This window comes from Actinomadura nitritigenes (assembly GCF_017573545.1).
GTDB classification, from domain to species: Bacteria; Actinomycetota; Actinomycetes; order Streptosporangiales; family Streptosporangiaceae; genus Spirillospora; species Spirillospora nitritigenes.
Window position 1 is genome coordinate 57,133 of the sequence record NZ_JAGEOK010000021.1, and the last position, 55,160, is coordinate 112,292.

The 55,160-nt window shown below is 73.1% G+C and carries 58 protein-coding genes and 1 riboswitch (2 of these 59 only partly in view); of the genes, 34 read left to right on the plus strand and 24 right to left on the minus strand.

Translation table 11 applies throughout. The features are described from left to right. The 10 genes from J4557_RS29805 to J4557_RS29850 all read left to right on the plus strand — a co-directional run. Positions 1-1,410 carry the 3' portion of a right-handed parallel beta-helix repeat-containing protein gene (locus J4557_RS29805; RefSeq protein WP_208270073.1) on the plus strand. The gene continues 822 nt to the left of window position 1, outside the view, so the window shows 1,410 of its 2,232 coding nt (coding positions 823-2,232); its start codon lies off the left edge, out of view; it ends in the stop codon at positions 1,408-1,410. 1 nt (position 1,411) lies between these two features. Continuing rightward, the gene (locus J4557_RS29810) at positions 1,412-3,385 is read left to right on the plus strand and encodes a right-handed parallel beta-helix repeat-containing protein (RefSeq protein ID WP_208270074.1); all 1,974 of its coding nucleotides are present in this window, start codon (positions 1,412-1,414) and stop codon (positions 3,383-3,385) included. A gap of 57 nt (positions 3,386-3,442) precedes the next feature. After that, positions 3,443-4,600, plus strand: a complete 1,158-nt coding sequence (locus J4557_RS29815; protein ID WP_208270075.1) for a right-handed parallel beta-helix repeat-containing protein — start codon at positions 3,443-3,445, stop codon at positions 4,598-4,600. A gap of 37 nt (positions 4,601-4,637) precedes the next feature. Beyond that, positions 4,638-5,780, plus strand: a complete 1,143-nt coding sequence (locus J4557_RS29820) for a NosD domain-containing protein (protein WP_208270076.1) — start codon at positions 4,638-4,640, stop codon at positions 5,778-5,780. A 49-nt stretch (positions 5,781-5,829) separates the two neighbouring features. Beyond that, a complete protein-coding gene (locus J4557_RS29825) occupies positions 5,830-7,158 on the plus strand; it encodes a UDP-glucose dehydrogenase family protein (RefSeq protein ID WP_208270077.1) in 1,329 nt (442 codons plus the stop codon). Positions 7,159-7,271: 113 nt separating this feature from the next. Further along, positions 7,272-7,338, plus strand: a riboswitch (guanidine-III (ykkC-III) riboswitch). A gap of 31 nt (positions 7,339-7,369) precedes the next feature. Further along, the gene (locus J4557_RS29830; protein ID WP_208270078.1) at positions 7,370-7,693 is read left to right on the plus strand and encodes a DMT family transporter; all 324 of its coding nucleotides are present in this window, start codon (positions 7,370-7,372) and stop codon (positions 7,691-7,693) included. 153 nt (positions 7,694-7,846) lie between these two features. Continuing rightward, positions 7,847-8,632, plus strand: a complete 786-nt coding sequence (locus J4557_RS29835; RefSeq protein WP_208270079.1) for a sporulation protein — start codon at positions 7,847-7,849, stop codon at positions 8,630-8,632. 78 nt (positions 8,633-8,710) lie between these two features. Continuing rightward, positions 8,711-10,204 carry a hypothetical protein gene (locus J4557_RS29840; RefSeq protein WP_208270080.1) on the plus strand — a complete coding sequence of 498 codons (1,494 nt, stop codon included), beginning with the start codon at positions 8,711-8,713 and terminating at the stop codon, positions 10,202-10,204. 81 nt (positions 10,205-10,285) lie between these two features. Continuing rightward, the gene (locus J4557_RS29845) at positions 10,286-11,041 is read left to right on the plus strand and encodes an SDR family oxidoreductase (RefSeq protein ID WP_208270081.1); all 756 of its coding nucleotides are present in this window, start codon (positions 10,286-10,288) and stop codon (positions 11,039-11,041) included. A 229-nt stretch (positions 11,042-11,270) separates the two neighbouring features. Further along, positions 11,271-12,542, plus strand: a complete 1,272-nt coding sequence (locus tag J4557_RS29850; RefSeq protein WP_208270082.1) for a hypothetical protein — start codon at positions 11,271-11,273, stop codon at positions 12,540-12,542. Here the strand turns inward: J4557_RS29850 and J4557_RS29855 are convergent. Beyond that, positions 12,526-13,146, minus strand: coding sequence for a rhomboid family intramembrane serine protease (locus tag J4557_RS29855; RefSeq protein WP_208270083.1), 621 nt, complete (start codon positions 13,144-13,146; stop codon positions 12,526-12,528). The two genes, J4557_RS29850 and J4557_RS29855, sit on opposite strands and share 17 nt — an antisense overlap. A 107-nt stretch (positions 13,147-13,253) precedes the next feature. Here J4557_RS29855 and J4557_RS29860 point away from each other — a divergent pair, with 107 nt between their 5' ends. After that, the gene (locus tag J4557_RS29860; protein WP_208270084.1) at positions 13,254-14,180 is read left to right on the plus strand and encodes a zinc-binding dehydrogenase; all 927 of its coding nucleotides are present in this window, start codon (positions 13,254-13,256) and stop codon (positions 14,178-14,180) included. Positions 14,181-14,220: 40 nt separating this feature from the next. Continuing rightward, the gene (gene pdxR, locus J4557_RS29865) at positions 14,221-15,642 is read left to right on the plus strand and encodes a MocR-like pyridoxine biosynthesis transcription factor PdxR (RefSeq protein WP_208270085.1); all 1,422 of its coding nucleotides are present in this window, start codon (positions 14,221-14,223) and stop codon (positions 15,640-15,642) included. Positions 15,643-15,774: 132 nt separating this feature from the next. Here pdxR and J4557_RS29870 read toward each other — a convergent pair whose 3' ends face one another. Next, on the minus strand, positions 15,775-16,161 hold the full coding sequence (locus tag J4557_RS29870; protein ID WP_208270086.1) for a cupin domain-containing protein: 387 nt from the start codon (positions 16,159-16,161) through the stop codon (positions 15,775-15,777). A gap of 97 nt (positions 16,162-16,258) precedes the next feature. Then, entirely contained in the window at positions 16,259-16,588 is a 330-nt protein-coding gene (locus J4557_RS29875) for a WhiB family transcriptional regulator (RefSeq protein ID WP_208270087.1), read from the minus strand. 157 nt (positions 16,589-16,745) lie between these two features. Here J4557_RS29875 and J4557_RS29880 point away from each other — a divergent pair, with 157 nt between their 5' ends. From J4557_RS29880 to J4557_RS29890, 3 genes are all read left to right on the plus strand, one after another. Next, positions 16,746-17,198, plus strand: a complete 453-nt coding sequence (locus tag J4557_RS29880; RefSeq protein ID WP_208270189.1) for a GNAT family N-acetyltransferase — start codon at positions 16,746-16,748, stop codon at positions 17,196-17,198. Positions 17,199-17,222: 24 nt separating this feature from the next. Beyond that, complete coding sequence (locus J4557_RS29885) at positions 17,223-18,509, plus strand: NsdA family TPR-like regulatory protein (RefSeq protein WP_486303376.1); 1,287 nt, start codon at positions 17,223-17,225, stop codon at positions 18,507-18,509. A gap of 230 nt (positions 18,510-18,739) precedes the next feature. Further along, complete coding sequence (locus J4557_RS29890) at positions 18,740-19,369, plus strand: HNH endonuclease family protein (protein ID WP_208270089.1); 630 nt, start codon at positions 18,740-18,742, stop codon at positions 19,367-19,369. Between the two features lie 57 nt (positions 19,370-19,426). Here the strand turns inward: J4557_RS29890 and J4557_RS29895 are convergent, their stop codons facing one another. Beyond that, on the minus strand, positions 19,427-19,768 hold the full coding sequence (locus J4557_RS29895; protein ID WP_208270090.1) for an antibiotic biosynthesis monooxygenase family protein: 342 nt from the start codon (positions 19,766-19,768) through the stop codon (positions 19,427-19,429). A 108-nt stretch (positions 19,769-19,876) separates the two neighbouring features. On the opposite strand from J4557_RS29895, the gene J4557_RS29900 reads away from it, so the two are divergent. After that, positions 19,877-20,341 (plus strand): GNAT family N-acetyltransferase, encoded by a 465-nt coding sequence (locus J4557_RS29900; protein WP_208270091.1) that lies wholly within the window; start codon positions 19,877-19,879, stop codon positions 20,339-20,341. A 9-nt stretch (positions 20,342-20,350) separates the two neighbouring features. Here the strand turns inward: J4557_RS29900 and J4557_RS29905 are convergent, their stop codons facing one another. Together J4557_RS29905 and J4557_RS29910 are read right to left on the minus strand one after the other, a co-directional pair. Continuing rightward, positions 20,351-20,752 carry an ester cyclase gene (locus J4557_RS29905; RefSeq protein WP_208270092.1) on the minus strand — a complete coding sequence of 134 codons (402 nt, stop codon included), beginning with the start codon at positions 20,750-20,752 and terminating at the stop codon, positions 20,351-20,353. A 62-nt stretch (positions 20,753-20,814) separates the two neighbouring features. Then, positions 20,815-21,744 carry a zinc-binding dehydrogenase gene (locus J4557_RS29910; RefSeq protein WP_208270093.1) on the minus strand — a complete coding sequence of 310 codons (930 nt, stop codon included), beginning with the start codon at positions 21,742-21,744 and terminating at the stop codon, positions 20,815-20,817. Positions 21,745-21,840: 96 nt separating this feature from the next. Here J4557_RS29910 and J4557_RS29915 point away from each other — a divergent pair, with 96 nt between their 5' ends. Further along, entirely contained in the window at positions 21,841-22,485 is a 645-nt protein-coding gene (locus J4557_RS29915; protein WP_208270094.1) for a TetR/AcrR family transcriptional regulator, read from the plus strand. A gap of 62 nt (positions 22,486-22,547) precedes the next feature. On the opposite strand, the gene J4557_RS29920 is transcribed toward J4557_RS29915, so the two are convergent. After that, positions 22,548-23,246: an HAD family hydrolase gene (locus tag J4557_RS29920; RefSeq protein ID WP_208270095.1), complete on the minus strand. Its 699-nt coding sequence runs from the start codon at positions 23,244-23,246 to the stop codon at positions 22,548-22,550. Positions 23,247-23,355: 109 nt separating this feature from the next. On the opposite strand from J4557_RS29920, the gene J4557_RS29925 reads away from it, so the two are divergent. Continuing rightward, positions 23,356-24,906: a CYTH and CHAD domain-containing protein gene (locus tag J4557_RS29925; protein WP_307800285.1), complete on the plus strand. Its 1,551-nt coding sequence runs from the start codon at positions 23,356-23,358 to the stop codon at positions 24,904-24,906. An 81-nt stretch (positions 24,907-24,987) separates the two neighbouring features. Here the strand turns inward: J4557_RS29925 and J4557_RS29930 are convergent, their stop codons facing one another. The 3 genes from J4557_RS29930 to J4557_RS29940 all read right to left on the minus strand — a co-directional run bounded on the left by J4557_RS29930 (position 24,988) and on the right by J4557_RS29940 (position 28,631). After that, positions 24,988-25,875, minus strand: a complete 888-nt coding sequence (locus J4557_RS29930; RefSeq protein ID WP_208270096.1) for an NUDIX domain-containing protein — start codon at positions 25,873-25,875, stop codon at positions 24,988-24,990. Further along, positions 25,868-27,952, minus strand: coding sequence for an RNA degradosome polyphosphate kinase (locus tag J4557_RS29935; protein WP_208270097.1), 2,085 nt, complete (start codon positions 27,950-27,952; stop codon positions 25,868-25,870). Before J4557_RS29935 ends, J4557_RS29930 begins: the two co-directional genes overlap by 8 nt. 130 nt (positions 27,953-28,082) lie before the next feature. Then, entirely contained in the window at positions 28,083-28,631 is a 549-nt protein-coding gene (locus J4557_RS29940) for a hypothetical protein (RefSeq protein ID WP_208270098.1), read from the minus strand. A gap of 191 nt (positions 28,632-28,822) precedes the next feature. Between J4557_RS29940 and J4557_RS29945 the strand changes: the two genes are divergently transcribed. After that, the gene (locus tag J4557_RS29945; protein WP_208270099.1) at positions 28,823-30,370 is read left to right on the plus strand and encodes a pentapeptide repeat-containing protein; all 1,548 of its coding nucleotides are present in this window, start codon (positions 28,823-28,825) and stop codon (positions 30,368-30,370) included. An 83-nt stretch (positions 30,371-30,453) separates the two neighbouring features. Then, a complete protein-coding gene (locus tag J4557_RS29950) occupies positions 30,454-30,828 on the plus strand; it encodes a hypothetical protein (RefSeq protein WP_208270100.1) in 375 nt (124 codons plus the stop codon). A gap of 124 nt (positions 30,829-30,952) precedes the next feature. Here the strand turns inward: J4557_RS29950 and J4557_RS29955 are convergent, their stop codons facing one another. Then, positions 30,953-32,122: a CU044_5270 family protein gene (locus J4557_RS29955; RefSeq protein ID WP_208270101.1), complete on the minus strand. Its 1,170-nt coding sequence runs from the start codon at positions 32,120-32,122 to the stop codon at positions 30,953-30,955. Beyond that, positions 32,119-32,781, minus strand: a complete 663-nt coding sequence (locus J4557_RS29960; RefSeq protein ID WP_307800286.1) for an RNA polymerase sigma factor — start codon at positions 32,779-32,781, stop codon at positions 32,119-32,121. The genes J4557_RS29955 and J4557_RS29960 overlap by 4 nt, the downstream gene beginning before the upstream one ends. A 191-nt stretch (positions 32,782-32,972) precedes the next feature. On the opposite strand from J4557_RS29960, the gene J4557_RS29965 reads away from it, so the two are divergent. From J4557_RS29965 to J4557_RS29975, 3 genes are read left to right on the plus strand one after another with little or no spacing between them, the layout of a single operon-like run. Further along, positions 32,973-34,172, plus strand: coding sequence for a PP2C family protein-serine/threonine phosphatase (locus J4557_RS29965; RefSeq protein WP_243776557.1), 1,200 nt, complete (start codon positions 32,973-32,975; stop codon positions 34,170-34,172). Continuing rightward, complete coding sequence (locus J4557_RS29970) at positions 34,169-35,959, plus strand: sensor histidine kinase (RefSeq protein WP_307800287.1); 1,791 nt, start codon at positions 34,169-34,171, stop codon at positions 35,957-35,959. The genes J4557_RS29965 and J4557_RS29970 overlap by 4 nt, the downstream gene beginning before the upstream one ends. Beyond that, the gene (locus J4557_RS29975) at positions 35,952-36,389 is read left to right on the plus strand and encodes a response regulator (protein ID WP_208270102.1); all 438 of its coding nucleotides are present in this window, start codon (positions 35,952-35,954) and stop codon (positions 36,387-36,389) included. Before J4557_RS29970 ends, J4557_RS29975 begins: the two co-directional genes overlap by 8 nt. Here the strand turns inward: J4557_RS29975 and J4557_RS29980 are convergent. Next, on the minus strand, positions 36,373-37,572 hold the full coding sequence (locus tag J4557_RS29980) for a PP2C family protein-serine/threonine phosphatase (protein ID WP_243776558.1): 1,200 nt from the start codon (positions 37,570-37,572) through the stop codon (positions 36,373-36,375). The genes J4557_RS29975 and J4557_RS29980 overlap by 17 nt on opposite strands. 114 nt (positions 37,573-37,686) lie before the next feature. Between J4557_RS29980 and J4557_RS29985 the strand changes: the two genes are divergently transcribed. From J4557_RS29985 to J4557_RS29995, 3 genes are all read left to right on the plus strand, one after another. Continuing rightward, positions 37,687-38,160: a MarR family transcriptional regulator gene (locus J4557_RS29985; protein WP_208270104.1), complete on the plus strand. Its 474-nt coding sequence runs from the start codon at positions 37,687-37,689 to the stop codon at positions 38,158-38,160. Positions 38,161-38,413: 253 nt separating this feature from the next. Continuing rightward, positions 38,414-39,250, plus strand: a complete 837-nt coding sequence (ldt-CoaP, locus tag J4557_RS29990) for a L,D-transpeptidase (RefSeq protein ID WP_208270105.1) — start codon at positions 38,414-38,416, stop codon at positions 39,248-39,250. 126 nt (positions 39,251-39,376) lie between these two features. Beyond that, on the plus strand, positions 39,377-40,036 hold the full coding sequence (locus tag J4557_RS29995) for a choice-of-anchor P family protein (RefSeq protein ID WP_208270106.1): 660 nt from the start codon (positions 39,377-39,379) through the stop codon (positions 40,034-40,036). 147 nt (positions 40,037-40,183) lie between these two features. Here the strand turns inward: J4557_RS29995 and J4557_RS30000 are convergent, their stop codons facing one another. From J4557_RS30000 to J4557_RS30015, 4 genes are all read right to left on the minus strand, one after another. Further along, entirely contained in the window at positions 40,184-40,642 is a 459-nt protein-coding gene (locus tag J4557_RS30000; protein WP_208270107.1) for an ATP-binding protein, read from the minus strand. Between the two features lie 172 nt (positions 40,643-40,814). Beyond that, on the minus strand, positions 40,815-41,195 hold the full coding sequence (locus tag J4557_RS30005) for a hypothetical protein (RefSeq protein ID WP_190850404.1): 381 nt from the start codon (positions 41,193-41,195) through the stop codon (positions 40,815-40,817). Positions 41,196-41,258: 63 nt separating this feature from the next. Then, positions 41,259-41,567: a 4a-hydroxytetrahydrobiopterin dehydratase gene (locus J4557_RS30010; protein WP_208270108.1), complete on the minus strand. Its 309-nt coding sequence runs from the start codon at positions 41,565-41,567 to the stop codon at positions 41,259-41,261. Positions 41,568-41,580: 13 nt separating this feature from the next. Beyond that, on the minus strand, positions 41,581-42,771 hold the full coding sequence (locus tag J4557_RS30015) for a helix-turn-helix domain-containing protein (protein ID WP_208270109.1): 1,191 nt from the start codon (positions 42,769-42,771) through the stop codon (positions 41,581-41,583). A gap of 203 nt (positions 42,772-42,974) precedes the next feature. Between J4557_RS30015 and J4557_RS30020 the strand changes: the two genes are divergently transcribed. From J4557_RS30020 to J4557_RS51760, 4 genes are all read left to right on the plus strand, one after another. Beyond that, positions 42,975-43,220 carry a hypothetical protein gene (locus tag J4557_RS30020; RefSeq protein WP_208270110.1) on the plus strand — a complete coding sequence of 82 codons (246 nt, stop codon included), beginning with the start codon at positions 42,975-42,977 and terminating at the stop codon, positions 43,218-43,220. After that, complete coding sequence (locus J4557_RS30025; protein ID WP_208270111.1) at positions 43,220-43,543, plus strand: hypothetical protein; 324 nt, start codon at positions 43,220-43,222, stop codon at positions 43,541-43,543. Before J4557_RS30020 ends, J4557_RS30025 begins: the two co-directional genes overlap by 1 nt. A gap of 90 nt (positions 43,544-43,633) precedes the next feature. Beyond that, positions 43,634-44,179 carry a glycine-rich domain-containing protein gene (locus J4557_RS30030; RefSeq protein ID WP_208270112.1) on the plus strand — a complete coding sequence of 182 codons (546 nt, stop codon included), beginning with the start codon at positions 43,634-43,636 and terminating at the stop codon, positions 44,177-44,179. Positions 44,180-44,206: 27 nt separating this feature from the next. After that, on the plus strand, positions 44,207-45,010 hold the full coding sequence (locus tag J4557_RS51760) for a phosphotransferase (RefSeq protein ID WP_208270113.1): 804 nt from the start codon (positions 44,207-44,209) through the stop codon (positions 45,008-45,010). Positions 45,011-45,105: 95 nt separating this feature from the next. Here the strand turns inward: J4557_RS51760 and J4557_RS30040 are convergent, their stop codons facing one another. Genes J4557_RS30040 through J4557_RS30060 form a run of 5 tightly spaced genes read right to left on the minus strand, consistent with a single transcriptional unit; the run spans position 45,106 to position 50,095 of the window. Further along, a complete protein-coding gene (locus tag J4557_RS30040; protein WP_208270114.1) occupies positions 45,106-46,143 on the minus strand; it encodes an SMP-30/gluconolactonase/LRE family protein in 1,038 nt (345 codons plus the stop codon). After that, positions 46,140-47,351: an acyl-CoA dehydrogenase family protein gene (locus tag J4557_RS30045; RefSeq protein ID WP_208270115.1), complete on the minus strand. Its 1,212-nt coding sequence runs from the start codon at positions 47,349-47,351 to the stop codon at positions 46,140-46,142. Before J4557_RS30045 ends, J4557_RS30040 begins: the two co-directional genes overlap by 4 nt. Further along, positions 47,351-47,992, minus strand: coding sequence for a carboxymuconolactone decarboxylase family protein (locus J4557_RS30050; protein ID WP_208270116.1), 642 nt, complete (start codon positions 47,990-47,992; stop codon positions 47,351-47,353). Before J4557_RS30050 ends, J4557_RS30045 begins: the two co-directional genes overlap by 1 nt. Next, on the minus strand, positions 47,976-48,557 hold the full coding sequence (locus J4557_RS30055) for a VOC family protein (RefSeq protein ID WP_208270117.1): 582 nt from the start codon (positions 48,555-48,557) through the stop codon (positions 47,976-47,978). The genes J4557_RS30050 and J4557_RS30055 overlap by 17 nt, the downstream gene beginning before the upstream one ends. Positions 48,558-48,571: 14 nt before the next feature. Continuing rightward, complete coding sequence (locus J4557_RS30060; RefSeq protein ID WP_208270118.1) at positions 48,572-50,095, minus strand: class I adenylate-forming enzyme family protein; 1,524 nt, start codon at positions 50,093-50,095, stop codon at positions 48,572-48,574. 137 nt (positions 50,096-50,232) lie between these two features. Here J4557_RS30060 and J4557_RS30065 point away from each other — a divergent pair, with 137 nt between their 5' ends. The 4 genes from J4557_RS30065 to J4557_RS30085 all read left to right on the plus strand — a co-directional run bounded on the left by J4557_RS30065 (position 50,233) and on the right by J4557_RS30085 (position 53,686). Beyond that, positions 50,233-50,904 carry a TetR/AcrR family transcriptional regulator gene (locus J4557_RS30065; protein ID WP_208270119.1) on the plus strand — a complete coding sequence of 224 codons (672 nt, stop codon included), beginning with the start codon at positions 50,233-50,235 and terminating at the stop codon, positions 50,902-50,904. A gap of 24 nt (positions 50,905-50,928) precedes the next feature. Beyond that, positions 50,929-51,339: a nuclear transport factor 2 family protein gene (locus J4557_RS30070; RefSeq protein WP_208270120.1), complete on the plus strand. Its 411-nt coding sequence runs from the start codon at positions 50,929-50,931 to the stop codon at positions 51,337-51,339. Beyond that, positions 51,336-52,673, plus strand: a complete 1,338-nt coding sequence (locus tag J4557_RS30075) for a phosphotransferase family protein (RefSeq protein WP_243776559.1) — start codon at positions 51,336-51,338, stop codon at positions 52,671-52,673. The genes J4557_RS30070 and J4557_RS30075 overlap by 4 nt, the downstream gene beginning before the upstream one ends. 68 nt (positions 52,674-52,741) lie before the next feature. Then, positions 52,742-53,686, plus strand: coding sequence for a hypothetical protein (locus J4557_RS30085; RefSeq protein ID WP_208270121.1), 945 nt, complete (start codon positions 52,742-52,744; stop codon positions 53,684-53,686). A gap of 147 nt (positions 53,687-53,833) precedes the next feature. Here the strand turns inward: J4557_RS30085 and J4557_RS30090 are convergent, their stop codons facing one another. Both J4557_RS30090 and J4557_RS30095 read right to left on the minus strand, forming a co-directional pair. Continuing rightward, positions 53,834-54,436 (minus strand): cysteine hydrolase family protein, encoded by a 603-nt coding sequence (locus J4557_RS30090; RefSeq protein WP_208270122.1) that lies wholly within the window; start codon positions 54,434-54,436, stop codon positions 53,834-53,836. Between the two features lie 106 nt (positions 54,437-54,542). Then, positions 54,543-55,160: the 3' portion of a GlxA family transcriptional regulator gene (locus J4557_RS30095; RefSeq protein ID WP_208270123.1), read on the minus strand. The gene runs 357 nt beyond the window's last position; 618 of the gene's 975 nt are visible here — the last part of the coding sequence; the start codon falls outside the window, past its right edge — the gene reads right to left on this strand; it ends in the stop codon at positions 54,543-54,545.

A 55,160-nucleotide genomic window follows, 5' to 3' on the forward strand; every position in this document is an offset into this window, starting at 1 on the left:
GGCGGCCCCGGCGACATCGAGACCGAGACGCCCGGCGGCACCGCCACGCACGTCCCGGCCGCCGACCTCGTCACCGGGTCGATCACCAACAGCACCGTCACCGGCGACGCGTTCGGGCTGTTCGTGTCCGGCTCCAACCAGACCCAGATCACCAACGACGAGATCCAGAACAGCCTGGTGAACGGGCTGGTCATGCACCGGTTCGCGAAGAACGCCAACATCGCGAACACGACGGTGCGGGGCAGCCGCGGCGACGGGTTCGTGCTGTCGCGGGCCACCGAGAAGATCCGCGTCACCAACTGCACCGCGGAGAGGAACGGCCACGACGGCTTCACGCTGAACGGCAAGGCGCTCGCGGACGGGCCGTCCGCGTCCGGCGAGTCGCTGGAGAGCTTCGGCGACAGCTCGATCAACAACAGCCTGGCCAAGAACAACGGCCACTACGGGATCGAACTGCTCGGCGGCGACAAGCTGTCGGTGCAGAACAGCAAGGTCATCGGCGGCGACATGGGCATCGTCGTCCGGGACGCCGCCACCAACGTGCAGATCTCCGGCAACCAGCTGACCGGGCAGGTCCGGCAGGGCATCTCGCTGCGCGACGGGGTGCAGGACGCGAACCTCGCCGGCAACACCGTCGACGGCGCCCGCACCGGCATCTACCTGCGCTCCTCGTCGGCCACGCTGCTCGGCAACACGATCAGGGGCGCGAAGGCGCACGGCATCTCGGTGATCGGCCCGGCGGGCGGCTCGGAGATCCGCGACAACACGCTCAGCGGGTCCGGCACCAGCGCGGTCAGCACGTCCCGGTCGCACGGGAAGGTCGTCAAGGAGGACAACAACGACGACGGCTGGCACGACACCGCGTCGCTGTGGATGAAGGCCCAGCGGTACCTGACGCCGCTGAACGTCATCTGGACGTGCGTGTTCGCGGTCGTCATCTTCTCGATGGTCCGGGCCCGCAACGACCGGCAGCGGATCGGCCGGCTCGGCCTGCACCCGTACATGCTGCAGCAGCCGCTGGAGAAGCGGCAGGTGTGGAGCCTGCCGCGAAGGTCGGCGCGTCCGCAGCCGCGGCCGATGCCCGCGCGGCCCGGCCCGATGCCCGGCCCGATGCCGGGTCCGATGCCGGGCGCCCCCGCGATGGCGGGCGCCGGGGCCGGCGGCCTCGGCGGGAACCCGCTCGCCGCGGCGCCCGGGCAGCCGGTCGCCGGACGGCACGCCGCGCCGCCCCCGGGCGGGCCGTCCGCCTCGCCGACGGTCCCCGGCAACGTGCCGCGTCCCGCGATGCCGCAGCCGGTCGCGCCGCACGCGTCGCAGACGACCGGACCGCGCCCGGTGCCGCCGCCGGCGACGCCGCCGCACCCGACGCCGCGCGGCGGCGTCCCGCAGCCGCAACGAAGGGGTGTCTGACATGAGCGGGCCGACTCCGGCACCGGCCGGGCCTGCGGGGCCGCGGCACGGCACAGCGGCCGGGAAGAAGAAGGGCGGCGCCGGCAAGGTCGTCGTGACGCTGCTCGTCCTCGGCCTCGCGGGCGGCGGCACGTACGCCTACCGCGTCTACTCCCAGCAGAACTCCGGGCTGCCGGGCGTCGACGACGTCGCGCCGAGCGCGGCGCGGCAGCAGTCGACGCTCGTCGACCAGGAGGACCTGCGGGTCATGCAGATCCGCGCGAAGCAGGAGTCCGACCTCGCGGGCGGCGGCGCGGCCGCCGCCGCGGCCCGCCAGCCGCGGCTGATGACGTCGGCCACCGGCCGGACGCTGATGCTGCCGCAGCGCCGGCAGCCGTACTACGTCTCCGAGCTGCAGAAGCTCGCCGGGCAGGACTTCCAGAAGCAGAGCGACGGCTCCTACCTGCTCAGCGTCAACATCATGGTCGCGGCCGGCGGCAAGCTGATCCTGCAGAGCTCCACCGGCCCGCTGACGATCCGGATGCGCAGCGTGCCCGGCTCGTTCACCTCGATCGTCAGCGCGGGCGGCACCGTCCGGATCAACGGGTCGGCGCAGAACCCGGTCCGCTTCACCAGCTGGAACGACGACACGAACAAGCCGGACACGCAGGTCGCCGACGGCCGCGCCTACATCCGCGCGATCGGCGGCACGTTCGAGATGCACTACACGCAGGCGTCCGACCTCGGCTTCTGGAGCGGCCGCACCGGCGGCGTCGCGCTGACCGGCTCGGACCGCCCGGACTCGTCCGCCGAACCGGCCGACGCCGGGCCCGCGCACCGGGTGCAGCTCCCGGACGGCCAGCAGGAGGCGACCCAGGGCGACCGGCAGCGGGTCCAGGTCACCCCGGCGGGCGGCGCCGGCAAGGGCGGCACGTTCGAGGTCCCGGCGGCGAGCCTGGTCAGCGGGACGATCGACCACTCCCGCTTCGACGGCGACGCCTACGGGGTGTTCGTCACCGCGTCCAACCAGGTGCAGATCACCAACACCGCCATCAGGAACAGCCTGGTCGACGGGGTGCTGCTGCACCGGTTCGCGAAGAACGCGACGATCGAGAACACCACCGTCACCGCCAGCCGCGGCGACGGCTTCGTGCTGTCGCGCGGGACGGAGGGCGTCCGCGTCACCAACTGCACGTCGAACGACAACGGCGGCAACGGGTTCACGCTGAACGGCGAGCCGCTCGCCGAGGGGCCGTCGGCGTCCGGCGAGGCGATCACGAGCTTCGGCAACAACCTGGTGAGCAGCAGCGTCGCGAAGAACAACGGGCGCTACGGGGTGGAGCTGCTCGGCGGCACCGGCGTCGCCGTGCAGAACAGCCAGATCACCGGCGGCGACATGGGCATCGTGGCGCGCGAGAAGGGCACCCGCATCCAGATCGCGGGGAACCAGGTGAAGGGCTTCTCCCGGCAGGGGATCGTCGTCCGCGACGGGATGGCGGCCGCGACGGTGTCCGGCAACGTCGTCACCGGCGGGAAGACCGCGCTGTACGTCCGCGACGCCAACGGCACGTTCAACGGCAACACGGTGCAGTCGGCGCACCGGCACGGGATCACGCTGCGCGGCGACGTCACCGGCTCCGTCATCACCGGCAACACCCTGAGCGGCGCCGGGACGAGCGTGATGGACCTCGACCGGGCCACAGGCAAATACCAGAACGCCAACAACAACATCAAGGGATGGCACAAGACCGCGGGCTTCGTGACCTGGCTGAAGCGGATCTTCAAGCCGATGAACGTCATCTGGGCGGGCGTGTTCCTGCTGGTGGCCATCTCCATGTTCCGTTCCCGTGGCACGCGGCTGCGCATCGGCAGCCTCGGCGCCCACCCGTATTCGGCGCAGGACAAGCTCGAGGAACGGCCCGTGCGGCTGCTCCGCCGCGCCGATACCGTCCCCTCCCAGGACGGTCAGCGAGTCGGTGCGCGCACGGGGCGCTAGCCCGGCGCCCACGGCGGCACGACGCACCAGAGCGGTCATCCAAGGAGTAGTTCAGCAATGACGATCAAGATCGACGTCAAGTTCCTCATCGGCCTCGCGGTCGGCGCGCTGGTGGCGGCCGGCCTGGTGATCCTGTTCACCGGCGGGGGCGGCGGGGGCGACTCGAAGAAGACGTCCGCGGACGGCAAGATCAGCCCCGCCCCGCAGGGCGGCGGCGACCAGGGCTCCGGTGACGGCGAGGGGAACGGCGACGGCGACGGCGGCTCGGGCGGCGGCGCGCAGGCCGGCGCGCCGCTGACGCTGCCCGTCCCCGACGGCGGCGGGAAGGTCGCCTGCCCGAAGCCGACCAAGACCGTCGGCGACGCGAACTCGCTCCAGCAGGCGCTGAAGGGGGCGCAGGCCGGCGACGTCATCAAGATGAACCCCGGGAAGTACGTCGGCAAGTTCGTCGCGACCGCGTCCGGCACCCAGCAGCAGCCGATCTTCCTGTGCGGCGAGCAGGGGTCGATCATCGACGGCGGCGGCGTCAAGAAGGGCTACGGCTTCCACCTGGACAAGGCGAACTACTGGCGGCTGATCGGCTTCACCGTCCAGAACAGCCAGAAGGGCGTCGTCGGCGACACCACGAACGGGTCCATCATCCAGGGCCTGAACGTGCACGACATCGGCGACGAGGGCATCCACGTGCGGGACTTCTCCACCGGCAACACCATCCAGTACAACAAGATCTTCAACACCGGCCTGCGGCGCGAGAAGTTCGGCGAGGGCGTCTACCTCGGCACCGCGCAGTCCAACTTCAAGTCGGTCTCCGACGGCAAGGTCGACAACAGCGACAACAACGTGGTCCGCGGCAACGTCATCCGGGCCACCGCGGAGGCGATCGACATCAAGGAGGGCACGAAGGGCGGCAAGATCCTGGACAACGTGTTCGACGGGTCGAGGACCGGCGGCGACAAGCACAACGACTCGTGGGTGGACGTCAAGGGCAACGGCTACCTGATCGAGGGCAACAAGGGCGACAAGACGCCCGCGGACGGCTTCCAGGTGCACCAGATCATGAACGGCTGGGGCACCGGCAACACCTTCCGCAACAACACGATCAACCTGGACGGCGGCAAGGGCGTCGGCATCAACGACACCGTCGGCGGCAACACGATCGCCTGCAACAACAAGGTGTCCGGCGGCCAGCTCACCGCGAAGGGCAAGTGCTCCTGACGCGCGGGGGCGCGTGAACGGGGGACGGGGGTGAACCGTGAAGATCGATGTGAAGTTCGCCGGGCTGCTGGCCGTCGGGGCCGTCGCGACCAGCGCCGTGGTCGTGCTGGCCACCCAGGGCGGCGGCAAGGGCAAGGAGGCCGCCGAGAGCGACCCGTTCCCCGGGACGGGGCAGGCCGCGCCCGCCGGCACGGGGAACGGCGCGGGCGCGGGCGCCGGGGCCGGGGCCGGCTCGGGGAGCGGGATCGGGCAGCCGGCGCCGGCGATGCCGCTGCCGTCGTCGTACCAGCGGATCGCGTGCCCCACGGCGACCGTGACCGTGCACGGCGCCGTCCAGCTGCAGGAGAAGCTGAACACGGCCGCGCCCGGTGACGTCATCCGGCTGGCCCCGGGCCGGTACGCGGGCCAGTTCTCCAGCCAGAAGTCCGGCACGCGGGCCAAGCCGATCTTCGTGTGCGGCACGCCGCAGTCGGTGCTGGACGGCGGCTCCGTCTCCAAGGGCTACGGCTTCCACCTGGAGAACGCGAGCCACTGGCGGCTCATCGGCTTCACCGTCACCCGCAGCCAGAAGGGCGTCATGCTCGACGGCACCAGCGGGACGGTCGTGCAGGGGCTGAACGTCCACGACGTGGGCGACGAGGCCGTCCACCTGCGCGATTTCAGCACCGGCAACGCGGTGCAGTACAACATGATCAACCGGACGGGCCGGGCGAACCCGCGCTTCGGCGAGGGCGTGTACCTCGGCTCGTCGCACAACAACTGGGGGCAGCTCACCCAGGGCAGGCCGGACGCCAGCGACGCCAACCTCGTCGCCGGGAACCGGATCACCGCGACCGCCGAGGCGGTGGACATCAAGGAGGGAACGTCGGGCGGGCGGCTCGTCGGGAACGTCTTCGACGGCTCGCAGCTCTCCGGCGGGAGCGTCAACGACTCGTGGGTCGACGCCAAGGGCAACGGCTACGTGATCGAGGGCAACCGCGGGTCCAGGACGCTCAAGGACGGTTTCCAGACCCACGAGGAGTACAAGGGCTGGGGCACCGGGAACGTCTTCCGCCGCAACGTCATCGACCTGGGCGGCGGCAAGGGCGTCGGGATCTTCCTCGGTTCGGACGGCAACACGGTCGCCTGCGACAACCGCGTCACCGGCGGCCAACTGATCAACAAGGGCAAGTGCTCCTAGAGCCATCGGGAGTCGTCTCTTCCGTCAGCTGTGAAGAAGGAGAAGTGCAATGAACCCGACGGAGTCCCCGCGGCTCACCGTCATCGGCACCGGCTACCTGGGCGCCACGCACGCCATCTGCATGGCCGTGCTGGGCTTCGAGGTCCTCGGCGTGGACGTCGACCAGCGGAAGGTCGACAGGCTCGCGTCCGGCGAGGTGCCGTTCTTCGAGCCCGGCCTGCCGGAGCTGCTCACCAAGGCGCTGGAGTCCGGCCGGCTGCGGTTCACCACCTCCTTCGAGGAGGCCGGCGAGTTCGGCGACGTCCACTTCCTGTGCGTGGGGACGCCGCAGCAGCCGGGGTCGGACGCCGCCGACCTCACCTACGTCGACGCGGCCGTACGGGCGCTCGCGCCGAACCTGACCCGGCGCGCGCTGGTCGTCGGCAAGTCGACGGTGCCGGTCGGCACGGCCCAGCGCATCACCGGCGTCATCCACGACCTCGCCCCGGCGGGCGAGGAGGTCGAGGTGGCGTGGAACCCCGAGTTCCTGCGCGAGGGCTTCGCCGTGGACGACACGATGCGCCCCGACCGGCTGGTGTTCGGCGTCGCGTCCGACTGGGCGCTGGAGCGGCTGGAGGCCGCGTTCCGGCCGATCCTGGACCTCGGCACGCCGGTGGTCCGCACCGACCTCGCGACCGCCGAGCTGGTGAAGGTCGCCGCGAACTCCTTCCTCGCCACGAAGATCTCCTACATCAACGCGATGGCGGAGGTCTGCGAGGCGGTCGGCGCCGACATCAAGCACCTCGCGGACTCGCTCGCGCTGGACGACCGGATCGGCGGCAAGTTCCTCAAGCCGGGCCTCGGCTTCGGCGGCGGCTGCCTGCCGAAGGACATCCGGGCGTTCGCGCACCGCGCGGAGGAGCTCGGCGTCGGGCAGGCCGTGTCGTTCCTGCGCGAGGTCGACGACATCAACCGGCGGCGGCGCGCCCGCACCGTCGACCTCGTCCGGGAGATGCTCGGCGGGATCTCCGGGAAGCGGATCGCGGCGTGGGGCGCGGCGTTCAAGCCGAACTCCGACGACATCCGCGACGCGCCCGCGCTGGACGTGGCGCGCACCATGCACGGGCTCGGCGGGCACGTCCGGGTGTTCGACCCGGCGGCGCTCGACAACGCGCGGCGGGCGTTCCCGGAGCTGCGCTACGGCGACAGCGCGTTCGACGTCGCGCGGGACGCCGACGTCGTCGTGCTGCTGACCGAGTGGTCGGACTTCAAGGAGATCGAGCCCGACGCGCTGGCGCAGGTCGTCAGGCACAAGCGGATCGTGGACGGCCGGCACGCGCTGGACGCCGAGAAGTGGCGCTCCGCGGGCTGGGAGTACCGCGCGCTGGGACGCTCCTGAGGCCGCGTTCGCCGCGTCCCCCGCGTTCCCCGCGTTCCCCGCGTTCCGACGTTCCCGCCGGTGACATCGGCCACCGGCGGGAACACCCCGCACCGCGGGGCCGTTGACGCGATCGAAGGCCCCTGACCGGGGCCCTCCCGGACGAGGTGCGCCGTACCCGGAAAGCGAAGACGACGCGTGACCGTGCCGTCTCACGCATCCGGGAGTCACCATGGCGTGGATCCTCGTCATCCTCGCGGGCCTGTTCGAGGTCGCGATGGCGCTGTGCCTGAAGGCCAGCAAGAACTTCTCCGAGTGGCCGCCGTCCCTCGGGTTCCTCGTGTTCGCCGTGACCGGTTTCGGCCTGCTCAGCCATGCGCTGAAGACGCTGGACGTCGGCACCGCGTACGCCGTCTGGGTCGGGATCGGCGCCGTCGGCACCGCCGCCCTCGGGATGCTGGTGATGGGTGACCAGGTCTCCGCGGTGAGGATCGGGGCGCTCGCGTGCATCGTCGTCGGGGTCGTGGGGCTGAACCTGGCCGGTGGGGGCCACTGAACTCGACGGAGTCGGCCGGGGGCGTGGGGGCTCGTCCCCCCTCGGGAAATACTGATTCGCCTTACGACCTGGCGTAATGGAACGTAATCTCCCGTAAGCGCGTCTATGCGACGACGGGAGCACCGGGGGTGCTCGGACACAGGAGGACGGGCTTTGGTCTTCAAGAAGCTGCGGCAGGCGATGGGCATCGGCGGGCCCTCGATCGAGACGACCCTGCACGACCCGAACACCACCCCGGGCGGGGTCGTGACGGGCGAGGTCGTCATCATCGGCGGCCAGTACAACTCCGACATCAAGTCGGTGAACCTCGCGCTGCGCACCCGGGTCGAGGTCGAGACGGACGACAGCGAGTACACCTCCAACATCGAGTACTCGAAGATGCCGGTCGCGGGCGGGTTCAAGCTGGAGGAGGGGATGCGGCACAGCGTCCCGTTCCAGTTCCCGATCCCGTGGGAGGCGCCGCTCACCCACATGTACGGGCACCCGCTGCACGGCACCACCGTCGGCATCGCCACCGAGCTGGAGGTCGCGGGCGCCCTCGACCCGGGCGACCTCGACCCGATCGCCGTGCACCCGCTGCCCGCGCAGGAGCGCATCCTCGCGGCGTTCTCGAACCTCGGCTTCCACTTCCGCAACGCCGACTGCGAGAAGGGCCGCATCTGGGGCGTGCACCAGGAGCTGCCGTTCTACCAGGAGATCGAGTTCCACCCGCCGCACCAGTACTCGCACGGCGTCAACCAGCTCGAAGTGACGTTCGTGTCGTACCCGCAGTCGATGGAGGTCGTCCTGGAGCTGGACAAGCGCGGCGGCGTCTTCACCGAGGGCCACGACGCGTTCAGCCGCTTCACGGTCGACTACGCGACCGTCGAGCACACCGACTGGGAGCGCGAGCTGGACGGCTTCCTCCAGGAGGCCGGCCGCCGCCGCGGCTTCTTCTGATCCCTGGCCTGGGGGGACGACGCGGACCCCCTCCGCGGTGTTGATCGCGGAGGGGGTCTCCCCGTAGAAAGGGTTCCCGTGCCTCACCCCCCTGGCCTCAGCGAGCCCTCCGGCCTCCGCGAGCCGCCCGGCCTCAGCGCCGCCGAGCGGCGGCTGTGGGCCGCGTTCCCGACCGGCGCCCCCGTCGTCCTCGGCGACGACCGTCCCGCCGGGCCGCTGCCCGACCGGATCGTCCGGGCGGAGGTCCTCAACCGGCTCCTCCTCGGCGCGGGCGAGACCCGCACCGGCGCCGTCGCCGCCGTCCGGCTCACCGGCGCGTACATCACCGGGTGCCTGGACGTGTCCAACGGCACCGTCGAGCATCCGCTGCGGCTGGAGCGATGCCGCCTCGTCGAGGCGCCGCGCCTGTCCAACGCGCGCACCGGGCAGCTGCGGTTCGCCGGGTGCCGGATGCCGGGCTTCGACGGCGGCGGCCTCCAGGCCGACGGGTTCCTCAGCCTGTCCGGCTCGGAGATCGAGGGCGAGGTGCGGCTGCCGCGCGCGCAGCTGCTCGGCGGGTTCCGGATGAACGGGACCCGCATCACCGCGTCCGCGCCGGACCAGTGGGCGCTGTTCAGCGGCAGCATGGTCGTCGAGGTCGGGCTGTTCGCCCGGAACGCGGAGATCACCGGCGGGGTCCGGTTCGTCGGCGCGAAGATGAACGGCGGGCTGTTCATGGAGGGCACCACGCTGTCCAACCCGGGGCGGATCGCGCTGGACGGGCAGAACATGGTGGTCGAGAACACCTGCGAGTTCAGCGCCGGCTTCCGCGCGATCGGGACGGTCCGGCTGCGCAGCGCCCGCTTCAACGGCATCCTGTCGTTCTCCAAGGGGATCCTCGACTCCGCCGACCCGGCGCGGATGGCGCTGCACGCCAGCCACATGGTCTGCGACGAGCTGCTGCTGTGGCCCGCGGAGAAGATCAAGGGCCGGGTGTCGCTGTCGTACTCGAAGATCGACCTGATCATGGACCATCCGTCGATCTGGCCGGACGAGCTGTACCTGAACGGCACCACGTACCAGACGCTGCGCGGCGGCGGGTTCAAGGACCGGCTGAGCTGGGTGTCCCGCGATCCGGAGTTCCACCTCCAGCCGTACGAGCAGCTCGCCGCCTGGTACCACGGCATCGGCCACGACGTCCTGGCGCGCAAGGTGCAGCTCGCCAAGCTGCGCGCCCGCCGCCGGAAGGTCCACGCGGTCAGCCGGGTGTGGAACCTCGTCCTGGACTGGACGGTCGGCTACGGGTACCGGCCGTGGCTGGCGTTCGCGTGGTTCGCGGTGCTGCTCGCCGTCGGGACCGCGGTGTTCTCCCTCGACCATCCGAAGGGGATCAAGCAGCCGGCGGAGCAGCCGCACTTCCACGCGCTCGTCTACAGCCTCGACCTGCTGATCCCGATCGACACGTTCGGGCAGCAGCAGGCGTTCGACCCGCAGAACTGGTCCCGCTGGGTCGCCTACGCGCTGATCGCGACGGGGTGGGTGCTCGCCACCGCGCTCATCGCGGGCGTCACCCGCGTCCTGCGCCCGAACTGACGAGCCCCGCCCGCCGCGCCCGAACCGGGGCGGCGGCGCGCGCGTCCAGGGAGGTAGGGAGATCGAGGAGAATGGGGCCCCATGGGCACGTATCTGATCACGGGGGCGACCGGCGGCATCGGCACGGCGGTCGCGGAGCTGCTCCGCGAGCGCGGGCACGACCTGGTCCTGACCGGCCGCTCCTCCGACCGGCTGGCCGCGCTGGCGGGGAAGCTGCGCACCGGCGCGGCGCACGCCGCCACCCAGTCCATCTCGATCGCGCCGGGCGCTCCGCCCGTCGCCGCGTCGGGCGCGTCCATCACCACGGTCGCGCTGGACCTCACCGAGCCGCGGCGGATCGAGGCGGTGCTCGCGGGGGCGGAGCTGCCCGACCGGCTCGACGGCGTCGTCCACGCGGCGGGGGTCGTCCATCTGTCGCCGGTCGCGGAGCTGGAGGCGGACGAGTGGATGGACCACCTGTCGGTGAACCTGGTGTCCGCCGCCGAGGTGACCCGGCTGCTGCTGCCCGCGCTGCGCGCCGCCGAGGGCCATGTGGTCTTCGTCAACTCGACGGCCGGGCTGCGCGCCAACCCGGAGTGGTCGGCGTACGCGGCGAGCAAGTTCGGGCTGCGCGCGCTCGCCGACTCGCTGCGGGCGGAGGAGCCGTCGCTGCGGGTCACGACCGTCTATCCGGGGCGGACGGCCACGGAGATGCAGCGGAAGGTGCGCGCGCAGGAGGGCCACCCGTACGCGGAGGACGACTTCGCCGCGCCCGGCACGGTGGCGCGCGTGCTGGTCGCCGCGCTGGAGACGCCCCGCGACGCCGTCGTGTCGGACGTGACCGTCCGTCCGAACTAGCGGGTTCCGGGTGATCTGGGGGGTTATAGGGATGTCCAATATTTTCTGATAGATCCCCATAACTCGCTTGCCGGGCGCGCGGCCGGGCAGTGCCCGGCCCGTGACGCAGAGTTATTCACGGCCTGAGGACGCCGGCCGCCGGATCCCCGGCGACGGCCCGGAACCCGGCGGAACGCACGGGCGGCCGTCCCGCATGCCGCGGACGTGGCGCCGCCGATGGCTCCCGGCGGTGTGGCCGCCATCGCGGGTGCGGTTCGCCGACGTCGCGGCACCGCGCCTGCTCGACCGGCCCTGGGCGCGGGCGGCGCTGCTCGTCGCGGTCGCCGCCCTGCTCGGGTCGGGCCTGTGGCTGCTGCGCTGGTCGGGGAGCGCCGCGACCGCGACGCCCGACACCTTCTGGTACGCGCGCGACGCGTTCCGGTACGCGGGCTGGTCGGAGCCCGCCGCCGACCGCGCCGCGGCGGACATCACCTGCGGCGGCCTGATGCGGGGCCGCTCGCGCCCGGCGGGGACGCGGCCCGACTGCGTCCGGTACCGGACCGCGCTGCCCGGCGTCGCACCGGAGCGCTTCCAGCGGATCTTCACCTCGCGTCCGGGCTACCCGCTGCTCACGGTGCCGTTCATCCGGGTCATGGGCAAGGCCGGGTTCAGCGCCGCGACGGCCGCGCTGGGGGTGGCGTGCGGCCTCGCGGCCGTCCTGCTGGCGCTCGCGATCGGGCTGCGGCCCCTCCAGGCCCTGGTGGCGGAGGCCCTGTTCTACCTGCTCCCGACCGGTCTGTGGGGCAGCCGAATGCTCGCCGAGGCACCCATGATGCTGTGCGTGATGCTCGCGCTGACCGGTGCCGTGCTGGTGCTCCGCGGACGCGCCGTGATCTCGGGATCGGCGCTGCTGGCCGGCGCGCTCGCGCTGCTGTGCGTCGTCAAGCCCGCCAACGGCGTCGCGCTGGCCGCCGCGCTCGCCGCCGGCGCCGTGCTCCTGCTCCCGGTCTTCGCGTCGCGGCGGACGTTCCTGGCCGTCGCCGGCGTCGCCGCCCTCGTCCTGGCGGGCAACCTGTGGATCAGCTCGGCCCTGCACCTGCCGGGCGTCCACGAGACGCTCCAGGACACCTTCACCTGGCATTTCCGGCATCCCGACGTGCCGCATCCGTGGCACCGGCTCCCGGGCGCCGCAAGGAAGCTGTGGAGCGACGAGATCGGCCCCGCGATGCTGGAGGACCTGCTGATCCCGGCCGCGTTCCTGTTCGCCGCCGCCGGCCTGGTCTCCCGCGTCCGCTGGGACGCCGCCTGGCCCGTCGCCGCCGCGGGGCTCACGGGCGCGGCCGTCGCCTCGGTGCACCCGATCGTCAGCGAGACGGCGCGGCTGTCCGCGGTGGCGTGGATCCCCGTCGCCTTCGGCCTGGCCGCCCTGACGGCGCGCACCGCCGAGCAGCCCGACGAGGACGTCCCGTCCCGCCCCAAGCGCCTCGAAGCGGAGACGGCCGACCTCACACCCGGCGGGTGAGCTCCGGACGCTCGTCGCGGCCCCGGCGCAGGAACCACGCGCCCAGCACGCCGCCGATCAGCCCGAACAAGTGGCCCTGCCAGGAGATCGTCGGGTCGTTCGGGACCACGCCGACCAGCATCGTCCCGTAGACCGCGACGACCAGCACGGCGATCACGACGTCCAGCACCCGCCGCTCGAAGATGCCGCGCCCGACCAGGTACCCGAAGAACCCGAAGATCAGGATGCTGGACCCGAGCGTGTTCGCCGAGCTGAGGAACCACACGCCGAGCCCGCCGACCACGATGATGATCAGGCTCGCGGCCAGGAACTTCGCGATCCCCCGCGCCGCCGCGATGAAGCCGAGGATCACGAACGGGATCGTGTTGGCCATCAGGTGCGGGAAGCCCGCGTGCATGAAGGGCGCGGTGAAGATGTCCGGAAGGTCGTTGACGTCGTGCGGCTGGATGCCGAACTGGTCCAGCGCGCCGTTGTCGAGCACGTCGATGCCCTCGAGGACCCACATCAGAACCGTCACCGAGCCGATGAGCACCGCCGCCGACAGCGCGCGCGTGCCGGCCTTGACGAGCCCGTCGGAGCGTTGCTTGTCGGGGGTGTAGCTCATGTCGCCACCGTATGACCGATCGATCCTGCCGTCACCGGGCTCAACGCACATACCCGAACGAAGGTGCCCAATGGTGAACGAGATTCGGTTTCCGGCATAGTGGACGGATGCGCGCTGCGATCTGCGAGGAGCTCGGCTCCCTCGCCGTCAAGGACACCGCCCCGATCGAGCCCGGTCCCGGCCAGGTCCTGGTCACCGTCGAGGCGGCCGGCGTCAACTACGTCGACGCCCTGTTCGTCCAGGGCCGCTACCAGATCAAGCCGCCGCTGCCGTTCGTCCCCGGCAGCGAGGTCGCCGGCACCCTCCCGGACGGGACGCGCGTCCTCGCCATGTGCGGGCTCGGCGGCTTCGCGTCGCACGTCGCCGTCCCCGCCGCCGCGGCGGTGCCGCTCCCGGACAAGCTGGACGCCCCGCGCGCCGCGACCTTCACCCAGAGCCACTGCACCGCCCTCTTCGCCCTGCGCGACCGCGCCGCCCTCGCCGCCGGCGAGACCGTCCTCGTCCTCGGTGCCGGCGGCGGCGTCGGCCTCGCCGCCGTCCAGGTCGCGACGGCCCTCGGCGCCCGGGTGCTGGCGGTCGCGTCGTCGGAGGAGAAGCGCCGCGCGGCCCTCGCCGCGGGCGCGGACTCCGCCGTCGACGCCGCCGACGTCAAGGCCGCCGCCCGCGCCTGGTCGGACGGCGGTGTCGACCTCGTCTACGACCCCGTCGGCGGCGCCCTCGCCGACCCGGCACTGCGCGCCCTGCGCGAGGGCGGCCGCTACGCGGTGATCGGCTTCGCGTCCGGGGACATCCCGTCCCTCCCGCTCAACCAGGTGCTGCTGCGCAACCGCTCCATCGTCGGCGTCGACTGGGGGGCCTGGTCCATGAGGCACCCCGCCGAGCAGCGCGCCCTTCTCGACGAGCTGCTCGCCATGGTCGCCGACGAGCGCCTCGACCCCGTCTCGCCGCGCACGGAGCCGCTCACGTCCGCGCCGCAGGTCCTCGACGACCTGCTCAACCGCCGCGTCGTCGGCAAGGTCGCCCTGCTGCCGTGACCTCCGGCCGGCCACGGGACGGTGTTCGGAGCAGGTGGTGATGGACGGTCGCGAACCTGGTCTCGACCTGCACCTGGACGTGACGCAGGGCAGCGGCGTGGGGCGCGCCCTGGAGGAGGCCCTGCGCGCGGCGGTGCGGTCGGGGCGCCTCGCCCCGGGCACCCGGCTGCCCGGCAGCCGGACCCTCGCCTCCGATCTCGGGGTCGCCCGGGGAACGGTCGTCCAGGTCTACGCCCAGCTGACGGCCGAGGGGTGGCTGTCGGGAACGCCCGGGTCCGGAACCCGCGTCGCCGGCGTCGGCGCGGTCGAGGCCCGCCCGGACGCGCAGCCGCCCGCACGCCGCCCCGGCGCGCACCTCGACCTGCGGCCGGGCCGCCCGGATCTCAGCTCGTTCCCGCGCACGGCATGGGCCTCCGCGGTGCGGCGGGCGCTGGCCTCGGCCGCGCCGGCCGCCTGGGACTACGCGGAACCGGCCGGGCTGCCCGTGCTGAGGGCTGCGATCGCGGGATACACCGCCCGCACGCGCGGTGTGCGGGCCGACCCCGGAGCCGTGGTCGTCACCGCGGGCTTCGCCCACGCGCTCGCGGTGCTCGGACGGGCCCTGCGGAGCGTCGGCGTCCGGTGCGCGGCCACCGAGGACCCGGGACTGCCCCGGCACCGGGCCCTGCTGCGCGCGACGGGGCTGGGCGTCGTCCCGGTGCGCGTGGACGGCGACGGCGCCGACCCCGCCGACATGCCGGACCGGGCCGGGGCCGTGCTCCTCACACCGGCGCACCAGTACCCGTGCGGCGTGGTGCTCGCGCCGTCCCGCCGGGCGGCCTTCGCCGCGTGGGCGCGCCACCGGGACGGCTTCGTGATCGAGGACGACTACGACGGCGAGTTCCGCTACGACCGGCAACCGGTCGGGGCGATGCAGGCGCTCGCCCCCGACCGGGTGGTCTTCGCCGGGAGCGCCAGCAAGTCGCTGGCACCGGGCATGCGGCTCGGCTGGCTCGTCGTGCCGCCCGCGCTGCTCGCCCCGGTGCTGGCCGCGATGGAGGACCTCGGCGCGGCGGTACCCGCCGTCGACCAGCTCGCCTTCGCCGACCTGCTGGAACGCGGCGACTACGACCGGCACGTCCGGCGGGCCCGGCTCGTCTACCGGCGGCGGCGCGCGGAGCTGGCGGCCCGGCTGGCGCGCCCGCTGGACGGGGTGGCCGCCGGCCTGCACGCCCTGCTGCCTGCCGGGTCGGCCGGGGAGGAGCGGGCGCTGGTGGAGACCGGGCTCTACGCGGGCCTCCGCCTGCACGGCCTGCACGCCGACGGGTACTGGCACGAGGCGTCCCCCGAGCGCCGCGCGGCGCTCGTCATCGGCTTCGCCACCCCTCCCCCGCACGCCTGGCACGCCGCCCTGGAGGCCCTGGCCGGACTCGTCGACGCGGTGGCCGGTCAGACGGAGAACCCGGACCGCCACGACGGGTGATCCGGCACCCAGCCGAGGTGCTCGCGCGCGTCGTGATTGTCGGCGGCCGCGTCCACCAGGTGGCGCGTGCCGGTCGCACGCATGCGGCGTTGGCGTGGCTGCTGTCATCCGCGAGGCCGGCGAGCTGGTGCATCACGACGTCCGGCGCGGCGCCCGGCGGTCGCGGCGCGCGCGCAGTTCCGCCTCGTCGACGAGGGTCAGCATCGGCTCGCCGGGAACGCCCAGCATGACGATGACGAAACGGGTCCAGCCGCCGGCGAGGTTGTTGGCGGCCTGGTAGTGGATCACGTCGCCGCCCGGCTCCCAGAACGCCTCGCCGGCCCGGATCACCCGTTCGGGCTCGCCCTCCAACTCGAACAGCATCTCGCCCTCGAGCAGGTAGCCGAAGACGGGGCCGGAGTGGCGGTGCGGCGGCGTTCCCGGGTCCCCCGGTGGGAGCTCGACCGTCGCGGTCATCGCCTCGGCACCCGAAGGGATGAAGGGCGGAACCTGGTGCATCAATGTGGTGAGAGTGGACATGCCGCCGACGCTAGGACGCCACCGGTTCAGTGAAGTAGTCCACTTCCCATGCTCTTCGTTGTACCGGTTCGGCGGGCGGGCCCGCCGGCGCGCCGGTTCAGGCGGCGGAGGCGTGCTCGGACTCGGACGCGTCGCCGCGGACCACGATCACCGGCAGGCGGCGCCGCGCGGGGGCCTCGGCGGTCCGGCGCAGGTAGCGCCGCTCCTCCGGGGTCGTCCCGCCCCAGATGCCGTCGGGCTCGCCCACCCGCAGCGCCCAGGCGAGGCACTCCGCCTTCACCGGGCAGTTCGCGCAGATCGCCTTCGCCGCGTCCATCTGCTCCCGCAGCACCTCCGCCGAGTACCCGATCGGGAAGAACAGGTCGGGGTCGGCGCCACGGCAGATGGCGTGGTCGGTCCAGTGTTCCTCGTTCTCGTCGTTGTGCATGGCTTTCTCCCTGCGGGGCATGGTGAGGAGGCCACCGGCGGTTCGCTCAGGGGTGGTCTCCACCCAACGTAGTACTACGAACCGTAGTACTACAAGTCGTTGTGAACATTGCAACTTAGCGCCCGGATAACCTTGTGACGTGCAGCGTGATCAAGAAGTGACCTTTCGCGAGGCGACGGCCACCGATCTGCCCCAGATCGTCCGGCTACTGGCCGACGATCCCCTGGGCGCGACGCGCGAAACACTCGCGGAGGAAATCCCTGAGGCCTATGTCAGCGCCTTCGCCGCGATCGAGAAGGACCCCAACAACCACCTGATCGTCGCGGACGTCGCGGGAACGGTCGCGGGCACGCTGCAGCTCACCTACATCCCCGGCCTCACCTACACCGGCGGCGAGCGCGCCCAGATCGAGGGCGTCCGCATCGCGGCCGACGAGCGCGGCCGCGGCCTCGGCCAGGCCATGATCACCTGGGCCATCGACCAGGCCCGCGCCCGCGGCTGCCGCGTCGTCCAGCTCACCACCGACCGCCAGCGCCCCGACGCGATCCGCTTCTACCAGAAGATCGGCTTCCGCCCCTCCCACATGGGCATGAAGTACCACCTGCAGTAGGCAATCCCGGCCCAAGGGCCTCGCCTGGCGGCTCGGTCCGGTGGCACCACGCCACGAGGTGCGGCGCGCATGCATGGAGGTGAGCGAGCTGCTCGCACTGTTCGCGGCGGCGAAACGGACCTGAGCAGTCGCGCGGGCGCGTTCTCTGAGCGGCGGGGCGAAGCCGGAGGCGAGTCCCGCCGCGAAGCTCGCGAAGTGAGGTCGCGCCCGCCCAAGACCCGGTCAAGGGCGACGGCGCGCGCCTGCGGACGGCTCGGAAGGCCGCGGGACCGACCGTCGCCGACCTGGCCGAACGCGTCCGCGACGTCGCTCCCGAGCGCGTCCGGCAACGCCTCCCGTCCCTCCGCGATCTCGAAGATGACGGTGGACGAGCTCGCATCCGCGTATCCGCGGTCGGCGCCCGACGCGTTGCTCGCGCGGACGCGCCGCCATCTCGACTACGTGGCGCGGCTCGTGGACGTGCGTATGACACCGGCCGAACGGCGGCGGCTCGTGGTGGTCGGGGCATGGCTGTCGCTGCTGGCGGCGACGTGCGACATCGACCTCGGGCGCCACGCAGCGGCCGGCGCGCGACTGCGGACGGCCGCGCAGCTCGCCGGGCACGCCGGGCATCCAGAGATCGTCGCGTGGACGTTGGAGACGCGTGCGTGGCAGGCCGTCACCGATGCGAACTACCGGGCGGCCGTCGCGTTGTCCCGGGGCGCACAGGAGATCGCGCCGCACGGCGGGTCGGCGTTCATCCAGGCGACGGCGCAGGAGGGGCGGGCCTGGGCGCGGCTCGGCGCCGGGCGGGAGACGCGGGACGCGCTGGGACGCGTCGAGCGGCTCGTCGCGCCGCTGGCCATGCCGGAACGGCCGGAGCACCACTTCCACTACAACCCCGCGAAGAGCGCCGCTTACACGGCGACCACGCTGTCATGGCTCGGGGATCCGGCGGCCGAGCCGTACGCGCGGGGCGTCCTCGCCCGGCTGGAGGCGCCGGTCAGCGGGCCGGCGCGCCCACGGCGCGGCGCGTCCGCACGGCTGGACCTGGCGCTGGCATTGATCGCCGCGGAACAACCCGAGGAGGCGGCGCACCGGGCCTTGGAGGCGGTGACGAGCGGGCGGCTCGTGCCGTCCAACCACTGGCGGGCCGCGGAGGTCGTGGTGGCGGTGGACGGGCTGGGCGTGCCCGAGGCGGGTGACCTGCGGGAGACGTATCGCGAGGTGTGCGGCGGGGCTCGGGGCCGGCGTCCACGACCTGCGGACCCTCGTGGACGTGGTCATCCGCGAGCTTGTTCTCGACGTAGGCGGCCGGGAACGGCGCGTTAATGCGAGGGCCGGGTCCGGTGAATTCTTGCGGCGCGGAAGCCGGGCGGTGCGGCGCCGGTGCAGGTGGAGCCGGGGACCGACAGGTTCCCACCAAGGCGAGGACGCACTCTGGGCAATCAGTGACGTTTAACTGAGTTGTCCTGAATGTCACGGTATCGGGGCTGTCGTCCCCGTGCCCTGTTCGGGGAGTCCGGTCCCCGCCGGCGGGCGGCCGCAGAAGGGCATCCTCGATGCGACGTCTGCTCCTGTTCCTGCTGCCGGCGGCGCTGCTCGGCGCACTGCTCGTCGCCGTGCAGGCACCGGCGTCCGCGACCCCGCCGAACATCCCGTCCGCCGACACGGCCCGCACCCGGCTCGGCGAGCTGACCGTGGCCGCCGAGTCGCACGCGAGCTCCTACGACCGCTCGCTGTTCCCGCACTGGATCACCATCTCCGGCACCTGCAACACGCGGGAGATGGTGCTCAAGCGGGACGGCACGAACGTGAGCACCGACTCCTCGTGCTATCCGACGTCCGGATCCTGGTACTCGCCGTACGACGGCGCCACCTGGACGTCACCGGCCGATGTGGACATCGACCACATGGTGCCGTTGGCCGAGGCGTGGGCGTCCGGCGCCTGGGCCTGGACGACCGCGCACCGCCAGGAGTACGCCAACGACCTCGGCGGTCCGGAGCTGTGGGCGGTCACCGACAACGTCAACCAGGCCAAGGGCGACAAGGACCCCGCCGAGTGGCAGCCGTCCCGCACCGCCTTCCGCTGCACGTACGCGCGCGCCTGGGTCCAGGTGAAGTGGTACTACGGCCTCACCGTGGACAGCGCGGAGAAGAGCGCGCTCACCTCGATGCTCAACACCTGCTGACCACGGCGCAGAGGCGTGGGCCCCCAACCAGGGCCCACGCCTGTGCACGGCAGGCGGTCAGTCGGCGGTGGCCGTCGCCTGGGCGGCGGCGACGCGGTAGGCGCCGACCAGGGTGGCGGTGGTCCGGGTGAGGGTGCCGGGGATCATGCGGTCGGTGAATTCCCGCTGGAACTCCTGAAAGGCGGGGGTCGACGGCAGGACGTCGCGGTCGTCCTCGTTGGCCACGATGTGGAGGAACGTGTCGCCGTCCAGGCGGAACGCGGCGTATCGGACGCCGCCGGGGTCGTCGCGCTCCAACTCGTCCATGACGTCCTCGATCAGCCGCTGGTTCTCGTCGGCGCGCTCCGGGCGGGCCTTGTACTGCACTACGGCGATCTTCTGCATCGCTGGTCCCTTCATGGGTCGCTGTCACCTTTACCGACACGGCGAACCGGGTGAAGTGACCGGCTTGAGGGCGACGACTTTCGGCGCCGGGGCGGGCCCGTGAGGGTGAGTAGGGTCGGCTCCATGCTCTGTGTGCGTCCGGCGGCGCGGGCCGATCTGCCCGCGGTTCTGGCCTTGCTGGCGGACGAGGAAGAGGTCGTGGACCCGGCGTCGGTCGTGGTGACGGACGCCTACGAGCGGGCGTTCGCGGCGATCGACCGCGACCCGCGCAACGAGATGCTGGTGCTGGTGGACGGCGGGACGGTCGTGGGCTGCCTGCAGGCGACCTACATCCCCGGGCTCGGCAAGGGCGGCGCCGAACGGGTCCTGATCGAGGCGGTGCGGGTCCGCGCGGACCGGCGCGGCGGCGGCCTCGGCCGGACGCTGATGGAGAGCGCGATCGACCGGGCCCGCGCGCGGGGGTGCGCGCTCGTCCAGCTGACCAGCCACAAGAGGCGCGGCGACGCGCACCGCTTCTATGACTCGCTGGGTTTCGCCCGCAGCCACGAGGGCTTCAAGCTCGCCCTTCGGGCGGCGGAGACCCAGTAGCGGCGTCCCTTAGAGGGCGCCGAGGGATTGCATCATGCCGAGGGCGTCGGAGATGGGCCAGTATTCGGCGAAGCGTCCGTCCTCCATGCGGAAGATGTCGTGGCCGGGGAACGAGATCCGGGTGCCGGGTTCGGCGGTGGTGCCGGGGATCCCGCCCTGGTAGGAGCCGTGGAAGGTCCAGCGCGCGGCCAGCAGGTCGCCGTCGACGAGCGGGCCGATGTCCAGGGTGTTCTCGATGTCGGAGAAGTAGGCGCGGGACCGGCGGATCTGCTCGGCGACGCCGTCCGGGCCGTGGACGTCCATGCCGGGCCAGTGGCCGGCGAAGCCGGGAGTGAGGATCTCCGTGAGGACGTCGTAGTCGCCGGACCACGCCTCGAACAGCCACCGCCGGTACAGGGTGTTCGCATCCATGAGCCCATGGTGCAACGCCGCGCGGGCCGGCCGCCACGCGGGGCGGCCGGCCCGCGCGGGAGTCAGCCGATCTCGAGGACGGCCTTGCCGTGCAGGCGGCGTTCGAGGAGGGCGGTGACGGCCTCGTCCGCCCGGTCCCAGCCGCCGCGCCAGGAGATCCCCGGGTCGAGCCGTCCGGCGGCGACCTGGCCGGCGAGCCATGCCAGGTCGGGGGCGAGGTCGGCTCCGTCGAGCAGGTAGAAGGTGACGAGGGAGCGGTCGTGGCGGCCTTCGTTGCCGAAGAGGTCGCCGAACGGGAACGTCTCCGCCTCACCCGTCCCGTGGCCGACCGCGATCAGGGTGCCGTGCGGCGCGAGCCTGGCGAACGCGGCGACGAGCTGGGAGCCTCCGACGTTGTCCACGACCCCGTCGACCGGGTCGCCGACCTTCTCCGGGTGCGCGACCACCTCGTCGGCGCCCAGCGCGCGCAGGGCGTCGCCGTGCGCGGCGGGGTCGCCGGTCGACGCGACGACGTGGGCTCCGCCGAGGCGTGCGAGCTGCACGGCGTACCGGCCGACGCCTCCGGTGGCGCCCAGCACCAGGACGCGCTTGCCGAGCAGCGGCCCGATCCGGCGCAGCGCGCGGAGCGCGCTCGCCGCCGCCACCGGGACGGTGCTGATCGCGCCGAGGTCGGCCTCCGGCGGCACGGCGCCGAGCAGCGCGGTGTCGACGGCGCGGAGCTCCGCCCACGCGCCGTCCGAGCCGAGGGTGACCACGGGGGTGCCCGCGGCCGGGCCGGATCCGTCGGCCGCCGCGCGCTCGACCACGCCCGCGGCGTCCCAGCCGAGCACGGCGCCGTCCGGCGTCCCGGCGATGCCGTGGGCGACCTCGCCGTAGTTGAGCGAGGTGGCGCGGACCCGCACCAGCGCCTGGTCCGGCGCGGGCTCGGGCGCGGCGGTCTCGCCGAGGCGCAGGCCGGAGGCCGTCGAGTGGTCGATGAGCAGTGCACGCATGGGTGCCGCCTTCCGAGGAGGGAACGGGACCCACTTTATGCCACTGAGTGGCATACGCCTGCAAGTGGCGTTGGCCGCCCGGCTACACTTCGGGGCATGACCACGGCACCGTCGCTGCGCGAGCGCAAGAAGCAGCGCACCCGCCAGGCGCTGATCGACACCGCGCTGGCCCTGTTCGGCGAGCGCGGCTTCGGCGGGGTCACCCTGGACGAGGTGTGCGCCGAGGTCGAGGTCTCCAAGCGCACGTTCTTCCGGTACTTCACCGGCAAGGAGGCCGTCGCGATGGCGCCGCTGGAGGACCTGTGGCGCACCTTCCTCGACGAGCTGGAGACGTGCCCGGCCGACGGCCGGCCGCTGCTCGGGCTGCTGGAGTCGGTGCTGCTCGCGGCGCTGGACCGGGTCGCGGACGAGGAGTGGGCGGGCCGGGCGCTGCGCAGCTACCGGCTCCTCCAGGTGACGCCGTCGATGGACGCGCACGGCCTGCACTTCTGCGAGGACACCCTCCGGTCCGTCCTGGACGTCCTGCACCGGCGCCTCGACCTGCCCGACGACGCGCGGCCGCGCCTCGCGGGCGACATGCTGGTCGCGGCGTGGCGGCACGCCCTCGGCGGATGGGCGTCCGCGGCGGTGGAGCCGCCCTCGGCGACCGGCCTCGCCGCCCGCGTCCGCGACGCCGTGGCCGCGCTGCCGGGCAGCCTCACGCTCCCCGCCGCGCCCCGCGCCGAGACCGGCGGACGCTAGCGCGCGGACCTGCGGACGCTAGCGCGCGGACCTGCGGACGCTAGCGCGCGGACCTGCGGACGCTAGCGCGCGACGCCGAGGACGAGGTCGATGACCTGGGCGGTGTCGCTCAGATCGGGCAGGACCGTGTCGGCGCCGGACAGCCGCAGGTCGGCGGCGGACGTGGCCCCGGTCGCGACGGCGACGACCCGCGCGCCGCCCTCGTGGCCCGCGCGGACGTCGTGCGGGGTGTCGCCGATCAGCACGGTGCTCGACGGCCCGAACCGCTCGCCGTACTTCGCGGCGGTGCGCTCGCGGGCGAGCTCCACCAGCGGCGGCCGCTCGACGCCGTCCATGCCGTAGGCGCCGATCTCCAGGTCGAGGAACGCGTCGAGCCCGAACGCCTTCAGCTTGCAGGCGGCGATCCGCGCCATGTTGCCCGTCAGGACGGACTGGATCACGTCCGGGCGGGCGGCGAGGGCCTCCAGGACGTCGCGGGCGCCGTCGTGCGTCCGGCCCCGGGCCGCGAGTTCGTGCGCGCGCGCTTCGAAGGCGACGGCGAGCCCGTCGGTGAAGGCTTCGAGGACGTCGGGCGTGGGGTCGATGCCGTGGTGCCGGAGCGTGTCGGTGGTGATGGCGCGGTCGGTCCGGCCGGCCATCGGCGCGACGTGCTCGGCCGGGCGGCCGATGACGCGGTGGAACACCTCCGCGTAGATGTCCGCGGACAGCCCGCCCGCGTGGAGGAGGGTGTGGTCGATGTCCCAGAGGACCAGGGTGCGCACGGACGCATGGTAGGCCGTCAAGATTTCGGCTTCTGTTCACCTCGGCGTGAAATGGTGGACATCTGGGTGTGCCCGCCGCCGTAGGAGCCGTCCCCCGAAGGAGCTGGTCGTGGCCGAAAGGCATCTGGAGATCGAGCACAAGTACGACGCCAAGGCCGATTTCGTCGTTCCGGAGCTGGGCGGGCTGCCGGGCGTGGCGTCGGTCGGGGAACCGGAGACCTTCGACCTGCACGCGAGCTACTTCGACACGGCCGACCTGCGGCTCGCGGCGCACGGGATCACGCTGCGGCGGCGGCGCGGCGGGACGGACGCCGGATGGCATCTGAAGATGCCGGCGGGCCCCGACGGCAAGGAGGAACTGCACGCTCCGCTGGGACGCCCGAAGATCGTGCCGGCGCGGCTGGCGGCGCTGGTCGCGGCGTACACGCGGGGCGAGCCCCTGCGTCCGGTGGCGACGCTGGAGACGCGGCGGACCGTCGTCCGGCTGTACGCGGACGACGGCGCGATGCTCGCGGAGGTCGCCGACGACCTGGTGACGGGCCGGGACGTGCGGGACGCCCCGGACGAGCCGCCCGCGGACGGCCCCGCGCGGCGATGGCGGGAGATCGAGGTCGAGCTCGGGGACGGGACGGCCGAGCTGCTGAAGGCGGCGGGCAAGCGGCTGCGGAAGGCGGGGGCGCGGCGGGCGAAGTCGTCGTCGAAGCTCGGCCGGCTGCTGGGCGACGCGATCGCGCCGTCGGAGGCGGCGCGCGCGCGTGCCGCGTGCAAGACGCGGCTGGTGGCGGCGATCGACAACGGGAAGGGCCCCGCGACGACGGGCGACGCGGTGATGGCGTACCTCGCAGCGCAGGTCGAGACGGTCGTGGCGTCCGATCCGAAGGCGCGGCTGGGCGAGGACGACGCCGTACACCGGATGCGGGTGGCGGTCCGCCGGATCCGCAGCACGCTGAAGGCGTACCGGCCCGTCCTGGAGGAGGCGCGCACGGAGCCGCTCGGGCCGGAACTGCGGTGGCTCGCGGCGGTGCTGGGCGAGGTCCGCGACCTGGAGGTGCTGCGGATGCGGTTCCAGGAGCGGCTGGACGGGGCGGCGCCCGCGCGGCTGGACGGGGCGGCGCCCGCGTGGCTGGACGATCTGGCCCGCCAGGAGCGCACCGCCTACAGGCGGATGAACGCGTCGCTCAAGGAGCCCCGGTACTTCGCGCTGCTGGACGAGCTGGACCGTCTCATCGCGGAGCCGCCGCTGGCGGAGGGGGCCGACCGCAAGGCGCGCAAGGAACTGCCCGAGCTGGTAAGGCGGTCCTGGGATCGGATGGCGCGCGCGTACACGTCCATAGCGATCGCCGAGGACGCGGAGGTGGCGCGCCACGAGACCCGTAAGGCCGCCAAGCGCGCGCGGTACGCCGCCGAGCTGGCCATGCCCGTGCTGGGAGTCGCGGCCAAGCGGGTGGCGAAGGACGCCAAGCGCATCCAGGAGGTCCTGGGCGGCTACCAGGACGGCGTCATCGCGATGGAGCACCTCAAGGCGGCGGCCGCGCGCACACGGAACCCGTCCGAGGCGTTCGACCTCGGCGTCCTGTACGGGTTGGAGCGCTGCGAGGCGGAGACCGCCCGCGAGAAGCTCTCAGTGACCTGGTCCCAGACGCTCGGCCCCGCCTTCTGAGCCCGCGTCCTGAACGTTGACCTGCGGCGAGTCGTCGTTCCGATCGGCCGGGATGCCCGGATGACGGCGACTCGCCGCGACTCAGCGGGATCTGGGTGAGTGGCGCTCCAGAGCGGCCAGCGTGCCTTCGCCCATGTGGGCCACCCAGAACTCGCCCTTGTGGAGGCTCGGGTCGTCCGGGACCTTCTCGCCGAGCTCCCGGCACAGCCCCGCGACCAGCTCCGACACGTTCTCGCCGTGGGTGCACACGACGGTCGGGACGCCGTCGCCGAGCAGGTCGAGCAGCCGCTCCCGGGCACGGTCGGGGCCCGTCTCGCCGACCGTGAACGCGGCGTCGGTGACGACGTCGGCGCGGATGCGGCGCGCGTACGGCAGGACGGTCTCCAGGCAGCGGGCCGTCGCCGAGCTGAGCACCCGCGCCGGGCCGAAGGCGTGCAGCAGCGCGGCGAGCTCCGCCGCCTCCGTCCGGCCGCGCCCGTCCAGCGGGCGCAGCTCGTCGGGCTCGCGCCACGCGTGCTTCTCCCCCGCCGACCCGTGCCGGACGATCATCAGCGGCCAGGTGCGGGACGGGCCGTCCAGGAACGCGCGGAGCAGGTCGGCGTCGTGCGGGTAGCTCAGCCGCGCCCCGGCCTCGGCCGCGGGCAGCCACGCCAGCTCGTCGACCTCCTCGTTCGGCGTGAACGCGGCCTCCGCGACGGGCCGCGCCGCCCAGTACTCGACCCGTTTGGGCCGGTCGCCGTGCCGGTACTTCGCGGTCGGGAGGCGGCGGCCGAGCCGCGGCACGAGGCCCGTCTCCTCCTCGATCTCGCGGACGGCGGCGCGCAGCACGTGCTCGCCCCGGTCGAGCTTGCCCTTCGGGAACGACCAGTCGTCGTACCGGGGGCGGTGCGCGACCGCGAACTCGGGGCCGTCCGGGCCGTCGCGCCACAGCAGCGCGCCGGCCGCGCGGATCGGGCCGGCGTCAGTCATCGACCGTCCTCCACCGCCGGCTCCGGACCAGGTGGGTCTGGATGTCCAGCAGCGCCTCGCCGGGGCCGGGCTCGCTGCGCGTCCAGGTGCCGTCGCCGTCGAGCGCCCAGGCGTGCGTGCCGGGGTCCATGGCCCGGTCGAGCAGCGCGATCAGCTCGTCGCGCTGGGTCCGGTCGGTGACGGTGACGAGCGCCTCGACGCGGCGGTCGAGGTTGCGGTGCATCAGGTCGGCGCTGCCGAGCCACACCTCCGGCTCGCCGCCGTTCTCGAACGCGAACACCCGGGAGTGCTCCAGGAACCGGCCGAGGACGCTGCGGACCCGGATCGTCTCCGACAGCCCCGGCACGCCCGGCCGCAGCGCGCAGATCCCGCGCACCCACACGTCCACCGGCACCCCGGCCCGCGAGGCCCGGTACAGCGCGTCGATGACCACCTCGTCGACCAGCGAGTTGCACTTGATCCGGACCCGCGCGCGGTGCCCGGCGCGGTGGTTGTCGATCTCGTGCTCGATCCGCTGGACGAGCCCGGACCGCAGGCTGTTCGGCGCGACCAGCAGCCGGTTGTAGGAGCCCTGCCGGGAGTAGCCGGTGAGGTGGTTGAACAGCGCGCTGACGTCCTCGCCGACGTCGGGCGCGCAGGTCAGCAGGCCGAAGTCCTCGTAGAGGCGGGCCGTCTTCGGATGGTAGTTGCCGGTGCCGATGTGGCAGTAGCGGCGCAGCGAGCCGTCCGGGTCCTCCCGGACGATCAGCGCGAGCTTGCAATGCGTCTTCAGCCCGACGAACCCGTACACGACGTGGCAGCCGGCCGTCTCCAGCTTGCGCGCCCACGCGATGTTGGCGCGCTCGTCGAAGCGGGCCTTGAGCTCCACCACCACGACGACCTGCTTACCCGCCTCGGCGGCGCTCATCAGCGCGTCGACGATCGGGGAGTCGCCGCTCGTCCGGTACAGCGTCTGCTTGATCGCGAGGACGCCGGGGTCGGTCGCGGCGTCCTCGATCAGCCGCTGCACGGTCGTGGTGAACGAGTCGTAGGGGTGGTGCACGAGGACGTCGCCCTGGCGGATCGCGGAGAAGATGTCCACGTCCTCGGGCAGCGCCTCCTTCGACGGCACGAACGGCGAGTACTTCAGCTCGGGCCGGTCCAGGTCGGCGATGGCGCCGAGCCCGGCGAGGTCGAGCGGCCCGACGAGCCGGTAGATCTGGCGCTCCTCGATGGCCAGCTCGGTGGTGAGCAGCTCCAGCACGCCGTCGGAGATCGACTCCTCGACCTCCAGCCGGACGACCGGGCCGAACCGGCGGCGCAGCAGCTCGCGCTCCAGGGCCTGGAGCAGCCCCTCGCTGATGTCGTCGTCGATCTCCAGGTCCTGGTTGCGGGTGACGCGGAACGCGTGGTGCTCGACGACCTCCATCCCGACGAACAGCTGCCCGAGGTGCGCGGCGATCACGTCCTCCAGCGGCGTGAACCGGTCGGGGGACGCCTCGAAGAAGCGCGGCAGCAGCGGCGGCACCTTGACCCGGGCGAACATCGTCGCGTCCGTCTCCGGGTCGCGGACGATCACGGCGAGGTTCAGCGACAGGCCGGAGATGTAGGGGAAGGGGTGCGCGGAGTCGACGACCAGCGGGGTGAGGACGGGGTAGATCCGGTCGCGGAACAGCCGGCGCAGCCGCTCCTGCTCGGTCTCGGCCAGCTCGTCCCAGCGCAGGATCTCGATGCCCTCCTTGGCGAGGTCGGGCAGGACCTCCTTTCGGAAGCACGCGGCGTGCCGGCGCATCAGCTCGTGCGCGACCTCGCCGGTGCGCTCCAGCACCTCGCGGGGCTGCCGGCCGCTGGCGGACTGGACGGCGAGGCCGGTCGCCATCCGGCGGGCCAGGCCGGCGACGCGGACCATGAAGAACTCGTCGAGGTTGCTCGCGAAGATCGACAGGAACCGGACGCGCTCCAGCAGCGGCAGCTCGGGATCCTCCGCCAGCTCCAGGACGCGCTGGTTGAAGCGCAGCCAGCTCTCTTCGCGATCGAGGAAGCGGTCGTCGGGCAGCGCTTCGGTGGCACGAGGAAGATGTCCTGGATTGACGGTCATGTCCCCAATTTTCCCTGACCAAGGTGAACAACGGTGGAACGCCGGTGTTTCGGCGAAGAGTCAGATACGTCGATCATGCCCGCGGTTCCCGTTGATCAACCGGGACATAGGTCCTCTCGTGCCCACCGGGCTAGATGCCGCAGGAGCCGGCGACGAGGCGGTGCCCCAGCCAGGCCGCCAGGTCCGCGACGAACGCGTCGGCCAGCGGCGGCCAGTTCCAGAACCGCAGCCCGAGCTCCGCGAACGCGCACGGCACCGGCCACCGCCAGCCGTTGAACCCGGTCCGCTCGCCGCAGCGCGCGCAGACCAGCGCGTCCGGGCCGCCCTCCAGCCACTCCTCCACCGCGTCCAGGACGGTCTCGAACGGCAGCCACGCGCCGCAGTGCGGGCACCGCACCCGGTCGTCCTCGCGCATCGTCCCGTAGTAGGCGCCGCGGCCGACGTCGATCTCCAGGCCGTTCGGCCACACGTCCGGGAAGCCGGCCGGATCCCCCATCGCCACCGACCCGGCGGCCGGGCCGGGCGCGTACCCGCCGGGGACGTCGCCGAGGACGCAGTCGGTCCGCTCGGCCAGCACGATCCCGGCGTCCACGAGGCGGGTCAGGACGCGGTCCGCGAGGTCCGGCGCGTCGCCCGGAAGCGCGTCGAGGTCCGCGATCCAGCGGCTCCGTTCCCCCATGCGCTCACAGTACGACGACAGGGACAAACCCGAAGAAGAACGAGGGACTTGCGCGAAAGCGGTGACAGACGAGGTAAAGAGCCAATCAACGTCTTAGTGTGGTCGTTCCCGTGCGTACAGTAACCATGCGGAAGTAACGACCTGACCGCCGGGAGATTCCCGGGGGAACCACCTGTGGGTACAACGGGACGGTGACCTCTCACGAGCCTCCCCCTCCGCCCCCCACCGCGGTCCTGTGGCCGCGGTGCTCGGCCGTCCACGGATGCGCCGGGCGCGCCGCCGGCGGATTCGCGGGCTGCCCCGCCCACCTGCGGCCCGCCGAGTTCGCGCGGTTCGCGGCCGGGCTGCGCCCCGGAGGCGACCTCGACCTGCGCGGCGTCACGGTCCCCCCGTGGCTGCTGGACGCGGTGCTCGACGCGGTCACCGGCCCCGACGGGCGCCCGCACCTCGGCCGCGCCCGGTTCGACGGGGCCGTGCTGCCGTCCCACGCCGTGCTGCGCGGCGTGTGCGTCGAGGGCGACAGCTCGTTCGACGGCTCCCGCTTCCTCGGCGGCGCGTCGTTCTTCGACGCGCGGTTCTTCGGCCACGTCTCCTTCCGCGGGGCGCGGTTCGGCGGCAACGCCTCCTTCCACGAGGCCCGGTTCCACCGGCACGCCTCCTTCGAGGAGGCCGTGTTCAGCGGCGACGCGCTGTTCGGCGAGGCCGTCTGGCACGCCGACGCCGCGTTCCCGAAGGCGGTGTTCTTCGGCGCCGCCTGCTTCGACCGCGCCGAGTTCGGGCGGGACGCGGCGATGCAGGGCGCGTGCTTCGGCGCGGCGGTCTCGTTCCGGCGGGTCCGCGTCGCCCGGCACGCCCGGTTCGAGCGCACCCGGTTCCGGAGCGGGCTGTGGCTCGGCCCGCTCGTCGCGGGCGGCCGGATCGGCCTCGCGGACGCCGCGGCGCGCGGCGGGCTGCGCGTCCACGCGGCCGCGCGGGCGGTCAACGCCCGCGCCGTCACGGTCCGCGGCGAGGCCGAGTTCCGGCTGCGCCGCGCCGAACTCGATCTCGAGGGCGCGTGCTTCGACGCGGCGGTGAACGTCCGGTCGCTGCCGAACCCGATCCAGGGGCTCGCCGAGCCGGAGTCGTGGACCGGTCCCGCGACGGTCCGGCTCGTGTCGCTGCGCCGGGTGGACGCGGCCCGCCTGCACCTCGCCGACGTCGACCTCAGCGGCTGCGGCTTCCTCGGGCTCGTCCGCCCCGACCGGCTGCGGATCAGCGGCGACTGCCCGTTCGCGACCGTCCCGGACCGGCACCGCTGGCGGCCCTGGGGGCGCGGCGCCGGCCGCGCCGTGCTCGCCGACGACCTGGCGCGCGACGCTGGCGGCGCCGCGTCCGGCGAGGACCGGCTGGAGGACCTCTACCGGGAGCTGGCCCGCGCCACGGCGGGCTCCGACCGCGCCCGCCTCGCCCGCGACTTCCGCTACAGCGCGCTGGAGATGCGCCGCCGCAGCGAGCCGCACCAGTGGCGGCGCTGGGCCCTGCACCTGCTGTGGATCACCAGCGGGTACGGGCTGCGCGCCGGGCGGATGGCGGCCTGGCTCGCGCTCGCCGTCGCGCTGGTCTGCTGCGGGCTGCTGTTCGTCCGCCACCAGCACCCCGAGGCGGCCCCCCGCACCCGTTCCCACCAGCCCTTTTCCTCGTACGGACGGCGCGCGGCGCATCCCGCCGCGCGCCGGGGCGTGCGGCCCCTCACGCCCTGACTCCGGCACCGTCAGGCCGGCCCAGGTGATCGTCAAAAGGGCGCGCCACTGTTTTGTCAGTGCTTTGGGTAATGATTCTTGTTATGAGCAGAGACACTCATCCGGGGGTGCAGTGCCCGCACTGCCATTCCCATCTCGCGCTCGTCCCCGTGCCCGGAAATACCGCCGCCGCGGCGGTGCCCGCCACAGAGCCCGCCGCAGGGCCGACTCCACCGTCCGCCGCGCAGCCCGCACAGGCGCCCGTTCAGGCGCCCGTCCCGCCGGTCACCGCCAAGGAGGAATGGCAGCCGCCGCCCGTCGGGGAGGTCCTCGCCGCCTATGCCGGACGCGTCAAGGACTCCGCCACCGCAATGCGCGGCGCCGCCCGCGTCCGCGACAGCCTGAACCGCGCCCGCACCGCCGCCGCGCAGCGGCGGGCCGCCCAGAGAACCGCCCGCCGGACCCCCAAAAGCGCCTGATCACATCCCGATCACGGCGACCCGTTTCGCGAAGCGGCGGAAGGGACGGCGCACGGCCGCCGAGGCCATGGCACCGTCCCTCCCCGATCCGCGCCCGGCGCGGGCGCGGATCATCGCCGACGCGTCACTTCGGCGCGGAATCCGTCCATTCCATGGTCATCACGGAGCTGGAGTCGAGCACCGTTCCGGCGGGCCGCGGCTCCTTCGCCGACGGGGTCAGCAGCACCCTTTCGTCGGCGAGGGCCTTTCCGGTCGCGGGATCGATCACCAGCAGATGCCGGACCACCCCGCTCACGCCCTTCTCCGTCATCCCGATCGCGTCGCCGGTGCGGCCCTGCGGATCGGTGACCTTGCCCACGGAGTCGACCGTCTTCAGCCCGGCCAGCATCCGGAACGCCGCCGCCCGCACCTTCGGCCGCACGGGCAGCTCGGTGACCAGGCTCCCCGCCACGCGGAACAGCCACGCGTCCGCCTTCATCGGCACGCTCGACGACTCGGTGTCATGCCCGTCGTACCAGCGCAGCACCTCCTTCTTCAGCCGCGCCGGGTCGTCCGGCAGGCTCTGGAGCTGCTTCATGGTCACGTTCCGGCCCAGCCAGTAGACCTTGTCGCCGCCGACGAGCGGGGTGCTGCTCGTCTCCGCCGGCCCCGGCCCGGTCGACACCTTCATGGCCTTGTAGCCGCCCTTGCCGCTCGGCTGGATCGGCACCTGCAGCGACAGCGTCTTCGGCGAACCGGCCCGCCGGTAGGCGGCGGCGTCGGCCGGGGACGCGGGCTTCACCCCGAGCCGCTGCACCCGGCCGATCATCTTCCCGCCCGGCCTGCCCGGCGCCCACTCGTCCGACCTCTCCATGAGCAGGACGGTGTAGCGCTCCCCGCCCTGCCCCCGGGCCAGCCACGAGCTGGTGCCGACCGTCGACTTGTGCCAGAAGCTCCCGCCCGGCTCGGACGCCCCGTCCAGCTTCTCGGCCGCGGCGAGCAGGACCGTCCGGGCGTCGAGCGGCTGCCCCCCGGCCTGCGGGCGGTGGCCCGGCGCCTTCGGATCGCCGTCGCCCCCGCCGGAGGCCACCGCCACGACCCCCACCGAGGCGGCCGCGACCGCCCCGGCCAGGCCGAGCCCCCACGCGGGCCGGACCCGGGACCGCCGCGGCATCCGCACCTCCCGCACGCCGGACCCGGCCGGCGCCGCCATCGCGCGCGCCAGCTCGGCCCGCCGGACCTCGTCACCGACCGGCGCGTCCGGGTTCAGCTCCGCCGGCCTCGCCTCGCGCAGCGTCCGCAGCACGTCGTTCATGCCCTCTCCTCACTGACGATTCCCATTTGCGGACGCACCGGGCGGCCCGCCGCCTCGGCCGCCGGGCCCCGCGCCGGGCCCCGTGCCGGGCCGGACGCCCCTGCGGGACCCCCCGCGGCCTCCGCCCGGCCGGCCCCGGCCTCCGCTTCGGCGCCCGCGTCGGCGGCGCGCAGCAGGCGCCTGCGGGCGCGGTGCAGCCGGACCCGCAGCGCCGCCGGCGAGCAGCCGACGACCCGGGCCGCCTCCCGCGGGCTCAGCCCCTGCCAGGCGACCAGGATCAGGATCTCCCGGTCGCCCTCGGGGATCGCCGCCATCGCGCGGAGCACGGCGAGCCGCTCCGCCACGTCCTCGGCGATGTCGCCGGACGGCCGCGGCGCCCAGCGGGCCAGCTCGGCCGTGCACGCCTCGCGCCGCGCCTCCGCGCGGTACCCGTCGCGCAGCACGTTCCGCGCGACGCCGAGCAGCCACGGCAGCGGCGGGTCGGGGACGTCCGCGATCCGCCGCCACGCCACCGCGAACGTCTCGCTCACCACCTCGTCCGCGATCTGCCGCCCGGCGCGCGCGGCGGCGTACGCCCACACGCGCTGCCGGCAGGCGTCGTACATCGCGGTGAAGCGTCTCTCGTCGGGGGCCCTCTCACGGGGGGCTGGGTCTGCCACCGCGCGCTCCTCCGTCCGTCCTGGTGTGTCCATCACCAGGAAGTGGCCCGGGGAGGACGATCGTTACCACCATGCTGGAGCACTGATGTCGGTGCTGGTCGTGCCACTACTGGACTGCCCGTAACATTTGCTCGATGGCAACCAACGCCGCCCCCGCCCGCGGGGGCCTCCCGGGGCGAAGGAGCTGAGCTATGACCGCGATGCACAGTCGCGGTGCCGAGCGTCTTCCGGGGGTGGCCGGCTCTCCCCATCTCCTCCTGGTGGAGGACGACCCCGGCGACGCGTTCCTGTTCGAGGAACTGCTCACCGAGGTCCAGCCGAACGTGCAGATCACGGTCGCCTCGACGCTCGCCGAGGCACTCGAGCGGCTGCGCCCCGACGTGCAGTGCGTGATCGTCGACCTGTCCCTGCCGGACGCGTCCGGGCTGGACGCGCTGCGCCAGGTGATCGCCCGCGCGCCGTCCACCGCCGTGCTGGTGCTCACCGGCCTCGCCGACGCGCACGTCGGCGTCCAGGCCGTCGCCGCGGGCGCCCAGGACTACCTGGTCAAGCAGGACGTGGACGGCGCGCTGCTCGGGCGCGCCATCAGCTACGCGATCGAGCGCAAGCGGGCCGACGAGTCGGAGCGGCAGCTGGTCGAGGCGCGCGCGGTGGGCCGGGAGAACGCGCGGCTGGAGCGCGGGCTGCTGCCCGTCCCGATCCTCGAGGACGACTCGCTGCGGCACCTCACCCGGTACCGGCCGGGCCGCGACCGGGCCCTGCTCGGCGGCGACTTCCACGACACGGTGCAGACCGAGGACGGCACGGTGCACGCGGTGATCGGGGACGTCAGCGGCCACGGCGCGGACGAGGCGTCCCTCGGGGTGCGGCTGCGCATGGCATGGCGGACGCTGGTGCTGGCCGGGCACACCGGGGAGCGGCTGCTCTCCACGCTCGACGCCGTCCTGGAGCACGAGCGCTGGGGCGAGGAGATCTTCACGACGCTCTGCATGGCCGCCATCGCGCCCGACCGCCGCACCGTCCGGCTGTACCGGGCCGGGCATCCCTGCCCGCTGCTGTTCGGCCCGTCCGGCGTGCAGGCCCTGCCGGAAGGCCCGCACGGGCCGGCGCTCGGGCTGATCCCGGGCGCAGAATGGCCGGCCGTCGACCTTGAGGTCGGCGACGCGTGGGGGCTGATGCTGTTCACCGACGGGCTGATCGAGGGCTGCGTCGGCGAGGGCGGCGAGCGCCTCGACCTCGACGGGCTGGAGAGGCTGGCGAGGGCCGCGCATGCCCGCGGCGAGCGAGGGGACGTGCTGGTGGACGGGCTGATCACGGAGGCGGAGCGGCTGAACGGGGACGTGCTGTCCGACGACCTGGCGGTCCTGCTGCTGAGCCGGGGGGAGCTGTGACGGCCGGCGGCGAGCCGGCGACCGGCCCCGAGGAGCCGCGCAAGGAGACGTCCGGGGACGCCCCGCGCGAGGACGCACGCCGCGAGGACGCGCCCCCCGCGGAGACCGACGCCGCCGACGAAACCGACGCGCCCGAGCAGACCGAAGAGACCGAGCAGGCCGAGGAAGCCGAGGAGGTCGAGGAGGCCGGCGCGCCCGAGCCGCTGGCGCCGCCGGTCGTGCCGGAGGGCGCCGAGCTGCCCGCCCCCCAGGGGATCGGCCGCCTCCGCCTCGTCCAGATCTACCGCGTCGGGTCCCTGGTCCTCGGCGTCCTGCTGCTCGCGGCGTTCGCGGTGGCCGGGACGGCGCTGTACGAGTCCGGGAAGGCGCGCGAGACGCTCGTCGACCGGGTCGACCCGGTCGCGCTGGAGCAGTACAAGCTGTCCTCGGCGATCGCCGCGCAGGACACCGCGATCCGCCGGTACACCGAGGAGGGCGGCGCGGACCGGATCACCGAGTACCGCAGGGCCGTCGCGCAGGAGGCGGCGTCGGCCGCGACCATGCGCCGGCTGCTGTCGCAGGTGCCGGACGGCGGCCGGGTGATCGTCCTCCTCGACCGGGTGACCGCGGGCTCGCGGGAGTGGCGGGCGCGGTTCGCCGACCCGATCGCGGCCGGGCGCGGCGGCGAGGGGCTGAGCGGCGGCCAGAGCCGGCAGGCGGGCGGGCTGTTCGACCGCGCGCGGGGCGGCATGACCCCGCTGCAGAGCGGCATCACCACCCTGCACGACCACGCGTCCGCCCGGCTGCGGGCCCGCGCGAACGCGGCGCTGTGGTCGGTGGGCGCCGCGCTGCTGATCGCCGCGTTGGCCGTCGTCGCGCTGGCCCTGGTGATCCGCCGGACGGTGGTGCGGCCCGTCGCGTCGCTCGGCGCGCAGGTCCGCGAGGTGGCGCAGGGCGACTTCGCGCACCGGCTGGACGTGTCCGGGCCCGCCGAGATCAACGAGCTGGCCATGATCATCGACGCGATGCGCCGCCGGATCATCGAGGAGTGGCGGACCAGCACCGAGCGGGCCGCGCTGCTGGACGAGCAGGCCGGGGAGCTGCGCCGCTCCAACGCCGAGCTGGAGCAGTTCGCCTACGTCGCCAGCCACGACCTCCAGGAGCCGCTGCGCAAGGTGGCGAGCTTCTGCCAGATGCTCGAGCGCCGCTACGGCGACCAGCTCGACGAGCGCGGGCGGCAGTACATCCAGTTCGCCGTGGACGGCGCCAAGCGGATGCAGGCGCTCATCAACGACCTGCTCGGCTTCTCCCGCGTCGGCCGCATGTCCCGCCCCGAGGACGCGATCGACCTGAACGAGGTCGCCGCCCAGGCGCTGGACAACCTCGGCTCGCTGATCGAGGAGACGGACGCGCGGGTCGAGGTGGCGGACCTGCCCGTGGTGCCGGGCGAGCGCACGCAGCTCACGCAGCTGTTCCAGAACCTCGTCGGCAACGCGCTCAAGTTCCGCCGCCCCGGCGTCGCGCCGCGCGTCGCCATCGGCGTCCGTCGGGAGGGCGACGAATGGCAGTTCACGTGCGCAGACAACGGGATCGGCGTCGAGCCCCGCTACGCCGACCGGATCTTCCTGATCTTCCAGCGGCTCCATCCGCGGGACGAGTACACCGGCACCGGGATCGGCCTCGCGCTGTGCAAGAAGATCGTCGAGTACCACGGGGGCCGGATCTGGCTGGCCGGCGAGGAGCGCGGCGAGGACGACCCCGGCACCACCTTCCACTGGACCCTTCCCATCGGAGACGACGATGAATGACGGCGCGCGCCCCATCGAGGTGCTGCTGGTCGAGGACGACCCCGGCGACGTCCTGCTGACCACCGAGGCGTTCGAGCACAACAAGGTCAGCAACAAGCTGCACGTGGTGAACGACGGCGAGCAGGCGATGGCGTTCCTGCGCCGCGAGGGCGAGTACGAGGGCGCGCCGCGTCCCGACCTGATGCTGCTCGACCTGAACCTGCCGCGCAAGGACGGCCGGGAGGTGCTCGGCGAGGTCAAGGCCGACGAGGACCTGCGCAGCATCCCGGTCGTCGTGCTGACGACGTCCGAGGCCGACGAGGACATCCTGCGCAGCTACCACCTGCACGCGAACGCCTACGTCACCAAGCCCGTCGACTTCGAGCAGTTCGTGTCGGTGGTCCGCCGGATCGACGACTTCTTCGTGACGGTGGTCAAGCTCCCCCGCTGACCGGTTCGGCCTCGGCCGGCCCGGTCCAGTCGACGCAGACGATCACCGCGTCGTCGGCGGGCTCGCCGCCCTCGTAGTGCGCGATGTAGTGCCGGATCAGGGTGCGGACGGCCTCGGGCGGCTCCTGCAACCGGGTGTCCCGCATCGCCTGGAGCAGAGCGACCGCCCCGTACGCCTGGCCGGACGGCGACAGAGCCGCGTGCACCCCGTCGCTGATGATGATCAGCCGGTCGCCGGGCTCGACGGTGAACTCCTCCACGGCGTACCGGCTGTCGCCGAACATGCCCAGCGGCAGCTGCTCGTCGAACTCGATCGCCTCGGTGACGTTGCCGCGCATCCGGTACAGCTTCGGGGAGCCCGCGTCGACCGCCCGGACCCGGCCGGTGGCCAGCTCGAACTCCATCAGCAGCGTCCCGACGCTCCGCTCGCCCCGGTGCAGCCCGTACACCGTCTGGTCGGCGAGCACGGCCTGCTCGGCGATGTCGGCGCCGGACCGGCGCGCGTTGCGCAGCGCGCTGACCGCCAGGTGGGTGAGCGCCGCCGCGGACGTGCCCGTGCCCATGCCGTTGCTGACGGTCAGCGTCAGCCGGTCGCGGGACGCGGTCCAGTCGAAGTTATCGCCCCACACCGCGTACGCGGGTTCGAGCTGCCCGGCCAGGTGGAACCCGGCGGTGTCGCGGGACAGCGGCGGCAGCAGGTCCCACTGCATCTCGGCGGCGACGGTCAGCCGCGTCCGGCGCCGGATCCGCCGGAACAGGTCCGTCGCCGCGTCGGCGACCTTCACCGCGCGGGCGAGGACGTCCGCCACCGGGGCCAGCCACGGCGGTTCGGGCTCCTCGGCGCCGGCCTCGCCCGGGACGCGGACCGTCAGCACGCCGAGCCGCTCGCCCTGCACGGTGAGCGGCAGGTGGACGAGCCGCGCGCCGATCCGCCCGGACGTCTCCCGGTCGGGGCGCTGCCCGGCGAACGCCCGTCCGGGGGCGGTGTTGTCCAGCGGGACGTCCTCGTCGGCGGGGTCGCGGCCGAACGTCTCCGCCTCCCCGCGGACGGCCGGGAGGAGGAACGCCTGCCGGTAGTCGATGAGCAGCACCTCGGCGAGCGCCCCCGGCCACTGCCGGGCCAGCTCCGCGGTGGCCGCGGCGATCAGCTCGTCCGGCCGTGCGGACCAGATCGCATTCTGCAACGCCGCGAACGCATCGCCGCGCTGTGGACGGGAAGGCACAGGTTCCCTCATCTCGTTCCGGGACGGAACCGGCCCGGGATGCCGCAGAAGACGTCGTGTGTAACAGTGGAGGGCATGGTGGACACGTCGGGTGATGATGCGGCCCGCTCCGCTGCCGCCCTCGACGATGCCGCGTTCACGCTGATGAGCGTATGGTCGCACGCCCACAACGCGCCGGACGTCCCGGTGCCGTCCACGCAGCTCAGAGCGCTGTTCATCCTGGAGCGCGGCCCGGTGAACATCAGCAGCCTGGCCGCCGGCCTGGACGCGCTGGTGTCGTCGGCGAGCCGGCTGTGCGACCGGCTGGAGGGCGCCGGGCTGCTGATCCGCGACCCCGGCCGGGACCGGCGCGAGGTGACCGTCCGGCTCAGCACGGACGGGCAGGCGCTGCTGGACCGGCTGCGCGTGCGGCGGCGCGCGGAGATCGCCGACGTGCTGGCCGCGATGCCGGCGAACGCGCGCGCGGCGCTGCTGTGGGGCCTCGCGGAGTTCCACGAGGCGGCGTCCGGCCGCGACACCGGCGGCGGCTCGTTCCCCATGCTGGCCTGATACCCCCTGCCGACCGGCCCCATCATCCTCCGAACCACCCTCTCAGTCCCACAAACCCCGCATTTGCCGAATCTCCCGATAAACGGAAATGAGGCGGCAATTATCCGGGCACTTTCCCGGACACGCCGCGCTCATTTTCGCCGTTTACCGAACGGGCGCCCTCACCACTACTAGCATCCGGCCCCATGGCGAATGACAATGCCTTTCCCGATCAGCGCGGCCGGACGGCCGGAAGACCCGCGCGGAGGCCGCGATGACCGCCCGCCGCCTCCGCTCCGCCCCCGCCCGGCGGCCGCGCGCCGCCCTCGCGGCGGGCACCCTGCTGGCGGGCGCGGGCCTGCTGCTCGGCGGCTGCGGGCACTCGCCCGCCAACACCGCGTCCGCCCGCGGCGGCGACCGGGCGACCCCGGCGCGGGCACCGGGCGGCACGTCCGGGGCCCCCGAGGCCACCACGTTCGCCCGCCTCAAGGGCGTCCCGCACGACGGCGCACCGGACGGCGCCACCGGCGGGCTCGTCGTGCACCCCGCCAAGCCCGTCCCGGTGCTCGACAAGCCCGGCGGGCGGGCCGTCGCCACGCTCCCCGCCACGGAACTGGGCGGGCCCACCTGGGTCCCCGTCGTGCAGAGCTCCGGGGACTGGCGGCGCGTGCTGCTGCCGAGCCGCCCCAACGGGTCGACCGGCTGGATCTCCGGCGCCGCCGAGGGCCTGCTCACCGCGCACACGCCCTACACCGTCAAGGTCGACCTGTCGCGGCGCCGGCTCACCCTGCTCAAGTCCGGCAGGCCCGCCGGCGCCTGGCCGGTCGCGGTCGGCGCCGCCAAGACCCCGACGCCCACCGGCCGCACCTTCATGCTGGCCACCCTCGCCCCCGCCAAGAAGACGCCCAGCCCGCTGGTGCTGCCGCTCGGCACGCACTCGGCCACCCTGGACACCTTCGGCGGCGGCCCCGGCACCGTCGCCCTGCACGGCTGGCCCGACCGGTCCGTGTTCGGCAAGGCCGTCACCCACGGGTGCGTGCGCGTGCCCCAGGACGCGCTCCAGGCCCTCTCCAAGGTCCCGCTCGGAAGCCTCGTGTTCATCGACGCCTGAGCCCGGCGGCCGGACCGCCCGGCACGCCGTCCGGTCCCGCCCGCGAGCGCCGGCGGGACCCCACGAACCCCGCTCGACGGCCACGGCCGTCCCCTTCATCCGGATACACACGATCGGAGACGATCCATGCACGCCTTCACCCGCCTGACCGCCGCCGGCCTGCTCGCCGCCGGCCTCACCGCCGCGACGGCCGCGGCCACCGGACCCGCCCTCGCCGCCCCGCCCGATCCGTCCGGGTCCGGGTCGGCCTTCGGGCTCGCCGCCACCGGGCCGCTCGGCGCCGTCCCGCCGGAGCCCGCCGTCTCGTCCGACGGCGGCCCCGCGCACAAGAGCGTGCTCAGCGAGGACCGTCTCAAGGCCGTCCGCGCGTCCGCGCTGAGGGTCGACGCGACGCCCTCGAACGCCCGCTCCAACGTCACGGACCTGGCCGTTCCCACCGCGAAGCTGATGGCGAACGCGGTCACCGCGACCTGCCACGACGGTCAGGGCGGCGCGCACCTGACGCGGGCCACCGTCGCGGGCAAGCGGCTGGACGCGACTCCGCCGCCCAACACCACCGTCCCGGTGGACGTCGAGGGCGTCGGCCGCACGTCGCTCGTCCTCAACAAGCAGCAGCGCATGCCGAACGGGCGGCTCGCCGTCACCGCCATGCAGCTGAACCTGCCCGGCGGCAAGGGCGCCGTCCGGGTCGCGTCCGCCACCTGCGGCCGCGTCCCCGCGCAGCGTCCCGCCGAGGCGCCCGCGCCGAAGCCGGTCAGGCACCACGACCTGCCGGTCACCGGCTGACGACCCTCGACCCGGAACGGCGACGGCCCGGCGGTGCGGACACCGCCGGGCCGTCGCGATGCGCATTGACGTCCGCCGTATTCGCCCACCGGAGGCGCCGCACCGGCCGAAGCGACCGGGCCGCGCGAATGGCGCGGAAATGCCGCGTCAGCCGGCGAACGATTTCTCGAAATGCACGATGGCCCCGTTCCGCTGGACGCGATCGAGAATGCGGACCTCCTCCGTGCACGCCCGCATCAACTGCAGCCCGCGGCCGTGTTCGGCGCCCGGCGGTGCCGGCGGCGCGTCCCAGACGGCGCGCGTGGCACCGTCCCGCCACCCGGTCTCGACGCTCTCCGCGGTGCTCGCGGCGGTGCTCACGACGGCCCCGCCGTCGATGACCTCGACGACGCACTTCGTGCCGTCCATCCGGGCCCTGACCTCGTAGTCCTTGCCCGCGGTGGCGTGCTGGATGACGTTCGCGCACGCCTCGCCGAGCGCCAGCGCGATATCGGCGCGCACCTCCGGCGGGACGCCGAGACCGCGCAGAGAGGCGTCGAGCGTATGCCTGACCAGTGGAGCGCTCTCGGCGTTCCTCGGCAGGGTCATCTCGAGGACGACCTCCATACCATGCGCCTCCGTTCCCTCGCTAGTGGCAAGAATTCCCAGTACCGCACTCCGGAAACTCCGGCCATCCGGCAAGAGTCGCTAGTCGCCCATCGCGTCCATCACCTTCGCGCCCTCGTCCATCCCATCCACGTCCCCCCGGTCGGCGGATTCACGCCGCGTCCCGGCGGGGTCAGCCCTCCTCGACCCGTCCGGCCAGCTCGCGGGCCCGCGCGACCTGCGCCTCGTCCATCCCCTTGTAGTCGCAGTCGCGGTGCCGCTCCTCCTGGTCGTCGATCCACCGGGCGTGCGCCTCCCAGGCGGCCTGCTTGCTGATGCCGAGCGCGGCGCCGATCTGCGACCACGACGCGCCCGCCTCGCGCGCCGACCGCACCGCGAGCTGCCGCCCGTACACCGCCTTGCGGGCGATGACCTCGCCGAGCGCGAGCCGCTCCAGCGCCTCCTCGCGCAGCAGCGGCACGTCGCCCATCGTGTCGCGCACCCACAGCTCGTCATGCCGCCCGGCCGCCGTCAGCAGCGTGAACTCTTTCTCGATCCCGTCAGGAGTGATCATGCATTCCACCCTGACGTCAACCCACCCTGACGTCAAGCCCTCCTGACGCCCCTCGCTGAGCGATCAGGCGGGTTCGGCCCCGTGGCCGGCGGCGATGGCGTCGATGTGGTGGGCCAGTTCGAAGTCTTTGGTGGTGAGACGGTGTCCGGCGTCGTGGGTGGTGATGTCAAAGCGGATGCGTTGCCAGGTGATGTGGATGTCGGGGTGGTGGCTGATCTCACGGGCTTTGGCCGCCACGTATATCGCCAGGTGGACGGTCTCGTGGTAGCTGTGCCGGTAGGTCCGGGTGATGGCGTTGCCGGTGCGTTCCCAGCCGGGGAGGTCGGCCAGGCGGGCGGCGATCTCGTCGTCGGTGAGCGGCTCGGGGGCCATGGGCGTCTCCTCGTCAGGTGATGGCGCCGATGATCTCGACCAGTTCGCGGCCCTGGGCACTGTGGTTCCAGCGTGCGGCGTGCGCGGGCAGGGCGATCAGTTCGGCGCGCAGCCGGGCCGAGCCGGTTTTGCCGCAGGCGGTGGCGGCGGCTTGGGCGATCGCGACGACTCGTTCGGGGTCGGGTGAGCTGGCTGCGGCGAGGGAGTTGGCCTGGCGGGCGCGGAACACGCCGGAGTCTCGCCGGTAGTCGGTGGGCTGGTCGCCGAGGACGCGGTCCCATGTGGTCGCGGCGTTGTCGTGGTCGCCGGCGCGGCCGTAGGCGGTGGCGCGTTGGGCGTCGGTGTAGTGCGGTGTGCGGCGGCAGGCGTTGGCCCAGGGGTAGACGTCGTCGATGCGGGAGATCAGGGCTTCCGCGCGGTCGAAGGCGCGGTCGGCGCTCGGGCGGTCGCCGGTCATCGCGTGTCCGTGGCCGAGGTGGACCAGGGCCAGGACGCGGACTTTCGCGCACAGGCGGGACTCATCGGCGAGGGCTGCGCTGGCGTAGTCGATGACGGCTCCAGGGTCGCCTTCGTCGATCGCGTGCATCGCCTTGTTGGCGAGGGCGTAGCTGACGAGCTGGGGGTTGCCGGAGCGGTGCGCCATTTCCAGTGCGGCGGTCCGCCAGTATCCGGATTGCTCCAATGCGGCGGCGTCCTGGTAGAGCCAACCGAGGAGTTCTGAGTAGGCGACGCCCATTTCCAGCAACCCGTGCCGGACGGGGGTATCGGCGGCGTGGATGAGGTGGCGGATCAGGTCGGTCTGCGCGGTGACGGTCGGGATGAGCATGTGCGGGCCGAGCCACATGTCGGCGCGATAGTGGCCGGGGAGTTGCTGGCGGAAGTACTCCACCAGCTCGGGATCGACAGGCCCGCTGTGGCCGATGCGGGCGAGGGCGCCTGCCGCGACGCCTGCGATGCCCATCTCCAGGACTTGACGGCGGCGGATCACGATCGTGTCGTTCCGTTTTTCAGGGCGCAGGGCTCGCAGTTCTCCGCCCGCGTCGAGCAACTCGTCCAGCCGATCGACGAGTGCGGGCGATGGACGTTTGTGCCCGTTGGCGATCTTCGACAGATGTCCGTTGTCGCAGGGAACGAGGGCGGCCAGCTTGCGCTGGCTGATGTGCCGCTCGTTCATGAGTTGCCGCAGTTTCTCGCCGAAGGTCATCGCTGCCATTAGTACCCGTTTCGCCCCGGGATGCGGTGCTGTCTGGCGCTGTCCGTCCAGGTGGACAGCGGACACCGCCTTTCACGCTAACGGCGGATGCGCTGTCTTGGAGTGCGAAAGGTGTTCCTCGGACACATGAAACGGCCCCGGCCGGCGGGCGAACGCCGGTGGTTCCGGGGCCTGACCGGAAACGAGGTCCGGCTGTGAGAACGGTATCCGACTCGGTGATCTCTTCAAGGGCGGTGATGGTGGGCGGCATCCCGGCTGTCGCCGCGGTGCAGCCCGTCTGCGCGGCGCCCTGGTTTCCGCCGGGCGTCATGCATTGGCGCGGTGAGGCCACCGGCTCGTGGTGGGCCATGACTCCGAGTGGTGGCCGTCTGATCGAGGCGGCCACCGAGGAGGCGCTCGCTTACGAGGTCCGCCGAGTCATGGCCGGGGTGACGGTCTGATGCCCGACGTCAACGATGCAGGCGACCCTCGGGGCTTCACGTCCGCCGACCACCTGGACGTGCTCGCGCGGGCCTTGGCCGACACCGGGTGGTCGTCCGCTCCGCGCTACGACCGCGTCCCCGCGCTGATGCACGTGTTCGCCCAGGACATGCCCGGCTTCGGAGAGAGCATCCGCGTCACGGCTGGCGCGGACGGGACGCCGTGGTTCCTGTCCTCCACGGGTGACCTGCTGGCGCCCTGCCATGACCCGGCCAGTGCGACCACGAAGATCGCCGCGCTCCTCGCGCCGCTACTGGCGGTCGTCCGCCCCCCAAAGCAATAGCTGACGCGTCCCTCTCGATCCTCGTTGCTCCGGTCAACAGGCGCGCACCGGAGCCACGACCCAAACCTCAAAGGCGCGCCGGAGGTGAACATGACCATCACGCTGGACCGCGTCACCCACGCCGGGAAGGACCCGCGGGAGCTGATCCCCGCCAAAGCGTTCGCGCTCCTGGTGGAGGACTTCCGCAACGCCACCCACGCCGGCCACGACTACTGCACCCGCGCCGTCGGGCAGAACCTGGTGTTCCTCAAGGCCGTCGGGGTCATCCGCCGTGCCGAGCGGCAGGACCCCCGCAACTACGTCCGCATCGTCCCGACCCCGCCCGTCGACCAGGCGTGGCACCTGAGCCTGCAGCGGACCGAGGTGTACGTTCCGATGAGCGTCACCTTCGCCGAATCGTTCATCCACCACCGCCCCGTCATGGACGACGACATCCGCTCGGGCGCCGCACTGGCCCGCACCATTCCCCGGCTCCACGCCACCGGCTACTACGTGGACCCCGAGTTCTGGGACGGCGAGGCCGGCACCAGCTGCTGCCCGCCCGAATGCAACGACCAGGGCGGCCGTGACTGGCGATCCCTGGTCGACTGGAGCGGCTTCCTGCCACTGGACACACCGCTCGCCATACGCCTCTGACCGAACCCCAGCCAGAAAGGGCTGCGCGTGCGCACCGACTGGACCGACCTGCCCGAGGACCTGCGGAACCAGATCGCAGCCAAGACGGGTCCGATCGACCGCATCGAGCCCGCGCCCACGGGCAACCATGCCGACATCGCGTCCACCCTGCACACCGCAGCCGGACGGGTCTTCGTCAAGGCCGCCCGCAAGCTCGACGACCAGGACGGTCCCGAGGTGACGTCGCTGCGACGCGAGGCCGCCGTCAACCCCGCCGTGCCCGAGTTCGCTCCCCGGCTCCGCTGGCAGATCGAATCCGGGGAGTGGCTCGCACTCGGATTCGAGCACGTGCAGGGACGTCCCGCCGACTTCTCCGCCGGATCACCGGACCTGGAGACCCTCGCCAAGACCATCCATGCCGTCCACCAAGCACCCTGCCCCGACGCGGCGATGGCGGCCGAACGGCGCTGGCAGCGCTACGTCGACGACCCCGCTCCACTCGCAGCCGGCGGCGTCCTACTGCACACCGACCTCAACCAGGACAACTTCATCATCACCCGCGACGGCTCCGCCTACGTCGTCGACTGGGCCTTCGTCACGCGCGGCGCACCCTGGCTCGAACTCGTCCTTCTCATCCCCTGGCTGCTCAAAGCAGGACACCACCCACAGGCCGCCGAGGAATGGGCCGCCCAATTCCCCACCTGGACCGAGGCCGAGGCCACCGACATCGACACGTTCACCGCCGCGTTCGCCCGGCAATGGCGGACGGCCAGCCAGCGGCGCCAGGACGCCTGGATCGTCCGCCACGCCGACCTCACCGGACGCTGGGCGGACTACCGGCTCAAGAGGTAACCACTGCCCGACTGCCACGGCCTTCGTTCGTTTGCGGCGAGTCGCTGTTGTGGGGTGGTCATAACGGCGACTCGCCGCGAGGCGAGGGACGAGGGTCAGGCGGGGTGGTTGAGGCGGAGGCCGGGGAAGGGCCAGTTCTCGATCTTGAGGAGGTGGCCGGTGCTGGAGGCCGTGACGTACGCGGTGCGCATGTCGGGGCCGCCCCAGGTGATGTTGGTGATGCCCGGGTCGCCGTCCACGTCGATGTCGACGAACCGGACGAGGTCGCCCTTCGGGCTGACGATCGAGATCCCCGCGTGGACCATCGACGCGACGCAGACGTTGCCGTGCCCGTCGACGCCGAGCGAGTCGAAGTTGACGTAGTCCGGGGCGGTGTAGAGGAAGTTGCCGCCGCCGGAGCCGCCGAGCGACCGGCCGCCCTTGATCTCGCCGGGGCCGGTGACCTCCCACCACCAGACGCGGGCCGTGTAGGTCTCGCTGACGTACAGGCGGGTGCCGTCCGGCGACAGGCCGATGCCGTTCGGGCCCTCCATGCCGCCGGCGATCTGCTCGATGGACGAGCCGTCCGCCTTGGCGTAGTAGAGGCGGCCCTTGTCGCCGGTGACGCCGTCGCTCTTGCCGTAGTCGGTGAAGTAGATGCCGCCGTGGGCGTCGATCACCAGGTCGTTCGGGCCGCGCAGCGGGACGCCGCCCGCCTCGGTGTAGAGGGTCTCGACGGACCCGTCGGAGAGGTCGACGGCCTGGATGCTGCCGCCGGTGTAGTCGTCGGGGATGCCGCCCGCGAACACGAACCCGCCGACCTCGAAGCGGCGCAGCCCGCCGGAGTTCGCGATGTAGACGCGCCCGTCCGGGCCGAGCGCCGAGCCGTTCGGGCCCCCGCCGGTCTCCGCGGCGACGGACGTGGTGCCGTCCGGCTTCACGCGGGTGAGGGTGCCGCGGTGGATCTCGACGACGAGCACGTCGCCGTCCGGCAGGACCGTCGGGCCCTCCGGGAACAGCAGCCCGCTCGCCAGCTTGGTGATCTTCATCTTCTTCTCCTTTCGCGGACGGCCGGCGGCGGCCGCCGTCCCTGTGGTGCCGAGGACGGCTGCCGCGCCGGCGCCCGCGAGGAGGGCCCGGCGGGTGATTGTCACGCCTTCGCCTGTTCGTCGCGAGGGGGGACGACCCCCCGCGCCCCCCGGTTCGCTTCGCTCATGCTGTTGAGGATGCGGCGGGCGGTGCTCTGGATGTGGACCTCGTCGGGGCCGTCGTACAGGCGGGCCTCGCGGGCGTGCCGGTACATGCGCGACAGCGGCAGGTCGTCGGTGAGGCCGGCGGCGCCGTGCACCTGGACGGCCCGGTCGACGACGTTGTGCAGCATCCGCGCGCCGACGACCTTGATCGCGCCGATCTCGATGCGCGCCTGGTCTCCGGCGTCGATCCGTTCGGCGGCCTGGAGCGTGAGCAGCCGGGACGCCTGGATCTCGGTGTAGGAGTCGAACACGTGCTGCTGCATCAGCTGCTTCGCCGACAGCGGCTCGCCGAACGCGACGCGCGTCCCGAGCCGCGCGCACATCAGCTCGAACGCGCGCTGCGCCTGGCCGAGCCAGCGCATGCAGTGGAAGATCCGGCCGGGGCCGAGCCGGTCCTGGGCGATGACGAACCCGTGCCCGCGCGGGCCGAGGAGGTGGTCGGCCGGCACGCGGACGTCCTCGTAGGCGACCTCGTAGTGCCCGCCGTTGAGACCGAGCACGGGCGTCTCGCGGACGATCCGGTACCCCGGCGTGTCCGTCGGCACGATGATCATGCTGAACGCGCGGTGCGGGGCCGTCCCCTCGGGCTCGGTACGGCACATGACGGTGGTGTAGGCGGCCTGCGCGGCGCCCGTGGTGAACCACTTGCGACCGGTGATGACCCATTCGTCGCCGTCGAGGACGGCCTTCGTCTGCAGCTGCGTCGGGTCGGAGCCCGCGTGGTCGGGCTCGGTCATCGCGAAGCTCGGCGACACCTCGCCCGCGACCATGGGGGCGAGGTAGCGGTCGCGCCAGCGGGGGCTCGCGTACTTGTGCAGCATCAGCGAGTCCTGGAGCGTGAACGTGCCGAGGGCGAGCTGCCCCCACTCGCTGCGTCCCTGCACCTCGTTGACGTACACGTAGTCGAGGAACGGCAGGCCGCCGCCGCCCAGCTCCCTGGGGTGGCCGAGCGCCCACAGGCCCTCCTTCTTCGCCTCGTCGCGGAGGCTCAGGAGGGTGTCGCGGTCGCCGGCGTTGAGGGCGGGCTCGGCTGGCTCCACGCGCTCGGTCATGAACGCGTGGACGGCGTCGCGGACGCCCCGCACCCGGTCCGGGACGGGGAACAGCATCAGCTGCCCCCGGTGAGGTCGGCGGAGATGTCGCGGGTGCCGTAGCCCTCGGGCGCGGCGACCTCGACGATCGGTTCGGGACGGTCGTCGAACTCCAGCCGCAGCGCGCGGGACATCGTCGCGTGCATCTCGTACATGCAGGTGATGTAGGTCAGCTGCAGGATCTCCTTGTCGGACAGGTGCTTCTGCAGGATCTCGAACACCCGGTCCGGGACGCGGCCGCCGTCGAGGACGAGCCCGTCGGTGTAGGCGAGGACGGCCCGCTCCAGCTCCGAGTAGCAGTCGGCGGTCTGCCAGTGCGGGATGGACTGGATCCGGTCCTCCGACATGCCGAGCGCCCGCATCTGCTTGCAGTGCTGCGAGAACACGAACTGGCTGCCGCGCGCCCACCCGGCCCGGCACTGGCCGAGCTCGCGCAGGACGGGGTCGAGGGAGGCGTTGCGGTAGAGGGCGAAGCCGCGGACGGCGTGCCGGAACACGTCCGGGTCCTGCGCGAACACCGTCCACCAGTCGCCGGGCGAGCCGGTCGCGGTGCCGTGGTCGACGGCCGGGTCGCGGTCGGGGGCGAACAGGTGGTCGTAGAAGAACAGGATGCGTTCGTCGGTGACCTCGGCGCGGGGGATCTCACGCAGGCGCGGCATTGCTCTTCTCCTTGGTGACGGTGCGGTCGGCGGCGGTCTTCGGCGCGTGCGACACGTCGGACTCGTCGAAGGCGCGGGTCCAGCAGGCGAACTCGAGGAGGATCCCGTCGGGGTCCTGGAAGTAGAACGAGCGGACGAACACGCCCTCGTCGAACGTGGGCGCGACGCCCCATTCGCTGTCGTCGTGGTTGAGGATCGGGCTGACCTCGACGCCCTTCTCCTTCAGCCGCGTCCGGTACTCCTCGAACTTCTCGACCGGGACGTGGAACGCGACGTGGTTCATCGACCCGACGGCGCTGAGCAGCTCGCCCTGCTCGGGGCGGGTCTTCGGCGCGGAGATGCCGGGGACGCCGTCCGGCGCGTCCGGGAACCAGAAGAACGCGACGCAGTCGCCGCCGCCGCAGTCGAAGAAGAAGTGCTGCCCCATCCCGGCGGGCAGGTCGAGGGTCTTGATCAGCGGCATCCCGAGGACGCCGGAGTAGAAGTCGATCGTGCGCTGCATGTCGGACGAGACGAGCGCGAGGTGGTTGATTCCGCCGAGTTCGAACTCTTCGTTCGCGGGCATTCGGGGTGCCTCCTTCAGAGGGGAGCGGCGTAGCGGGCGCGCAGGTCGCGCTTGAGGACCTTCCCCGCGACGTTGCGCGGGAGCTCGTCGACCACCTCGACGCGGCGCGGGACCTTGTAGCCGCCGAGGTGCTCGCGGGCGAAGGCGATGACGTCGCCGGGTGCGGCGGACGCGCCGGGCCGCAGCACGACGGCGGCGCAGACGGCCTCGCCCCAGCGCGGGTCGGGGACGCCGAAGACGGCCGCGTCGGCGACGTCGGGGTGCCGGTACAGGACCTGCTCGACCTCGCGGGACGCGACGTTCTCGCCGCCCGTGATGATCATGTCCTTGATCCGGTCCACGATGTAGACCATGCCCTCGGCGTCCCGGCGGACAACGTCGCCGGTGCGGAACCAGCCGTCCCGGAACGCCTCGGCGGTCAGCTCGGGCTCGCGCCAGTAGCCGCGCATCACCTGGTCGCAGCGGACGACCATCTCGCCGGGCTCACCGGGCGGGACGTCGTTGAAGTCGGCGTCGACGATCCGGATGTCGGCGAGGTCCATGACGCGCCCGGCGGCGGCGAGCAGGTGCGTCTCGCCGGCGGCGGCGCGGCGGTGCTCGGCGGTCCCGAAGTACAGGATGTTGCCGCCGAGCTCGCTCATGCCGAAGCCCTGGTAGAAGTCGCAGCCGAGGACGTCCATGCCGCGCCGCAGCACCTCGGCGGGGATCGCGGACGCGCCGTACCCGATCGCCTCCAGCGTGCCGAGGTCGTGGTCCTCGATGCCGGGGTGGCCCAGCAGGAACGCGATCATCGTCGGGGCGAGGCCGGTCTGGGTGACCTTCCATTCGGCGACGAGCCGCAGGAACGTCTCGTTGTCGTAGGCGCGGACGATCCCGACGGTCGCCGAGCGCAGGTGGTTGACGAGGACCGCGTACCCGCCGACGTGGCAGAGCGGGAAGCAGAACAGGAAGACGGTGTCGTCGGGGATCTCCCACTGCGACGCCGAGCTGATCACGCCGGTGATCAGGTTGCGGTGGCTGAGCATGACGCCCTTGGGGGCGCCGGTCGTGCCGCTGGTGTAGACGAGCCAGGCGAGGGAGTCCTCGTCGGGGCGGGGCGGCTCGGTCGCGTCCGCCCCGGCGACGAGGTCGGCGTAGCCGCGGTCGCCGCCGCCGTCCAGCCCGACGACGACCTTCACGCCGGGCATCTCGTGCCGGTGCTCGGTCATGGCGTCGAGGTACTCGCCGCTGACGATCAGCACGGACGCCTGCGCGTGCTCGACCAGCGCGATGATCTCGGACGGGTGGAGGCGGTGGTTGAGGAACGTCAGCGCCATCCCGGCGGCGGGGACGCCGTAGTAGAGGTCGACGTACTCGGGGCGGTTGCCCGACAGCACGGCGATCCGGTCGCCGGGCTCGGCGACGGTCCGCAGCGCGTTGGCGGCCCGGCGGACCCGGTCGCGAAGCTCCGCGTAACCGACCGCCCGGTCCTCGAACCGGAGGGCGACGCGGTCCGGGTGCTTGCGGGCCGCGTACTCGACGATGTCGCTGATCAGCATGGACGCTCCGGCACGACGCCTCCCCGAAGTTGACTTGACAGTCATATCAAGTTGCTCGATGCTCGGATACTGTTCCTGCGAACATCGGGTTGTCAAGCCCCCGGCGGGGCGGCGGCCCACGGCGAAAGGAACCACGGATGGCGGACACGGGTGCCGGCGAGAGCCCGCAGGCGCCGCTGACCGAGCGCGGCGCCCGCACCAGGGAGCGCCTCATCGCGGCGGCCCGCGAGGTCTTCGAGGAGCGCGGCTTCCTCGACACCCGGGTCGCGCACATCGCCCGGCACGCCAAGGTGGCCTACGGCTCCTTCTACACGTACTTCCCGTCCAAGGAGGCCGTCTTCCTGGAGGTCGCCGACCGGCTCTTCGAGGACATGACGCGGCACTCCTTCACCCCGGGCCCCGACTCCGCCCCCGCCGACCCCGCCGCCACGGAGCCCGCCGCCACGGAGCCCGCCGCGCGCGTCCGCCGCGCCAACCGCGCCTACTACGAGGCGTACCGGCGCAACGCGAAGATGATGGCGATCATCGAGCAGGTCTCCACGTTCAACGAGGAGTTCCAGGAGATGCGGCGCAAGCACCGCGCCGAGTCCGTCCGGCGGTCCGCGCGGGCGATCGAGCGCTGGCAGCGCGCCGGGCTCGTCGACCCCGGCCTCGACCCCGAGATGACGGCGCGCGCGCTCGCCGCGATGGTCGACCACTCGCTGTACCTCTGGCTCGTCCAGGGCGACGACACGTCGGACACCGAACGGCTCCTGGACACCCTCGACGCCCTCAACGTCCGGGCGCTCGGCCTGCGTCCCACCCCCTGAGAACTCCCCCCGAAGGAGACCCGCGTGCACGAGGAACTCGCCGACCGCTTCATCGCCGCCATCACCGGCGGCGACGTCGACACGCTCCGCTCCCTCTACGCGCCCGGCGCGCTGATCTGGCACAACGGCCCCGGCCCGGGCGGCGGTTCGGAGCAGAGCGTGGACGACAATCTCCGCACGCTGCGCTGGCTGTCGCGCAACCTCGGCGACCTCCGCTACGAGGAGATCCGCCGCGACGCGCTGCCCGGCGGGTACGTCCAGCGGCACGTCCTGCGCGGGACGCTCCCCGGCGGGACGCCCCTCGAGATCGCCGCGTGCCTGTTCGTCACCGTGGACGGCTCCGGGCGCATCGCGCGCATCGAGGAGTACGCCGACACCCGCGGCAGCGACCCGCTGCGCGACCTCGCCGCCGCCCGGCGCGCGGCCCGCGCATGACCGCGCTGGAGTCCGCGCTCGCCGCCCGGCTCGGCGCGGACGTCACGGACCTGCACCGGCTGTCCGGCGGCGCGAGCCGCGAGACCTGGTCGTTCGACGCGGGCGGGCGCGCCCTGATCCTGCGCCGCGACCCCCCGTCGTCGCCCGACCCGGACGCGATGGCGCGCGAGGCCGCGCTGCTGGCGTCCGCCGCCCGCGCCGGCGTCCCCGTCCCGTCCCTGGTCGACCACGGCGACGACCTCGCCGGCACCCCGTTCATGATCATGGAGCGGCTGTCCGGCGAGACGATCCCGCGCCGGCTGCTGCGCGACGAGGCGTTCGCCGCCGTCCGGCCCCGGCTGGCCCGCGACCTCGGCGGCGTCCTCGCCCGCCTGCACACCATGGAGCCCGTCCCCGGCCTGCCGGACGACGACCCGCTGACCGCGATCAGCGCCTACTACGAGGCGTTCGACGAGCCGCGCCCCGCCGTCGAGCTGGCGCTGCGCTGGCTGCGCGAGAACCGGCCCGCCGCGTCCGGCCGCCGCACGGTCGTGCACGGCGACTTCCGCAACGGCAACCTGATGATCGCGCCGGACGGCGTCACCGGCGTCCTGGACTGGGAGCTCACCCACGTCGGCGACCCCGCCGAGGACCTCGGCTGGCTCTGCGTGAAGGCGTGGCGGTTCGGCTCCCCGCACCCCGCCGGCGGGTTCGGCTCCCGCGAGGACCTCCTCGCCGGCTACGCCGACGCGGGCGGCACCCCGCCCACCCCGGAGGAACTGCGCTGGTGGGAGGTCTACGGCACGCTCCGCTGGACGATCCTCTGCCGCCACCAGGCCGAGCGCTTCCTCAGCGGCTCCGACACGTCCATCGAGTACGCCGTGCTGGGCCGGAAGGTCTGCGAGCAGGAGCACGACATGCTGCTCGCGCTCGGCCTGACGTCGCCCGTCACCGTCGAGGACCCGCTCGCCCCGGCGGCGGGCTCGGCGGGATCGGGCTCGGCGGCACCGGGCTCGGCGCCGCACGACCGGCCCGGCGCGACCGCGCTGATCGACGCCGTCGGCGCCTTCCTGCTGGAGGCCGAGCAGCCCGACGAGCGGCTGCGCTTCCACGCCCGCGTCGCCGCGTCCGCCCTGCGCATCGCGCGCCGCGAGCTGCTGCTGGGCGAGGCGCACCGGGCCGCGCACGCCGCCCGCCTGGCGAAACTCGGCTGCGCGTCCGACGCCGACCTGGCGGCCGCCATCCGCGAAGGCGCGCTCGACGACCGCCGGGAGGAGGTGGTCGGCGCGATCCGCGCCTCGATCGTCGACAGGCTCACGGTGTCCAATCCGCGCCACCTGGCGCTTCCCGGCTGACGCGGAAGGTTTTCCACATTCGGATAAACCCTTGTGGACGGCCGATCGGCTCGTGGAGGATTCTTCGCGTGACGCCACGAGTGGTGCTCGATCCGGACATCCCCGAGAAGGCGCGCGCGGTGCTCGCGGCCAACGCGCGGCTGCTGCCCCCTCCGTCCGTGCCGCCGCCCCGCCCGCGTCTCGGCGGGCGGGGCCTCGGCACGGTCGCGCTGGCCGCGGTCCAGGCGCCGATCTGGGTCTACCTGCCCGCCCTCGCCTGCTGGCAGTACGGGAAGCGCGCGAAGATCGCCGGCATCGTCGCCGAAGCCGTCGTCATCGCCCCCATCGCCGTGTCCGGCTTCTACGGGCTGGCCGTCAACGTCCTCTTCGGCCTGCCGCTCCAGATCATCGCCTTCATCGCCGTCCTCGTCCTCTCCGGCGAACCGGAGCTGCCGAGACTGATCCGCCGCCACAAGGACGGCTACATCCGCCCCGAGGAACTCGACGGCCCCGCACCCGCCCTTCTCGACCGCGCGCAGGCGGCCGTCGACGCCGTGACCGGCTCCGAGGTCAACCGGGAAGGGCTCCTCGACGAGGTGCGGAACACGGTGACCCTGCCCCGGCAGCTCTGGGACGTCGCGCAGACGCTCGCCGAGCTGTCCCGGCTGAACGTCGAGCAGCGGGAGAGGACGATGGGGCTCAGCACGCCGCGCGTCGTCGAGGCGCTGCGTCCCCAGCGCAAGGCCCTGAACCTGGCGACCGAGTCCGTCATCAAGCGCGTCGAGGCGCTCGAACGCTACGCCGCACGCACCCGGGCCGCCGACCAGGCGCTGCTCGAACTGCGCGCCCTCCAGAACCTGGCCGAAGGCAACGACGCCTACCGCGACCTGCTGGCCCGCACGGTCCGCGACGACCTGGCCATCGCCGAGATCGACGACCTGACCGAGCGGGCACGGCGGATCGAGGAGGCCCTCCATGACAGCGTCGAACAAGCCCGCCGAGCCGGGCTCTCCCTGGTACCCCAAGCGAGCTGACCCCCGCCCCGCCTACCGGATGCCGACCGGAATCACCGTCCTCGGCGCCGCCATCCTGGCGATCCAGATCCTCTTCTGGGTCTTCGCCCTGGCCTCCGGGTGACGGCGCGCTCCCGCCTTACGAGGCGCCCCCGCCCGTGAGAAGGGTCAGCCGGGCAGGTCCGCCTCGCGGGCGGCGACCCGGCCGAACAGATCGCCGATCGTGGTGAGGGCGGCGGCGTGCAGGGCGTCCGCCGTGATCGGCGCGCCGTCCGGGCCCGCCAGCGGGCGGGTCGCGCACGCCTCCGCCACGACGGTGGGACGGTAGCCGAGGTTGAAGGCCCCCTCGGCGGTGAACTGGACGCACATGTGGGTCATGAACCCGGCCAGCACGAGGTCGGGCCCGGCGTCGAGGCGGCGCAGCACGCCGAGCAGGTCGGTGTCGTGGAAGGAGTTCGGGAAGCGCTTCACCACGACCGGCTCGCCCTCCCGGGGCGCGACGGGCTCGGCGACCTGACCGATCTCGGCGCGGACGTCGTAGGGGCTGCCCTCACCGCCGTCGTTGACGACATGCACCACCGGCGTCCCGGCGGCACGGGCGCGGGCGAGCAGCCGGGACGCGGCGTCCAGCGCGCGGTCGGCGCCGGGCAGCGCCATGACGCCGGTCCGGTAGGTGTTCTGGAAGTCGATCATGATCAGGGTGGCGGCGGGCAGCGCGGGGAGCGCGCCGTCCAGGCCGATCACGTCGCGCAGGGTCGTCGAAACGGTCATCTCGTCCTCCTGGGATCCGGGATGCGGGGATGCGGGAAATGGGGATGCGGGAAATCGGGCAGGGGCGAGCACCGGCCTCACGGGCCGGGGCAGGGGAACGGGCAGGTCAGGCGGCGGTGCGGAACCGCCTCCGGTAGGCCGCCGGGGTCGTGCCGAGCCGCCGCCGGAACGCCCGGTGCAGCGTCTCCACCGAGCCGAGGCCGCACGCGGCGGCGACCCGGTCGAGCGGCTCGTCGGTGCCCTCCAGCAGCCGGCGCGCCGCCTCCACCCGCACCGCCTCGACGTAGGCCGCCGGTGTGGCGCCGGTCTCCCTGCGGAAGACGCGGGTGAAGTGCCGCTCGCTGAGGCACATCCGTTCGGCGAGCGCCGCCGCCGACAGGTCCTCCGACGGGTTGGCGGTGATCCACGCGCGCAGCTCGTCGATGTCGCGGCGCTCGGCGGGCGCCTGCCACAGCGGGACGCTGAACTGGCTCTGCCCGCCCTGCCGCTTGAGGTACATGACGAGCTGCCGGGCGACCTTCAGCGCGAGGCGTTCGCCGTGGTCCTCGGCGACCAGGGCGAGCGCGAGGTCCATGCACGCGCTGATCCCGGCGCCCGTCCAGACGTTCCCCGACCGGACGTAGATCGGGTCGGGGTCCACGACGACGTCGGGGTGGTCGGCAGCGAGCCGGTCCGCGGTGGCCCAGTGCGTCGTCGCCGTCCGGCCCGCGAGCAGGCCCGCCGC

Coding starts and splice junctions, on each gene's coding strand:
- J4557_RS30030 (WP_208270112.1), top strand. CDS start 43,634: ATGACCATCACGCTGGACCGCGTCACCCACGCCGGGAAGGACCCGCGG.
- J4557_RS30075 (WP_243776559.1), top strand. CDS start 51,336: ATGACCGCGCTGGAGTCCGCGCTCGCCGCCCGGCTCGGCGCGGACGTC.
- J4557_RS29815 (WP_208270075.1), top strand. CDS start 3,443: ATGACGATCAAGATCGACGTCAAGTTCCTCATCGGCCTCGCGGTCGGC.
- ldt-CoaP (WP_208270105.1), top strand. CDS start 38,414: ATGACCGCCCGCCGCCTCCGCTCCGCCCCCGCCCGGCGGCCGCGCGCC.
- J4557_RS30045 (WP_208270115.1), bottom strand. CDS start 47,351: ATGCTGTTCCCCGTCCCGGACCGGGTGCGGGGCGTCCGCGACGCCGTC.
- J4557_RS29870 (WP_208270086.1), bottom strand. CDS start 16,161: ATGTCCACTCTCACCACATTGATGCACCAGGTTCCGCCCTTCATCCCT.
- J4557_RS29950 (WP_208270100.1), top strand. CDS start 30,454: ATGAGCAGAGACACTCATCCGGGGGTGCAGTGCCCGCACTGCCATTCC.
- J4557_RS30005 (WP_190850404.1), bottom strand. CDS start 41,195: ATGATCACTCCTGACGGGATCGAGAAAGAGTTCACGCTGCTGACGGCG.
- J4557_RS29995 (WP_208270106.1), top strand. CDS start 39,377: ATGCACGCCTTCACCCGCCTGACCGCCGCCGGCCTGCTCGCCGCCGGC.
- J4557_RS29940 (WP_208270098.1), bottom strand. CDS start 28,631: ATGGGGGAACGGAGCCGCTGGATCGCGGACCTCGACGCGCTTCCGGGC.
- J4557_RS29900 (WP_208270091.1), top strand. CDS start 19,877: ATGCTCTGTGTGCGTCCGGCGGCGCGGGCCGATCTGCCCGCGGTTCTG.
- J4557_RS29825 (WP_208270077.1), top strand. CDS start 5,830: ATGAACCCGACGGAGTCCCCGCGGCTCACCGTCATCGGCACCGGCTAC.
- J4557_RS29955 (WP_208270101.1), bottom strand. CDS start 32,122: ATGAACGACGTGCTGCGGACGCTGCGCGAGGCGAGGCCGGCGGAGCTG.
- pdxR (WP_208270085.1), top strand. CDS start 14,221: ATGGACGGTCGCGAACCTGGTCTCGACCTGCACCTGGACGTGACGCAG.
- J4557_RS30050 (WP_208270116.1), bottom strand. CDS start 47,992: ATGCCGCGCCTGCGTGAGATCCCCCGCGCCGAGGTCACCGACGAACGC.
- J4557_RS29810 (WP_208270074.1), top strand. CDS start 1,412: ATGAGCGGGCCGACTCCGGCACCGGCCGGGCCTGCGGGGCCGCGGCAC.
- J4557_RS29905 (WP_208270092.1), bottom strand. CDS start 20,752: ATGGATGCGAACACCCTGTACCGGCGGTGGCTGTTCGAGGCGTGGTCC.
- J4557_RS29845 (WP_208270081.1), top strand. CDS start 10,286: ATGGGCACGTATCTGATCACGGGGGCGACCGGCGGCATCGGCACGGCG.
- J4557_RS29910 (WP_208270093.1), bottom strand. CDS start 21,744: ATGCGTGCACTGCTCATCGACCACTCGACGGCCTCCGGCCTGCGCCTC.
- J4557_RS30000 (WP_208270107.1), bottom strand. CDS start 40,642: ATGGAGGTCGTCCTCGAGATGACCCTGCCGAGGAACGCCGAGAGCGCT.
- J4557_RS29830 (WP_208270078.1), top strand. CDS start 7,370: ATGGCGTGGATCCTCGTCATCCTCGCGGGCCTGTTCGAGGTCGCGATG.
- J4557_RS30025 (WP_208270111.1), top strand. CDS start 43,220: ATGCCCGACGTCAACGATGCAGGCGACCCTCGGGGCTTCACGTCCGCC.
- J4557_RS29890 (WP_208270089.1), top strand. CDS start 18,740: ATGCGACGTCTGCTCCTGTTCCTGCTGCCGGCGGCGCTGCTCGGCGCA.
- J4557_RS29915 (WP_208270094.1), top strand. CDS start 21,841: ATGACCACGGCACCGTCGCTGCGCGAGCGCAAGAAGCAGCGCACCCGC.
- J4557_RS29935 (WP_208270097.1), bottom strand. CDS start 27,952: ATGACCGTCAATCCAGGACATCTTCCTCGTGCCACCGAAGCGCTGCCC.
- J4557_RS30060 (WP_208270118.1), bottom strand. CDS start 50,095: ATGCTGATCAGCGACATCGTCGAGTACGCGGCCCGCAAGCACCCGGAC.
- J4557_RS30065 (WP_208270119.1), top strand. CDS start 50,233: ATGGCGGACACGGGTGCCGGCGAGAGCCCGCAGGCGCCGCTGACCGAG.
- J4557_RS30090 (WP_208270122.1), bottom strand. CDS start 54,436: ATGACCGTTTCGACGACCCTGCGCGACGTGATCGGCCTGGACGGCGCG.
- J4557_RS29860 (WP_208270084.1), top strand. CDS start 13,254: ATGCGCGCTGCGATCTGCGAGGAGCTCGGCTCCCTCGCCGTCAAGGAC.
- J4557_RS29965 (WP_243776557.1), top strand. CDS start 32,973: ATGACCGCGATGCACAGTCGCGGTGCCGAGCGTCTTCCGGGGGTGGCC.
- J4557_RS29985 (WP_208270104.1), top strand. CDS start 37,687: ATGGTGGACACGTCGGGTGATGATGCGGCCCGCTCCGCTGCCGCCCTC.
- J4557_RS29975 (WP_208270102.1), top strand. CDS start 35,952: ATGAATGACGGCGCGCGCCCCATCGAGGTGCTGCTGGTCGAGGACGAC.
- J4557_RS30015 (WP_208270109.1), bottom strand. CDS start 42,771: ATGACCTTCGGCGAGAAACTGCGGCAACTCATGAACGAGCGGCACATC.
- J4557_RS29930 (WP_208270096.1), bottom strand. CDS start 25,875: ATGACTGACGCCGGCCCGATCCGCGCGGCCGGCGCGCTGCTGTGGCGC.
- J4557_RS30010 (WP_208270108.1), bottom strand. CDS start 41,567: ATGGCCCCCGAGCCGCTCACCGACGACGAGATCGCCGCCCGCCTGGCC.
- J4557_RS30055 (WP_208270117.1), bottom strand. CDS start 48,557: ATGCCCGCGAACGAAGAGTTCGAACTCGGCGGAATCAACCACCTCGCG.
- J4557_RS29855 (WP_208270083.1), bottom strand. CDS start 13,146: ATGAGCTACACCCCCGACAAGCAACGCTCCGACGGGCTCGTCAAGGCC.
- J4557_RS29895 (WP_208270090.1), bottom strand. CDS start 19,768: ATGAAGGGACCAGCGATGCAGAAGATCGCCGTAGTGCAGTACAAGGCC.
- J4557_RS29875 (WP_208270087.1), bottom strand. CDS start 16,588: ATGCACAACGACGAGAACGAGGAACACTGGACCGACCACGCCATCTGC.